This window comes from Streptomyces sp. NPDC058457, from assembly GCF_042720695.1.
Classification (GTDB): domain Bacteria; phylum Actinomycetota; class Actinomycetes; order Streptomycetales; family Streptomycetaceae; genus Streptomyces.
Map to the genome: position 1 here is coordinate 3,923 of NZ_JBHXLU010000029.1, position 56,658 is coordinate 60,580.

A 56,658-nucleotide genomic window follows, 5' to 3' on the forward strand; every position below is an offset into this window, starting at 1 on the left:
TCCCCCGCCCCCCCGGGTCTAACAACCCCCCCCCGGGCCCCCCCCCCCCCGTGGTCTGGGCCCCGGGTACCCAAATCCCCCTCTCGGTGTTTCGGGCCCACCCCCGGCCACCCGGGGCCCCGGGGCCCCCCACTTCGGCCCCGTCAGTTGAGCGTCAGGAACCGCTGCGCCAGCGACGCCAGCAGTACCGCAAGGAGTGGCAGCGAGAACCAGAAGCTGCCTTGCAGCCATCGCAGTTGACGCACCCCGGGCCGGGTCGCGACCCGGACCACCTCGCGGGCCGTCAGCAGCAGGATCAGCGCGACGGCGGCGAGGCCGCCGATCACCGACCACGGCGTCCAGGTGATCCGCGGCCCGATCGGCCCCGGATCCGGCTTCGCCACCGCACCCGCGGGCTGCGTGCGCAGCGCGTACACGGTGGCGTCGTCGTTGACCAGGACCTTCGTCAGATCCTGCCGGTCGTCCAGGTTCTGGATCAGCCGGCTCTCCCAGGTCGCCGAGTAGCCGGCGTCCATCTGGAGATAGGTGACCTGACTCCTGTTGATCATCAGATACGAGTTCGGGCCGGCGTCCTTCAACGCCTTGACCAGGCTCGACACCAGCACCGGGTCGGTCGGGGCGAGCGTCGGCAGGTAGTCGACCCGCTCCATGTCCTTCGCGCCCCACGGGATCGCCGGGGTCACGTCGTTGACCGTGTCGTTGCTCAGCCACAGCAGCCGTACCGTCGGCTTGTCGTGGGCGTAGACGTAGTCCATGGCGGCGACCTCGCCGGGCCGGACCCGCTCGAAGGACTCGTTGCCCCAACGGGCCACCAGGAAGCCGCCCATGAGCAGCAGTCCGGCCATGAGCGCGGCCACCGGCGCCAGGCTGACCTTGTCCTTCTCCCGTTCCTTCGCCGTGGCGCCGGTGCGCGGGAACAGGGCGAGCCCGGCCAGCAGGGCCGCGCCCGGCAGGGCGAACATGAAGACCCGCAGCGCCATCTCGCCGCCGTAGGACTGCATGCCGAAGCCCAGGAACGGCACGAAGGTCAGGACCAGCAGGGAACGCTCGCGGTACCGGTGGAAGCGGCGGCGCCACCAGCCCCAGACGGCGAACGTCATCATGCTCCCGGCCAGCAGGACCCGGACGTACAGGACCAGCTTGTGCGTCGAACTCCCGCCCTGGATACGGCCGGAGACGGACGTGGAGACGTTGCTGCCGACCCCGCCGACCCCGCCGAACAGCTCGTTGAAGTGCCCGGACCAGTACGGCTCGGCCATGAAGCCCAGCCAGACGGCCGCGACCACCCCGAACAGGATGGGCAGGCCCCGCAGTTCGGACCTGCCGATCAGGACCAGGGCCGCCAGCACACCCAGCATCACGAACGGGGTGAGCTGGTGCGCCGGGACAGTCGCCGCGTACAGGCCGACCAGCACCATGAGCAGCACGGCCTGTTGGCGGCGGCTCGCCGGCTCGACCTCCGCCTCGCCAGGCCGGAACCTCGTCCAGATGACGTGCGGGGCGCGGAACCAGACGAGCAGGATCGCCACGAACATCAGATAGAGCAGATACGTGAAGCCCTGCGGGGAGAAGTAGTCCTGGCCGACCCAGCCGCACAGTACGAAGATCCAGATGCCGGTCCACTTCGCCCGCCAGCTCGCCCGCAGCGACCTGACGAGCAGGAACATCGGTGCCAGATAGGCGAGTTGGATGAACGTCGGCCACCAGCGGATGACCTCGGTGAAGTCCGTGACCCCGCACGCCCGGCCGATGAACGCGGCCGTCGCGAAGAAGCCCGGCCAGCTCCAGCGGGCGTCCAGGTCCGGTACGGCCGACCCGGTGCGGTCGATGTAGTCGATGAACCCGAGGTGCTGCCAGGCGGTCGGGAAGCGCGGTTCCGTCTCGATCACGGCGGGCAGCGCATGGAGTGACACAGCCGTCGCCAGCAGGGTGACAAGGAGCAGCGCCTTGTGTTCCCGGCGCAGCCAGAGCAGCGCGGCGAACACCGTGACCAGCAGCGCCGCCCCGACCAGCGTCGGCAGGGGCAGCACCGAGATCAGCCCGAGCCCGCCCATCCGGTCCAGGTCGGCGTCGTCGAGCCGGGCCGCCGGCACCCAGTAGAGCAGCAGGGCGGCGACCAGCAGACAGCCGAGGACGACTCCCGAGCGGGTGGGCGTCAGCCGCTCCCGCAGCGAGCGCGCCGGCTCGGGCTCCTGAGGAGTCTCGGCCGGTACCGCCGCCTCCTTCGACTCCGGCTCCGGCTCCGGTACGACCGTCTTCCCGAACGGCGCGTCGACCTCCGCCTCCTTCAGCAGCGAGACCTCGGCGGGCCCCAGCGAGGCCTCCGAGTGCGGCTCCCTCTCCTCCACCGGCAACCCCAGGTTCCGCGGCGGCCGCAAAGCCCACGTCGGCCGGTCCTCCGGTCGGACAACGGGCGTACCCGTGGGCGGAGTTCCCGGACCGGGCCGGACGTCCGGGCGCCGCTCCACATGGTCGAAGTCCACGTGGATGCCGAGGGCGAGGGTGTCGGTGTCCAGCGCCCACGCCGGGCCCCGCCTGCGCGGTGCGCCGGCGGGCGGTACCTCGCGCGCGCCCAGGTCGGCGAGGTCGCCGTCCGGTGCCGCGTCCTCCGGGATCTTGGCCGGGGCCGTCCGGAGCGTCTTCCACAGCCGGGGCGCCGCGATCGTCACGATCACCGCGAGGCTGGAGATCTCGGCCACGCCCGCGCCGGTCAGCCCCATCCGGGGCAGCAGCAGCAGGGTCAGCCCGAGCACCAGCAGGCACAACAGGCCCTGGAGCCAGGCGAGTCCGGCGGTACGGCTCTGGGCGCGCAGCACCGCGAAGTACGTCTCCATCACGACCCGCAGCAGTGCGCCGACCGCGAACCAGCGCAGCAGCGGGGTCGCCGCGTCCGCGTAGCCGGGGCCGAACACACCGAGGATCCAGGGCGCCCCGAAGAACAGCAGCGCGCAGATGGGGATCATGAGCCGGGCCATCCGCTTCAGCGCGGCCCGGGTGTTGCCGGCCAGCCGGGCCGGGTCGTGCGAGCCCTCGACGGTCAGCGAGGCGCCCATGTTGATGGCGAGCAGGTTGGTGGTGCCGCCGATGGTGGTGGTGATGTAGAAGTAGGCGTTGTCCTCGGAGCTGACCTGCGAGGCGATGATCACCGGGACCAGGTAGACCACGGCGAGGGAGAACAGCGAGCCGGTGTAGTCGCCGGCCAGGAACTTGCCGATCTCCCGCAGCGTGGGCGGTTTCGCATGGTCCTCGGTGGCTTTGATGTGCCGGAGCACCAGGCGCCGGAACACCAGCCAGCCCAGCGGGATGAACGAGGTGGCGATCGCCGCGACCCAGGAGACGAAGACACCGGCCGTCGGGATCGCCACGGACAGGGCGACCAGCAGTCCCAGCTTGACGGCCGAGAACACGGTGTTGCCCACCGGCACCCAGGGTGCGTTGCGCAGCCCGGTCAGTACGCCGTCCTGGAGGGTGAGCAGGTTCCAGGAGACGACCGCGACGATGAACCCGAGCCCGTTGAGCGGCCCGTGCAGGAAGCGGTACGACGGCCCCCACACGTTCAGCGTCAGCAGGAAGACCCCGGCGGCCGTCGCCACGATCAGCGAACTGCCCGCGTAGGTGCGGAAGATGAGGCGCCCGGTGTGGCGGCCCGCCACCGGGATGAAGCGGGCGAGGGCGCCGGTGAGGGTCACCGCGGTCAGGCCCGCGAGGAACTTCATCGCGGCGATCGCGGCGGAGCCCTGGCCGACGGCCGACTCGGAGTAGTAGCGGGCCGCGGCCAGCCAGAAGCCGAGGCCCAGGACGGCGGAGATGCCGGTGTTGAGCATCAGCGCATAGGCGTTCCGGAAGAGTGGACTGCCGCCGGACGAGCCGCCCCGTCCGGGCAGGCGAAGACGGCGCCCCGACTGCTCGGGCGCCGACGTCTCGGTTTTCGCGGTCTCGGTTGTGGTGGTCGTGTCAGACACGGGAACGGATGGCCTTCCGGCGGACCTGGCGTGCTCTGCGGAGAACGGCGTAACCCTTGGTGAGGGCACGGTCCCTGGCGAAGTTGCGGGCGACCGCTCGGCCTTCGAGCAGTCGCGTGAACTCCTCGGCGCCCGTGCTGCGGCGCACGGTGACGCGCTGCAGCGCGAACGGACCCTGACGGCGGCGGGCGAGACCGTTGCCGACGGCGAGCGCCTGGGCGTACCCGGCCGCCCGCACGGCCTGCCGGACCCGGCGACTGGAGTAGCCGTACGGGTAGGCGAACGAGTCGGGCGCGGCGCCCAGTTCGTCGGTGACGATCTCCCGGCTGCGCACCAGCTCCGCGCGCAGCCGGTCGTCGTCCAGCTGGTCGAGCTGCGGGTGGGTGTGGCTGTGCCCGCCGATCTCGCAGCCGGCGCCCGCGAGTTCGCGCACCTGGTCCCAGTCGAGCATGGCGTCCAGGCCGCCTCCGGTGTCGTACGCGCCCCTGATCCAGCCCGTCGAGACGAACAGCGTGGACGCGAAGCCGTGCTTGGCGAGCACGGGCAGGGCGTGCCGGTGCACGCCCTCGTAGCCGTCGTCGAAGGTGATCAGGACAGGACGGTCGGGGAGCGGGCCGCCCGAGCGCCAACCGGCCGCCAGGGCCGCCGTGTCGACGGGGGTCAGGCCCAGGTCGCCGATGAGTGCCATCTGCTCGGCGAACGCCTCCGGCGCCACCGACAGCGCGCGGGTGGCGTCGTTGGGCGCGGTCGCGACCGAGTGGTACATGAGGATCGGGACCGGGGTGTCGCTCATCGGACACCCCCGTCGGCGGGGGCGGACCGGTCGCCCGGTCCGCCCTCGATCCCGGCGACGGCGAAGGTCGCCCCGCCCCGCCGGGCCCGCACACTCCCCACCACGTAGCCGCCCGCCGCCGTCAGCACCCCGGCGACGATCGCGCCCGCCCGGCCCGCGCCGCCCGGCCGGGCCAGCAGTGCGTCCCGCAGGCCACGAGCGACCCCCGCGGGCAGCACACGCGTGGTGTACCGGCGTTCGGACTCCAGGCCCTTGCCGGCGCCCACACTGCGGGCGACCAGGGCCTTGGAGAGGCCCTCGGCGTAGGCGCGGGTGCGGAAGTACCCGAAGTGTTCGCGGGCTTCCGGGACCCGGTGGTGGATCACCGCGCGGTCGTCGATGAGGAGGACCGCGTCCGGGCGGGCCCGGGTGAGGCGGATGCACAGCTCCGTCTCCTCGCAGCCCAGCGGGCGCTTGTCGCCGTCGCGGCCGATGCCGGTGGCGAAACCGCCCGCCGCGTCGAATGCCGTACGCCGGAAAGAAGCGTTTCCGCCGAGTACGTTCCGGACCCGGACGCGGCCCGCCGGCAGCCCCCGGTAGGTGCAGCCGACGACCCAGTCGAACTCCTCCGGGAACCAGTCCGGGCGGCGGCCCGAGGCCCAGATGGGCATGGTCCGGCCGCCGACCGCCATCACCCTCGGGTCGGCGTACCCCTCGGCGAAGCGGCGCAGCCAGTCCCGCTCGGCCACGGCGTCGTCGTCGAGGAAGGCGATCACCTCCCCGTAGGAGGCGGCGATACCGGTGTTGCGGCCCGCGGACAGGCCGCGGGGGCCCGCGTTGGCGAGCACCCGCACCTGGGCGGCCTCTTTGTACTCCTTCGTGAGCCGCTCCAGCAGTGCCGGGTTGTGGTCGACGACCAGCAGGGTCTCCAGCGCCGGATACGACTGGGCGCGCACCGAGGAGACCGCCGCGAGGATGTCCTCCCAGCGGTCCTCGGTGTACACGCAGATCACGACGGAGAGGTCGGGATCGCTCAAGACGACTCTCCCTGGCCCGTGGTGAGCATCGGGGAGTGCCGCACCTGCCGGCGCAGGTCACGCCGGTTCGAACGCTCCTTCAGGATCACCTTGAGCACCCGCAGCCCGTCGCGTACGGCGCGCAGGTTGCTGGTGCCGTGGATGCGGAGGTACTCGTAGCTGGGGATCTCCTGCACCTTCAGGCCCGCCTTGACCACCCGGATGTTGATCAGGGTCTCGATCTCGAAGCCGGTGCAGTCGAGGTCGATCTTGTCGAGGCAGTGCCGCCAGAACGCGTTGTATCCGTAGCAGAGGTCGGTGTAGCGGGCGCCGAACTTGCGGTTGACGACCGTGCACAGCGCCCAGTTGCCCAGCTTGCGGATGAAGGTCATGTCGTCCGTGCCGCCGCCGTTGGCGAAGCGCGAGCCCTTGGCGAAGTCGGCGCCCGAGACCAGGGCGGAGACGTACGACACGATCTCGTGGCCGTCGGCCGAGCCGTCCGCGTCCACCATGACGATGATGTCGCCGGTGCACGCCTCGAATCCGGTGATCAGGGCGTCGCCCTTGCCCTTGCCACTCTGTTCGACGACTTTCACTTCGGGCCACAACTCCCGCGCTACTTCCACGGTGTTGTCGGTGGAATTACCGTCCACAAGAACCACTTCGTGTATCCAGCCGGGAAGTGTCTTGAAGACGTAGGGGAGATTCTCCGCCTCATTCATGGCGGGGATCACCACGCTCACCGGCGGTGTGATGGCCAGGTGAGAGGAGATCGGCCGGTATTCGGGTGCCATTAACGGATCTTGGCCCGAGGCCGGTGTACGCAGAACAGAACTCATGAGTCTTGTCCCTCTCGTCCGGTGGACCGCCCGCCCCTTGGGCAGCCCGCTTATGTGTCCGGTTCGAAAGGGGGGTTCTTCACCCGTGATACGGAAAACGGATCTCCGTATCCGCAGGTGAGCTGGCAAAGCTGGCCGATCTGCCGGCAAGCGGCAGCCGGTCGCGCGGCACGACTCGGAAACGACAGTGGTCACACGAGAAACGACAGTGGTCATTGCGGTCACCGAGCACGGCACCCCCCTACCGCGCCCCGCCCCGGAACATCGCGGTCCTTGAGCCCTCCCCTAGAGCCGCTTGATGACGATCCGATGCGGGTGAGATGTACGACGGTATTGATGATTGAACCAGTATGGCAAGACCTGGAAGTGGCCTCACGTTTTTGTTGGTTTGGCCGTTACGAAACTTTGGCCGACCTTGTTCTTCAACTCGAACGGATTTTCCCGGCTCGCCGAGGAATCCGTTCGAGAATGCGTTCCACCGGTCGCAGGAGTACCAGCAGAATCAGGAGAAGGCTGATCGCGGTCACGGCGACGATGCCGCCGCGCCAGGACCAGCGGTGGGTGGCGAGCATGCCCTGGGCGATCAGCATGTCCAGGGCGACGGCACCCGCCAGCGCGGTGAGAACACGGGCGAACGGGTCGAGTCCGCGCAGTGCCAGACCGATCGCCGCGGCCGGCGCGGCGATCAGGAAGAACAGCGTGAACGGCCCGCGCAGCGACGAGCCCGAGTCGGTGCTCGCGAGCAGTGCGCCGGTCCCGGCGACGGCTGTCGCGGCCCCCGTGAGCAAGGGCCCCAGGTCCCTCCCCGGTCCTGGCCGTGCCCGTTCGTCCGCTGTTGATGATGTCTTGAGACGTATGGTCTGCATGGCCGACTTTGCCCCCCAAGGCGTCGGATGCCGGGCTTCAATGTCGCGCAGTCGAACGGGAGGCGTCAAGCAGGTCTCCGGACATGACCGTTCCCCGGAGACACCTGATGCCTCCGGGGAACAAGTCGCTCGATTCCGGTGCCTGTCGGTGATCGGTTACGACACGAGCTTCAGGAGCTTGTTGGGCGATCCGGTGCCCACGCTGGTGAGCACGTTGGACGTGGCCCCGTTGACCAGAGCCGTGGCGACCTGGGCCGGGGTGGCCGAGGTGTGGCCCGCGAGGTAGACGGCGGCCGCGCCCGCCACGTGCGGGGTGGCCATCGAGGTGCCCGACAGGACGGCGGTGGCCGTGTCGCTGGTGTTGTAGCCGGCCGTGATGGAGGAGCCGGGCGCGAAGAGGTCCAGGACCGAGCCGTAGTTGGAGTAGCCGGCCCTGGCGTCGGAGCTGGTGGTGGCGCCGACGGTGATGGCGGTCGAGACCCGGGCCGGGGAGTACGAGGAGGCGTTGGCGCTGCTGTTGCCGGCCGCGATCGCGTAGGTCACCCCACTGGCTATGGAGTTGGCGACCGCGGTGTCCAGCGTGGTGGAGGCCGAGCCGCCGAGCGACATGTTGGCGACCGCCGGGGTGGTGTGGTTCGACGTCACCCAGTCGATGCCGGCGATCACTCCGGCGGTCGTCCCCGAGCCGCTGTTGTCCAGCACCCGCACGGCGACGATGTTCGCCTTCTTGGCGACCCCGTACGTGGAGCCCGCGATGGTGGTCGCCACATGGGTGCCGTGGCCGTTGCCGTCGGAGGCGGTGGTGTCGCCGTCGACCGCGTCATAGCCGTAGGAGGCACGGCCACTGATCTGGGTGTGGGTGATCCGCACACCGGTGTCGATGACATAGGCGGTCACCCCACTGCCCGCGGTGTCCGGGTAGGTGTAGGTGCCGGACAGCGGAAGGCTCGCCTGGTCGATGCGGTCCAGGCCCCAGGGGGCGCTGGACTGGGTGGTGTCGGTGAGGTGGACCGTCTGGTCCTGCTCGACCGCGGCCACCGACGGGTCGGCGGCGAGTCTCGCGGCCTGGGTCGCCGAGAGCCTGGCCGAGTAGCCGTTCAGCGCCTTGCCGAACGTCCTCCTGACCGTGCCGCCGTACTCCTTGACGAGGCTCCTGCCCTCGGTCGAGGAGGCCTTGAAGCCGGCGCCGTTCTTGAGGGTGACGATGTAGCTGCCCTTGACGGCCGTGGGGGAGCCGGCGTGCAGCACCCTGCCGGTGGCGGGTGCGGCCTGGGCGGGGAGTGCGGTGAATCCGCCGACGAGGGCGGCCGCCGCCACGGTGGTGACGGCGGCGAACCGCAGCTTCTGGGTACGCAGATGTGCCATTACGAGGGAGTCCTCCTCTAGGCAGCGCGCGCCCGGGTCGGCGCGCGCGTGTGGGGGTGTGCGCGCGGCTTCGCGCACGCGGACCGGGAGCGTCGCGTTCCGCTCACGGATCGAGTAAAGAATCGGTTTTCCCCCGGCAAAGAACAAGGGAGTTGACGACCTGTCACGAGGCTGTCATGGACACGCAATCAAATGCGCCGGGAACGTGCGGGATCGGTCCGGTTGGGACCGGTTGAGGACCCGAACAGTTTTGGCATGGACACTTCCCGTCAACACGCGTAGTTGGTACGACAGTTGTGGCAGAGATCCTGCTAAAGGGAGGTTCCATGAGACGTTCCCGAATTACGGCATACGTGACTTCACTCCTCCTCGCCACCGGCCTCGCCCTCACCGGGGCGGCCGCGTCGGAAGCGCAGGCCGCGACCGGGGGCTATGTGGCGCTCGGCGACTCGTACGCGTCCGGCGTCGGCGCCGGCAGCTACATCAGCTCGAGCGGCAGCTGCGACCGCAGCACCAACGCCTACCCCTACCTGTGGAACGCCGCCCACAGCCCGTCCTCGTTCTCGTTCCTCGCCTGTTCGGGCGCGACCACCGACGACGTGCTCTCCGGCCAGCTGGGCTCGCTCAGCTCCTCCACCGCCCTGGTCTCGATCACCATCGGCGGCAACGACGCGGGCTTCGCCGACGTCATGACGACCTGTGTGCTCAGCTCCGACAGCACCTGCCTGTCCCGGATCAGCACCGCCGAGGCCTACGTCGACTCCACGCTCCCCGGCAAGCTCGACAACGTCTACGACGCGATCAGCGCCAAGGCCCCCAACGCCAAGGTCGTCGTCATCGGCTACCCCCGCTTCTACCTGCTGGGCACCACCTGCCTCGGTCTCTCCTCGACCAAGCGCACCGCCATCAACAACGCGGCCGACTACATCGACACCGCGATCGCCAAGCGCGCCGCCGACCACGGGTTCACCTTCGGCGACGTCCGCACCGCGTTCTCCAGCCACGAGATCTGCTCGAGCAGCTCCTGGCTGCACAGCGTCAACTGGCTGGACATCACCGAGTCGTACCACCCCACCGCGGCCGGCCAGTCCGGCGGCTATCTGCCGGCCCTGACCAGCAACGCGTGACCTTCGGTACGTCAGTACGAGCTTGACGGCGAAGGCGAAGCGGAGGCCCCGTCGGTCGGGGTCTCCGTCGTCTTGGTGCAGGTCACCGTGAACGGCACCGAGTTGGACGTCGTCTCCACCGGGCTGCGCACCTCGACGGCGATCGCGTCGCTCAGCGTCCCGCTGTCCGACCAGGTGGTCACGGTCACCCTGGTCTGCCGGGTCTTCCCGCCGCCGTCCGGGAAGGACAGCGTCTTCCAGCCCTGGTCGTCGAGCGTCCCGTCCTTCAGCACCCACCGGTACTGCACGTCCGCGGGATCGCTCCCCACCGTGAACGTCGCCGTGAACGAGGGCGCCTGCGCGGACGACGGCGGACAGGTCCCCGAATAGTCCGTGCGCGACCCGGCCACACTGACCTTCACGCTCTGCGCGGGCGCGCTGCTGCTCGCGGACGCGGACGGCGACGGGGACTCCGACTTGGTGCTGCTGCTTTTACTGGGCGCCGGGGAGCTCAGGTTGCTGGCCGACTGACTCGCACTCGCGTTGCCGTCGCCGTTGTCGCCGTTGTCGTGGTTGAGGAGGGCGTAGGTCAGTCCGCCGAGCGCGAGGACGACCAGGACCAGTCCGATGAGCAGCACGGTACCGGCCCTGCGGTTGCCGTCGGGGTAGGCGACGGGCGGCCGGGTGTCCGTCGGAGTGGTGGGGGTGGTGGGGAACGGGGGCGTGGGGGAGGACGGCTGAGGCTGCCGGGCGACGAGGGTCGGGGCCTCGTACGGCGCCGGGACCGGCATCGTGGCGGCCGCGCCCGGGGTGCCCCCGGCCGCTACCAACCGCAGGTCGCGCTCGGCCTGTTCGGCCGACAGCCGCTGCGCCGGATCCTTGCGGAGCAGCCCCTCGATGACGGGGGCGAGCGGCCCGGCCCGGTACGCCGGCGGCAGCTCCTCGTCCACCACGGCCCGCAGGGTGCTCAGCGGGGTGTCCTGCCGGAACGGCGAGGTGCCCTCGACCGCCGCGTACAGCAGCACACCCAGCGACCACAGGTCGGACTCGGGGCCGAACGCCCGCCCGAGCGCCCGCTCCGGGGCGAGGAACTCCGGTGAGCCGACCACCTCGCCGGTCATGGTCAGCGCCGAGCTGCCCTCGACCGTGGCGATCCCGAAGTCGGTGAGCACCACCCGGCCGTCGTTCGACAGCAGCACGTTGCCGGGTTTCACGTCCCGGTGCAGCACCCCGGCGGCATGCGCGGCCCGCAGCGCGGACAGCACCTCGGCACCGACGCCCGCGGCCCGCTGCGGGGACATCGGCCCCTCCGCCTCCAGTACGTCGGCGAGGGACACGCCAGGGACCAACTCCATGACGATCCAGGGCCGTCCGCCCTCCATCGCCACGTCGTACACCGTCACCACATTGCGGTTCGCGACCCGGGCCGCGGCCCAGGCCTCCCGCTCCAGACGCGCGTACATCCGCTCGACGTCGGAGCCGGGCAGCCCGGCCGGCGCCCGCACCTCCTTGACGGCGACGTCACGGCCCAGCACTTCGTCCCGGGCCCGCCACACGGTGCCCATGCCGCCCTCGCCGAGCGGGGACAGCAGTCTGTAGCGGCCCGCGATCACTCGCTCACGGCCCGGCTCTTCGGTCACGGGTGCCCCCCACGGCAGCTCGCAAGAATTCATGACAAACGTAACTCAGAGGAGCGCGGATGCGGCCCCCTTGAGCACCAGTCCGACGCCCAGGGCCACGACCACGAGCGCCGAGGCGAGCGGGGTGGTCCTGCGGACCAGCGTGGCCATGGGGTGGGTGGTCCAGCGAGGGCGTTTGTCCATCACCCGAGTCATTCCCGTACCCAGCTTGACGACGGCGAACCCGGCGGCGGTCAGCGTCAGCGCGAGCCCCACGCCGTAGGCGACGACGAGGAGCAGCCCGAACCAGGCCTGGCCGAGGGCGGTGGCGCCGACGAGCACGACGACGGCGGAGGGGCTGGGGACGAGGCCGCCGGCGAAGCCCAGGAGGATGGTGCCGCGGAGGGTGGGGGCCGTGGAGTGGGTGTGGGTGAACCCGCCGTGACTGTGCGGCATGTCGGTGTGGCCGTGATCGGGGGCTGCGCCCCCGGACCCCCCTTCGGCCTGGACGGCCTCGTCCTCGAACGCCGGACGGGCTGAAGAGTGTGGCTGGGCGCCATGGCCATGAACACGGCCGTGGTCATGAGGGTGGTCGTGCGTGTGGGCGTGGCCGTCATCGTGCGTGTGGCCGTGGTCGTGCGTGTGGCCGTGGTCATCATCGTGTGTGTGGGCGTGGGCGTGCTCATGCGACCCGACCAGGGCCAGCTCTCGCTTCTCGGCCACCTCGTGCTCGTGGTCGTGCTCGTGCCCGTGGTGATGGTCGTGGGCGTGACCGTGCTCGTGGGCGTGTTCGTGGGCCCTGTTCCGCCAGGCCCTGCGGGTCAGGTTCGCGCCTGCTGCCAGGACCATGAGGCCGCTCGCGATGCCCAGCCAGGCGATCACCGACGGCGTGGCCGCCGAGCCCGCCGTCACCAGGACGCCCAGGGCGACCACGCCCAGGGTGTGGGTGACCGTCACCGACGCGGCGAGCGGGAGGACGTCGCGGAGGCGGGCACGGCCGCCCCGGGCCGCTGCCGTAGCCGCCATCAGGGTCTTGCCGTGGCCCGGTGCGAGGGCGTGCATCGCACCGAGGCCGATCGAGATGAACAGCGCGAGCACCGCGAAGCCGACGGTGAGGTGGTGGCGGGCGACCAGGTCGGTCAGGGCCTGGGTCCAGCGGTCGATGCCCCGGGGGAGGATCTCGGCGCCCGGGGTGTCCTGCCGTTCCTCGGCGAGGGCCGGGCCGCCCGGCCGTACGCGGACGGCGGCGGTGGTGATGTCGGCCGGGGAGGAGAGCAGGTCCTTGGGGTAGCTGGTCAGTTCGTGGGAGAGGGACGTCTTCGGTACGTCCGTCTTCGTCAGCGTCATCCGGTCGCCGCGCGCTGTGATCTCCCGCCAGCCGGGGCCGCTGTCGGTGCCCGCGCTGTGGAAGCCGAGGGTGACGGTGGCGCCCTTCGGGAGGGGGGCGGTGAACCGGCACTCCACGCGCAGGGTGTTCAGCCCGGCCTGGCCGGGACGGAGTTCGGCGTGGCTGGTGCCGACGGTGAGCGGCGTCGCCCTGCCGTCGACCGTCAGCCTGCTGCCGTCCGCCGCCGTCGTGCACCGCTGCTCGGCCCACTTGGCCATGCCCAGCCGCTTCAGGTCGGGCTTGGCCTGGGTCGCCGGGATCTCGGCGAGGTCCTCGACGTGGTCGACACGCAGCTGTCCGGAGGCGGCGACGAGACCGTCGTACTTGTTGACGGTGAAGTTGCCGAGCGGGTGTGCGCTCGCGGCCGTGCCGGACAGCAGCGTCGCGGCACAGGCCAGCGTGAAGACGGCGGCGGTGCGGCGGAGGTTCACTTCGAGTCCTCCAGCGCCTTGCGGGCCGTACGCGCGCCCAGCGGGGAGAAGCCGGGGTTGAGCTTGAGGGCCTTGGTGAGGGCGGCGCGGCCGGCCGCCTTCTCGCCGTTGGCCAGCTCGATCATGCCCTGGTGGTAGAGGAAGGAGGCGTTGTGGTAGCCGGTGGCGGTGGCCTGCCGGGCGTACGGGAGCGCCTCCTTGTCCTTGCCGTTGACGTGCAGGGCCCAGGCCAGCGCGTCCGCCGTGTGCACGGTGTGGCGGCGGGCCCATTCGGCGCGGGCGGCCTTCAGTGCCTCGGCCTTGTTGCCGTGGTCGGCGGCGGCGAGGGCGGTGTCGAGGTCGGCGTTGACGCCGTTGGCGCGGGCGAGTGCGATCCAGGCCTCGACGAGCGCGTACTGGTCCTCGGCCTTCTCCTTGTCGCCCTTTGCGTTCCGGTCCTCGTACAACTCGCCGAGTTCGACGAGGGGCTGGGGCAGGGGGTAGCGGGAGACGACCAGTTCCATGCCCTTGATGGCGTCGGCCCGGTCCCCGCTCGCCGCCTGGGCGCGGGCCCGGCCCTCCAGCGCGGGAAGGTAGTTCTCGTCGGCGGTCAGGGCGCGGGCGTAGTAGTCCAGCGCGCTCTTGTAGTCGCCCTGGTTCCAGGCGAGCAGACCGAGCTGGGCGGCCACGTAGGAGATGTCGCCCTTCGACGTGGCCGTGGACAGGGCCTGCTGCAGCACCTGCCGTGCGCCCTGCACGTCACCGCGCAGCTCCCGCACATACGCGTACCGCGTGAACACCGGTACGCCCGGCTTGCGTTGGTCGGCGAGGTCGGCCGCCTTGCTCGCCTCGTCGTAGCGGCCGAGTTCGACCAGGGCGTCGATACGGGAGGAGAGGGCGTTCGCGCTGTACGGGTTCTGCTTCAGGGCCTGGTCCGCGTAGGTGAGCGCCTTCGCGAACTCGTGCCGGGCGGCGGCGAGCGCGGCCTCGCCGGCCAGCGCCTGGTCGTTGTCCGGGGTGATCTGGAGCGCGCGCTTGAGGGACTTCTCGGCCTGCGGGTAGCGGGACGGGTCGCCCTTGGTGCGTGCCTGCTCGACGTAGGCGAGGCCCAGGGTGGCCCAGCTGTCGGAGTCCTTCGGCTGGGTACGGAGATGGGCCTGGAGGGAGGCGATCGTCGTGGCGAGGTCCCCGCTCGCGAGCAGCGCCGGGTCCACCGCGCTCGACGTGGCCACCGGTGCCGTACCGCCGTCCCGGGCGGCCCCGAAGGCGATCGCCCCGCCGGTCAGCGCGATGGCCATCAGCACGGCGGAGCCGGCGAGTCGGGCCCGCCGCCACTTCAGCCCCGCGGCGGCGAACCGGCGCAGGGCGGTGACGCGCTCGTCGTCCTTCGTCTCGGCGGGCTGCTTGTCGTTCGTACCCGGGGCCATGCCCTCTCCTAGTAGCTGTCGCGCGAGGCGGCGCGGCCCGCGCCGTGGGGGATTGGGTGGGTGCGGGCCGCGCCAGTATGTGGAGGGCGCGTTGAGCGCCCCGTAAGGGCCGCGGGGAACTGCGCGATCGGCCACCGCCGACCCGCAGTCACCCAACTGCCCTGATGGGAACGGCGATCAGTACGGTCGCTGCATCCGGCGGCGCCACCAGCCGAACGCCGTGCCGATCAGCAGCACGCCCGCCGCACCCGCGGCCGCCGATCCCGCGATCAGCGTCATGTTGTTGTCACCGGAACCGGTCAGGGCGTCGCCCAGCGCGCTCTTCGTGCTGCTGCCGGCCGCCGCCTTGGCGATCTTGCCTCGCGAACCCGCCGTCGGCTCGGCCACGTACGGGAAGTACTTCTCGAAGCTCTTGTCGTTCTTGTCGACCGCGTCGCCCAGGTCGTTCTTGGAACCGACGAGTTCGCCCTCCATGACCTGGAGCGCCTCGTCGATCACGTCGTCGGTGAGCCGGCGCCCGTTCGGGAAGCCCGCGTTGTCACCGTCCAGCACACCGAGCCGCTTGGGCTTGGCGGTGGGCTTGATGGACGTGTTCAGGCGGAGCATCTCCGACGGCTTCGCCTGCGGCTGCTCCGTGTTGAGGCCCTTGACGCCCGTGAGGAACACGCTGACGAGGTCGTTGCGGGGCTCGGACGGCGCCTTGATGTTGTAGATCGCCTGAATCAGCTTCGGCAGTTCCGGGTTGGTGACGTTCTTCAGGAACTGCGCGTCGTCCTTGGGCTCGGACGCGTTGAACTTGTCCTTGTCCTTCTGCGGGTTGACGACCTCGTTGACCAGCGGGTTGCCGAGGCGCGAGACCTGCGCGTAGTAGCCCTGCGCGTTCTTGCGCTGGGTCGTCGCGTAGATGCCGACGGTCGGACGTGACGCCGACTGCCGGATCAGGGAGTTCGGCACCTGGAGGGCGATCGTGTTGACGTTGTAGCCCTTGAGGGTGTCGTTGCCGACCTCGCTCAGGTTGCCGCCGTACAGCAGGTCGAAGACGCGCAGGTCGGCGAAGAACGGGTCGTCGGCCTGGCCGGCGAAGGTCGCGCCGCCGTTCGAGGTCTTGTAGATGGCCTGGGAGCGCAGCTTCGCGTAGTCCGGCATCGACGCCTTGCCGACGTCCGACGGGGCCGCCGGGATGTTGTCGGCGATCCTCGTCTTGTACTGCTGCCTGCCGTTCTTCAGCTTGATGAGGTCCAGGTCGTACGACTGCGTGACGTTCAGGTCGGGGTCGTTCAGGCTGTCGACCACGCCCGTGTTGTAGAGGAACGTCTTCTTGTTCTTGATCTTGGTGCTGAAGGTGTAGCGGAAGATCAGGTCGTCCTTCGCATCACCGTTGTTGTCGATGTGGATGTCGTACTGCGCGTCGTCGGCGAACTGGTAGAAGTTCGGGCCGCCGGCCGGCTCCTCGAAGGGGATGTAGTCCGACACGATCGTGGTGGTGTCGGACTTGTCCGGGCTGACGAACGCGTACAGGTCCGTGTTGTCGTACTGCGGAGTGCCCGAGATGAGCGGGGCCTCCCGGTGGGAGGAGGCGGAGGCCGCCCCCGGTTCCAGCGCGGCGACGCTGGCGGCTGTGATCCCGCCGGTGGCCAGTGCCCCACAGATGAGCGTGACAAGGCCCTTGCGCCCCGTGCCGCTCCTGGAGTTTAGAGGTGTCATGCCGTCCGTCCCTCGGTCCCAACTTGCTTGACGGACGGGTATACGGAGCAGGAGGGCTGTTTGGATTGGTCCGAAGAAAAAAATCTTTTTTCATGGTCAACCCGCGTTTCGGGCGCCCGCGTACGTACTTCTGCCGGAGGTGCGTCAGTTGCGAATGCCTGGTGTGGGAGGACGGGCCGGGTGCGGCCGCAGAAGGGGGGACGGAGTGGAGGCGGACGAACTGCTGGTGCTGGTCGCCGGTGGCGACCAGAAGGCGTTCGAGGACCTCTACGGACTGGTGTCCGGGCCGGTGTTCGGGCTCGTACGACGCGTGGTCCGCGATCCCGCACAGTCCGAGGAGGTGTCCCAGGAGGTGCTCCTCGAACTCTGGCGCTCCGCAGCCAGGTTCGACCCCGGCCGGGGCAGCGCCCTCTCCTGGATCCTCACCCTCGCGCACCGCCGCGCCGTCGACCGGGTGCGCAGCGCCCGCGCGGCCGGCGAACGCGAACAGCGCGAGGCCCTGCGCGCCGGCGAACCCGCCTTCGACCAGGTCGCCGAAACGGTGGAAGCCGGTCTGGAGCGCGAATGGGTACGCCGCTGCCTGGACCGCCTCACCGCCCTCCAGCGCCAGTCCGTCACCCTCGCCTACTACGACGGCTACACGTACCGTGAGGTCGCCGAGCGGCTGAAGCTGCCGCTGGGCACGGTCAAGACACGGATGCGCGACGGACTCACCCGGCTGCGCGACTGCCTGGGAGGTGCCGCGTGAGCCTGGTCGGCCGCCTGCTGCACCGCGATGACCTGCACTCCCTGGCCGCGCCCTACGCCCTGGACGCCCTGGAGCCCGGCGAGCGGCGCCGCTTCGAGAAGCACCTCAAGGACTGCGACCGGTGTGCCGACGAGGTCCGGGCGCTGACCGAGGACGCGGTACGGCTCGCCTGGTCCACGGCGGCACCGCCGCCCCTCGCGATGCGCGGCCGGGTGCTGGCCGCCGTACGCGCCACTCCCCAGGAGCCGGCTCCCGGCCGGGAGCACGTGCCCAATCTGCCGCCGCACGTCTGGGGCGCACAGCCCCCGCCGCCACGCCGGCCGCGGCGGCCCCTGTTCGTGCCGTTCGCCACCGCCACCGCGGCCGCCGCGCTGGTCGTCGCCTCCCTGTTCGCGGTACAGGCCGACCGGACACAGAATCAGCTCGACGCCGAGCGGGCCCAGTCGCGTGAGATCGCCCACGTTCTGGCCGCGCCCGACGCCCGTGCGACCAGCAGCAAGGACGCGCAGGGCCGAAGTATCGGAGCGGTGGCCTCCGCATCGGAGGGGCAGGCCGTCGTCACGCTCAGCGGATACGGCGCCCTTTCGAACGGCCGGGTGCACCAGCTCTGGCTCATGCGCCCCCGTGTGCAACCGCGCTCCCTCGGGCTTTTCAAGGGCGACACGCCCCTGGTCGCCACGGGTCTGGGCAAGTCCGCGACGTCACTCGCGGTGACCGTCGAACCTGCCGGTGGTTCAGTACAGCCCACCAGCCAGCCGGTTGTCCAACTCGCCCTGAAATCGGTTGGATTCGGAGAGTAGTCAGAGTGTAATCGTAGAAGGGTCGTCAACACCCTTGCGGGGAAGGTGAATCCTGTGACTGCGATACACGAGTGCCCCATCGGGGCGATAGGGTTACCCTGCCCGGGCCGGGTGGACTCGTACGGGTGGGGAGTGACATGGATCAGATAACACGCAGCAGGGCGAGGGTTCCTGCGATCACCTGCGGGAGTGGCGCGACCAGTTCGCGCCTCGACCGCCATCTGTCGGTGCTGGCGGGTCCCGCCATACCGCAGCAGCAGGCGGTCGAGGCGACCTCGCTGATGCGTGAGCTGACCGCGCGTGAACCCGCGCAGCGCAGCGACCGGGTCGCACGGGTCAGCCGTGTCTCGCTCTTCGCACCGCTGCGTCGGCTGCGCCGCTCGCTGTTCGGCGGCAACAAGCACTGACCGTCTGACCGTCAGGCTCGCGCTCAGGCCGCCACACCGTCCCGGCGCAGCGCTGTGATCTCGGCGTCCGTCATCCCCACGGCACGCAGCAGCGCATCGGTGTGCTGCCCGAGCGCGGGCACGTCCCCCATCCGCGCCTCGTCCCCGCCCGGCAGCGTGATGGGCGGCAGCAACGCACGCAGCGGCCCGACCGGCGACCCCACTTCCCGCCACCGCTCCCGGGCCGCCAGCTGCGGATGCCCGGCCAGTTCACGCAGATCCCGCAGCCGCGCGCACGCGATGCCCGCGGCCTCCAGCCGTGCCAGCGCCTCGTCGGCGTCGAGCGCCTTCAGGGCCGTCCCGACCAGTTCGTCGGTCCGTGCCCGGTTCGCCACCCGCGCCGCGTTCGTCGCGAACACCGGATCCGCCCCCAACTCCGGCAGTCCGAGCACCTGTTCGGCAAGCCGTCGCCACTCCCTGTCGTTCTGCACGGAGAGCAGCACCCGCCCGCCGTCCGCGGTCGGATAGGCGTCGTAGGGCGCGATCACGGCATGCGCCAGACCGGTGCGTTCCGGCGGTGTCCCGCCGTGGATGGTGTGGTGCAGCGGATGCCCGAGCCACTCCGCCAGCGCCTCCAGCATCGACACCTCCACCGGCCCGCCCCTGCCGGTGGTCCCGCGCCGCACCAGTGCCGCGAGGACGCCCGAGAAGGCGTACATGGCCGCCGCGATGTCCGCCGCCGGGATCCCGGCCTTCACGGGCTGCTCCGGCGTCCCGGTGACCGACACCAGGCCCGCCTCGCACTGCACGAGCATGTCGTACGCGCGTTTGCCGGCGTACGGCCCCGAAGCCCCGTATCCGGAGATGTCGACGGCGACCAGCCGGGGGTGTGCGGCGCACAGCGTGGCCGCGTCGAGGCCGAGCCTGGACGCGGCACCGTGGGCCAGGTTCTGCACGAACACGTCCGCGTCCGCGATCAGCCGCCGTACGGCGTCCAGGCCGCGCGGGTCCTTCAGGTCCAGCGCGATGGACTCCTTGCCGCGGTTGCACCACACGAAGTGCGAGGCGAGGCCGTGGGCGGCGGTGTCGTAGCCGCGGGCGAAGTCGCCGCCGGCGGTGCGTTCGACTTTGATGACGCGGGCGCCGAGGTCCGCGAGCTGGCGGGTGGCGAAGGGGGCGGCCACCGCCTGTTCGACGGCTACCACGGTGATGCCTTCGAGGGGCAAGGGGTCCATGAGCGCCGTCCTTGTCTGCGGGTGGGTGGGGGCTTGTCGCGCAGTTCCCCGCGCCCCTGAGTCAGTCACATCAGCGTCAGTTGACCGGCCGGGCCTTCTTCGATGTGCTCCAGGACCGACGCTGGTCTGCGGGACGTCTCCGGGGCTGGGAGTACGCCCGCTGCCGTCAGGTCCCCGACGGTGATCTGTGCCCTGACCTCGAACTCGGTCTGCCGGGCCCGTACGTCTGCCAGCAGGGCCAGGACCGTGATCAGTTCCAGTAGTTCCGAGGTCCAGGACTGGGGCCAGGACGGCGGGGTGATCGCCGCCAGGGTTCCGGGTTCCGCCGTCTCCGTCGTTCGTGCCGCGAACCACGCCTCCAGGACCCGTACCTCGCCCGTCCTGAAGCCCCATGCCTCCGGCGGTACCGGGGAGATGCGGCCCTCGTCGAGGTGGAGGGTCTCCTCCTCGGCGTCGTAGAGGACCGTGAGGGGGCGGGAGGGCAGCGGGGACCGGACGTAGGGGCGGCGGCCGCCCGGGAGTTTGGGGCGGTCGCCGTCCCGGCGCAGCAGCCACAGGGCCCGGTGGCCCAGCTCCACGCCCCGGGCCCAGAGGTCGGGGTCCTCGGTGAGCGGGACGGTGCGGTCCGGGCGGATCGCGGTCAGGGCCCAGGCCAGGACGTCCGGCGGGGTGACGTCCCGGCCCAGCCGGTCGGCCAGGTACGCCGGCAGTCCCGGTGCCAGGTTCGGCTCCGCGCCGCCCGGGCGGCGGTACAGCGGGCGGATGCGGCCCGCGCGCAGGGTGGGGAGGAGGGAGGTCGCCAGCAGGGGCAGCGGCGTCCCCTCCGCCGATTCCACCGCGAAGACCTGGTGGGCGTCGGCCACCCGCCAGAGCTCCGGGCGGGCCGCGTCGATCAGGCGGTGGTCCGGGATCAGCCACTGTTCGTCGAAGGGGGCGGCCAGGACGCGGACCGGGTCCGGGCAGGGGCCCGACGCGTCGGCGAGCGGTTCGGTGCCGCTGGGCTGGCCGGGGAGCTGGGCGACCGCGGAGTGGACCGTGCGGGAGCGGGTCGGCTCGAACAGGGTCTCGCGGTCGGGGCCCTCGGCCTTGAGGAGGGCGTCCCAGCGGGCCTTCAGGGTCGCCGGGGCGGGGGCCGTCGGCCACCCCCGGCCGAGCCGTAGTGGTGCGACGGACCACGGCATGAGGTCCGCCAGCAGCGGAGCGTCGTCGTGCGTCACGCCCGGCATCGTACGACGAGTTCAGGTGGCGTCGAGGGTGACCGTGAAGGAGAAACGGTCGCCCCGGTAGTGGATGACCGCCAGGTCCAGCACCCGGCCGGCGGTGTCGTAGGTGACGCCCGTGTAGTGCAGGATCGGGCTGAGGAGGGGGACCTGGAGCAGCCGGGCGGTCTCCGGGTCGGCCAGGCGGGCCTGCACCGTGTCCGTGATGCGGCTGATGTCCGCGCCGACGAGGTCGCGGAGCACCTTGGTCATGGGACGGCGGGCGAGGTCCTCCGGGTCGATGCGCTCGGCCAGTTCGGGGCGGACGTGGTTGCGGGCGTGGTTGGTGGGCTCGCCGGTCTGCTCGTCACTGCGCAGGCGGTGGTACGCCGCCACCTCGGCGAGGTCCGGGAAGTAGTCGGTGAGTTCGCCGGTCACGGGCACCGTGCCGTGGTCCAGCAGCTCCGCCGTCATCCCGGACTGCTGGGCCACGATCGCGTCCACCGAGCCGAGCAGCCGTACCGGGGTGCCCCGGCGGGCGTCCGGGTCGATGAAGGTGCCGCGGCGGCGGTGCCGGCTGATCAGGCCCTCGTCCTCCAGCTCCTTCAGCGCCTGCCGCATGGTCAGCACGCTCACGCCGTAGTGCTCCGCGAGCTGTTCCTCGGTGGGCAGCCGGAGCGGGTCCCGGGGCGAGCGGCCGAGTATCGAGGCGCGCAGCGACTGCGACACCTGGTACCAGAGCGGCAGCTTGCGGTTGAGGACGATCGAGTCCGGGGCGAAGGAGGTCACAGGTCATCCGTACCGGTGAGGGATCTTCATTGCAAGGGACGGAAGTGGCGTTCCAGGCCCTGCCAGACGTCGTCGTAGCGCTGCTGGAGGTGTCCGGCGGTGGCCGCCTGCGGGGTGAGCGTCACCGGCCAGCGGGTCTCGAACATGAACGCGAGGCCGTCGTCCACCTTCTGGGGCTTCAACTCGGCCGCACTCGCCCGGTCGAACGTCTCCCGGTCCGGGCCGTGCGCCGACATCATGTTGTGCAGCGACCCGCCGCCCGGCACGAAGCCCTCGGCCTTCGCGTCGTACGCGCCCTCGACGAGCCCCATGTACTCGCTCATCACGTTCCGGTGGAAGTACGGCGGCCGGAAGGTGTTCTCGCCCACCAGCCAGCGCGGCGCGAATACCACGAAGTCCACGCCGGCCAGGCCGGGGGTGTCGGACGGAGACGTCAGCACCGTGAAGATCGACGGGTCGGGGTGGTCGTACGAGATGGTGCCGATCACATTGAAACGGCGCAGATCGTAGGCGTAGGGCACATGTGTGCCGTGCCAGGCGACCACGTCCAGCGGGGAGTGGTCATATGTGGCGGTCCACAGGTTGCCGCAGAACTTGTTGACCACCTCCACCGGGCCCTCCACGTCCTCGTAGGCGGCGACGGGGGCCAGGAAATCCCGGGCGTTGGCGAGGCCGTTGGCGCCGATCGGGCCGAGGTCGGGGAGGCGGAAGGGTGAGCCGTAGTTCTCGCACACATAACCCCGGGCCGTGGCCTCCAGCAGCTCCACACGGAAGCGGACCCCACGGGGGATCAGCGCCACATGTCCCGGCTCCACATGCAGCAGGCCGAACTCCGTACACAGCAGCAGTCCGCCGCGCTCCGGGACGATGAGCAGCTCGCCGTCCGCGTCGGAGAAGACCCGTTCCATGGAGGTGTCGGCGTGGTAGAGGTGCACGGCCATGCCGGTGCGCTGGGTCGCGTCGCCGTTGCCGCCCAGGGTCCACAGGCCGGCCAGGAAGTCCGTGCCGGGCGGCGGCTCCGGCGGGGGGTTCCAGCGCAGCCGGTTCGGGTCCGGGGCGACGTCCGTGAAGGGGGCGGTGCGCAGCCCGCCGTTGCCGGCGGTGCGGGTGAACGCCGGGTGGGCGGCCGAGGGGCGGATCCGGTACAGCCAGGAGCGGCGGTTGTGGGCCCGCGGCTCGGTGAAGGCCGTACCGCTGAGCTGCTCCGCGTACAGGCCGAGGGGGGCGCGCTGCGGGGAGTTGCGGCCCTCGGGCAGGGCGCCCGGCACCGCCTCCGAGGAGTGCTCGTTGCCGAACCCCGAGAGGTACGACAGCCCCTCGGCGGTCTTTCGCGCCTCCCCGCGCTCGAACGCGCCCGCGCGGGAGATGCCCCCATCGCTCATGATCGCTCCCTGAACCCGCTGTACCCGTGTGCCATCGATTCCTATGTATCACCGTAGGATTGCGCGGGGGCGGGTGCAAGAGGGCCGGGATCATCCCAGCGGGGTATGGCGAGAACCCGACTTCAGGGGGATCCGGTCTGCGGCGCGCTGTTCTACGCTCCCGGGCATGTCGTGGACGCGTGGACTGCCGGGTGCGCTCGCGGTCTGCGTGCTGCTGCTGGTCGCGGCGGCGGGGTGCGGGACCGGGGAGGCGCACGGGCGGGGGGCGGGGTCGCCCTCACCGGTGGGCAAGATCCTCGACGACACGGACGAGAGCGGCCGCCACTACCGCGAGCTGGACAAGAAGCAGGCGCCCCAGGTGGGCACGGTGGTCACGCCCGACTCGGCCGGCGGCTGGGACGTCCGGCTCGACGTGCACCGCTTCCGCTTCTCCCCGGCGGGCACCGCGGCGAAGGCGGTCGTCGGCCGCGGCCTCGCCTACCTCTTCGTGGACGGCGGCCTGGTGACGCGGCTGCGCACCTTCGCGTACCACCTGCCTGCCGGCCTCGTCCCGCACGGCACCCACCACATCACCGCCCGGCTCTACGCGGACGACGGCACGGTATGGGCCGTGCACGGCAAGCCGGTGGAGAGCACGGCGGACGTCACGGCGTCGGGCGCGGAGACGGCGTCACCGTCGGCGTCAGGGGCCGCGCCCACCGCCCCCACCGCCGCCTCGGCCTCCGCCCGCACCGCCGCCTCGGCCTCCGCCGGCAGCGCCGCGAGCAGCCCGGACGCCGGATGAGTGCATGGGCCATCCGTCCGCGTACTGGGGGGCGAGGTTCACCTGATCCCGGCGGAAAGGCATCATGAAGCCCGTGCCCCCAGCGACATCGCTTCGCAAAGCGCCCGTGCAGCGCCGCAGCGCCGAACGGCTGACCAGGATTCTCGACGCCTGTGCCGATCTCCTCGACGAGGTGGGCTACGACGAACTGAGCACCCGGGCCGTCGCGGTGCGCGCCGGGGTGCCCATCGGCTCGGTCTACCGCTTCTTCGGCAACAAGCGGCAGATGGCCGACGCCCTCGCCCAGCGCAACCTGGAGCGCTACTCCGAGCGCGTCACCGAGCGGCTGAAGGACACGCCGAAGGGTGACTGGCGGACGGCGACGGACGCCGTGCTCGACGAGTACCTGGCCATGAAACGCACCGCCCCAGGCTTCTCCCTCGTCGACTTCGGCAACCAGATCCCGGTCGGCGCCCGCGACGCGGAGCCGAACCACCGGGTGGCCGACCGGCTGACCGACCTGCTGGCGGCGTACGTCGGCCGCGCCCCCGACGAGGCGCTGCGCCGCACGTTCCTGGTGGCGGTGGAGACGGCCGACGCCCTGGTCCACCTGTCCTTCCGGATGGTCCCGGAGGGCGACGAGAAGATCATCACGGAGACGCGGGAGCTGCTGCGGGCTTATCTGGCCCGCGTTCTGGACTGACGGCTGGACAGCGCCCCTGAAAGGGGCGCGGGGCTGTATCGATATGCGGCTCCGCCGCGTGGGCGCGATCAGCCCCCACGCACCCGCACTCGAAGCACTGCAGGACTCCCCTCCCGACATACCGAGCGGTATGCTCGCCCCGGGTTACACGACTCCCGGGAGGCCCCCCATGCCCCGCACCGCCCTCCGTATCTGCCCCCTGTGCGAGGCCACCTGCGGCCTGACCCTCACCATCGACGGCACCCGCGTCACCGGCGCCCGCGGTGACCGCGACGACGTGTTCAGCAAGGGGTTCATCTGCCCGAAGGGCGCCTCCTTCGGTGCGGTCGACGGTGACCCCGACCGGCTGCGTACCCCCCTGGTCCGCAGGGACGGCGAACTGCGCGAGGCCACCTGGGCGGAGGCCTTCGACGCGGTGGCGGCCGGGGTGCGGGGTGTCGTCGAGCGCTACGGCCCGGACTCTGTCGGTGTGGTCCTCGGCAACCCCAACGTGCACACCGTGGCCGGCGGCCTCTACCCGCAGGTCCTGCTCGGCGCCCTCGGCACCCGCAGCGTCTTCACCGCGTCCACGGTCGACCAGATGCCCAAGCACGTCTCCAGCGGACTGCTCTTCGGCGACGCCAACGCGATACCGGTGCCCGACCTGGACCACACCGCCCACCTCCTCCTCATCGGCGCCAACCCCCTGGAGTCCAACGGCAGTCTGTGCACCGCCCCCGACTTCCCCGGCAAGCTCAAGGCGCTCAAGGCCCGCGGCGGCACCCTCACCGTCATCGACCCGCGCCGCACCCGCACCGCCAGGCTCGCCGACCGGCACATCGCCATCCGGCCCGGCGCCGACGCCCTGCTGCTCGCCGCGATGGCCCAAGTCCTCTTCGAGGAGGGCCTGGTGGACCTCGGCCACCTCGCCCCGCACATCGACGGACTCGACGAACTCCGCGCCGAGCTAGGTGACTTCACGCCGGACGCGGTCGCCGACGCCTGTGACGTGGACGCCGGGACGATCCGTGTCCTCGCGCGTGAACTCGCCGCCGCGCCGACTGCCGCCGTGTACGGCCGTATCGGCAGCTGCACCGTCCCGCACGGCACCCTCGCCAGCTGGCTCGTCGACGTCCTCAACATCCTCACCGGCAACCTCGACCGGCCCGGGGGCGCGCTCTTCCCCCAGGCCGCCACCGACCGGACCCCGCGCCCTGCCGGACCCGGCCGGGGCTTCGCGCTCGGGCGCTGGCACTCCCGGGTGAGCCAACACCCCGAGGCCAAGGGCGAGTTGCCGCTCTCCGCGCTCGCCGAGGAGATCGACACCGCCACGGCGGAGGGCGAGCCGATCCGGGCGCTCATCGCCGTCGCCACCAACCCGGTGCTCTCCGCGCCCGACGGCGACCGCCTCGACAAGGCCCTGGACTCCCTCGACTTCATGGTCAGCGTCGACCCCTACCTCAACGAGACCGCACGCCACGCCGACGTCGTGCTGCCCCCGCCGCCGCCCTCGCAGAGCCCGCACCACGACTTCGCCTTCAACACCCTCGCCGTACGCAACCAGGTCCGCTACTCCCGCCCCGCCGTCCCGCTGGAACCCGGCAGGATGGCGGAGACCGAGATCCTGGCCCGCCTGATCCTCGCGGCCGGCGGCATGCACGGCGCCGAACCGTCCGCCGTGGACGACATGGTCATCGGCCAGACCCTGGGCAAGGCGGTCAGGGAGACCCACTCGCCCGTGCACGGCCGGGACCCGCAGGAACTCGCCGCCCGGCTCACCGGGGACACCGGTCCCGAGCGCCGGCTCGACCTGATGCTGCGCCTCGGCCCCTACGGCGACGGCTTCGGCGCACGGCCCGACGGCCTCACCCTGGAGCAGTTGCTCGCCCACCCGCACGGAATCGACCTCGGGCCCCTCACGTCCCGCCTCCCGCAGCCGCTGAAGACCGGGAGCGGCAAGGTCGAACTGCTGCCGCAGCCGATCGCCGACGACCTGCCCCGGCTGCGTACGGCCCTCGCGGGCCGCCCCGCCGGTCTGGTCCTCGTCGGCCGCCGCCACCTGCGCTCCAACAACAGCTGGATGCACAACGTGCCCGCCCTCACCGGCGGCACCAACCGCTGCACCCTGCACATCCACCCCGAGGACGCCGAACGGCTCGGCGTGCGCGACGGCGCCGACGTACGCGTCAAGGGCGCCGGCGGCGAGGTGGTCGCCCCCGCCGAGGTCACCGACGGCGTCCGGCCGGGTGTCGTCAGCCTCCCGCACGGCTGGGGCCACAACCGCCCCGGCACCCGGCTCAACCACGCCGCCACCGCCCCCGGCGTCAACGTCAACCAGCTCCTCGACGGCAGCCTGCTCGACCCGCTGTCCGGCAACGCCGTCCTCAACGGCATCCCCATCGAGGTGACCGCCGAAGTGACCGCAACCCCGTGACCTGGACTTTCGCGCTTATTGCTCGCGTGTCAACGTCTTGTTAACGACGTTTGACGCGACCTAACGTCGTCGCACCGCCGGCCCTGGTGGGAGTTCAAGGGCGAACGTTAGGTATCCACTCATGCTGACCATCCTCGGCTTCGCCATGATCGCGACCTTCCTGGTCCTGATCATGCTGAAGAAGATGTCGCCGATCGCGGCGCTCGTGCTGATCCCCGCGCTGTTCTGCGTGGCCGTCGGCAAGGGCGCCCACCTCGGCGACTACGTCATCGACGGCGTCACCGGCCTCGCGCCCACCGCGGCGATGCTCATGTTCGCGATCGTCTACTTCGGGGTGATGATCGACGTCGGCCTCTTCGACCCGGTCGTCAAGGGGATCCTGAGGTTCTGCAAGGCCGACCCGCTGCGGATCGTCGTCGGTACGGCCGTACTCGCCGCGATCGTCTCGCTCGACGGCGACGGCTCCACCACCTTCATGATCACCGTCTCGGCGATGTACCCGCTGTACAAGCGCCTGAAGATGAGCATGGTCGTGATGACCGGTGTCGCCGCGATGGCCAACGGCGTGATGAACACCCTGCCCTGGGGCGGCCCCACCGCCCGCGCCGCGACCGCGCTCAAGCTGGACGCGAGCGACATCTTCGTGCCGATGATCCCGGCACTGGCCATGGGCCTGCTGTTCGTCTTCGCCCTCGCCTACGTCCTCGGCCGCCGCGAGCGCAGACGGCTCGGCGTGCTGACCCTGGACCAGGTGCTGGTGGAGGAGCCCCGCACGGAGACCGCCCTGGTCGGTGCCGGTGCCGGTGCCGGTGCCGGAACCGGCAAGGGTGCTCGGAGCGCCGGTGGCTCCGGTACCGGCGGCGCGGACCTGCCCGACGGGCCGGAGGCCGACGGTTTCCAGGGCCTCGACCCGCACCGCGAGACCCTGCGCCCCAAGCTGTACTGGTTCAACGCGCTGCTCACGGTCGTCCTGCTCACCGCCATGATCATGGAGTGGCTGCCGATCCCGGTGCTGTTCCTGCTCGGCGCGGCCCTGGCGCTGACCGTCAACTTCCCCCGGATGCCGGCCCAGCGGGCCCGGATCGCCGCGCACGCCGAGAACGCCCTCAACGTCTCCGGAATGGTCTTCGCCGCCGCCGTCTTCACCGGCGTCCTCCAGGGCACCGGCATGGTCGACCACATGGCCGAGTGGCTGGTCGGCAACATCCCCGACGGCATGGGCCCGCACATGGCCCTCGTCACCGGCGTGCTGAGCATCCCGCTCACGTACTTCATGTCGAACGACGGTTTCTACTTCGGCATCCTCCCGGTGCTCGCCGAGGCCGGCCAGGCCCACGGCGTCTCCGCCGTTGAGATCGCCCGCGCCTCGATCGTCGGCCAGCCGCTGCACATGTCCAGCCCGCTCGTCCCCGCCGTCTACGTCCTGGTCGGCATGGCCAAGGTCGAGTTCGGCGACCACACGCGATTCGTCGTGAAGTGGGCTGCGGTGACATCGGTGGTGGTGCTCGGGGCAGGAATCCTGTTCGGGACTATGTGACATACCACTGTGTGACATACCACTGGGAGGTTTCACCATGACGCCCGGCAGGAACCGCGGCTGGCTGCTCCGTCTGGTCATCGCCTTCGGCTTCGCGCAGGGGGCGGTGTCGATGGCCCGGCCCGCCGTCTCCTACCGGGCGCTCGCCCTCGGCGCCGACGAACGGGCCATCGGCGTCATCGCGGGTGTCTACGCCCTGCTCCCGCTCTTCGTCGCCGTACCGCTCGGCCGCCGTACCGACCACGGCCGCTGCGCACCCCTGCTGCCCGTCGGCGTCGTACTGATATCCGGCGGCTGCGCGCTCAGCGGACTCGCCGGCTCCCTCTGGACGATGGCCCTGTGGAGCGGGGTGATGGGCCTCGGCCACCTTTGCTTCGTGATCGGCGCGCAGTCCCTGGTGGCCCGCCAGTCGGCCCCGCACGAACAGGACCGCAACTTCGGCCACTTCACCATCGGGGCGTCGCTCGGCCAGCTGGTCGGGCCGATCGCGGCCGGCGCGCTGATCGGCGGCCCGGACATGGCGGGCACGAGTGCGCTCGCGCTCGTGGTGGCGGGTGCCGGGGCGGCGATCGCGTTCACCTCGCTGTGGCGCATCGAGGACCCTACGGCGGTCAAGTCCCGTACCGCGGAGGGGGACCGGGTGCCGGTGGGCCGCATCCTCCGCGCCCGGGGCGTCCCGGCCGGCATGCTGATCAGCCTCTCGGTGCTGTCCGCGACCGACATCCTGACCGCGTACCTTCCGGTGGTCGGCGAGCACCGGGGCATCTCCCCGGCCGTGATCGGCGTGCTGCTCAGTGTGCGGGCGGGGGCGACGATCGCCTGCCGGCTGGTGCTCACGCCGTTGCTGCGGCTGCTGGGGCGGCCGGTGCTGCTGACCGTCACCTGCTTCGTGGCGGCGGTGCTGTGTGCGGGGATCGCGCTGCCCGTGCCGGTCTGGGTGCTGGGTGTGATGCTGGCCGTCCTCGGCTTCTGTCTGGGGGTGGGGCAGCCGCTGTCCATGACGACGCTGGTGCAGGCCGCGCCGGACGGGGCGCGGTCGACCGCGCTGGCGCTGCGGTTGACCGGGAACCGGCTGGGGCAGGTGGCTGCGCCGGCCGCGGCGGGGTTGGTGGCCGGGGTTGCCGGGGTCGCGGCGCCGTTCGTGATGCTGGGGGCGTTGTTGCTGGTGTCCTCGGGGGTGGCTCTGCGGTCGCCGGGGAGGTCGGAAGGGGCGCCCAGTGGGGTGGGGGCGACTGCCGGATTGCGGCTGCTGCGCCGTCGGGGCCTGTCGCGCCCACGCGGCGGCAGCCGCAAATCCACTGCAGCCCCGCGCCCCTGACGGGGCTCTGCTCACCCGACCCCTTCCTGAGTATTCGGGTACACGTCTTCCCCCTCCCGCACACATTCCGTTAACTTCCGTGACGCACAGGCCCGAACGACAGCCCCCGGGGGCGACAGCCATGACACGCGCCATCTCTCTGCACAACGTGAGCAAGGCCTTCGCGCGGGGCGTCCGCGTGGTGGACGGGTTGTCGCTGGACATCGCCCCCGGCGAGTTCCTCGTGCTGCTCGGGCCGTCCGGTTGCGGCAAGTCGACCGTGCTGAGAATGATCGCGGGCCTGGAGGAGGTCGACGAGGGCGAGTTGTTGCTCGACGGCGCGTACGCCAACGACCTGCTGCCGTCCGACCGGGACATCGCGATGGTCTTCCAGAACTTCGCCCTCTACCCGACCATGACCGGCCGCGACAACATCGGCTTCCCGCTCCGTCTGGAGGCACCCGGCGCCGACCCGCGCCCGCGCGTGGACGCCACCGCCCGCATGCTGGGCATCGAGGACCTCCTCGACCGCTTCCCCAGCCAGCTCTCCGGCGGCGAGCGCCAGCGGGTGGCGATGGGGCGGGCCATCGCCCGGCATCCGTCGGCGTTCCTGATGGACGAGCCGCTCTCCAACCTCGACGCCAAGCTCCGCAATCACTTACGCACCGAAATCTCGCTCCTGACAAGGGAGTTGGGCGTCACCACGGTCTACGTCACGCACGACCAGGCCGAGGCCATGTCCCTCGGTGACCGGGTCGCCGTGCTGCGCGGCGGAGTCCTCCAGCAGGTCGACACCCCTCGTGCGGTCTACGCCCTGCCCCGCAACGTCTTCGTCGCCGCCTTCATCGGCACCCCGCGCATCAACCTCCTGCGCGGGGTGATCCGCGCCCCGCTCGACGGCGCGATGACGGTCCACCTCGGCAAACAGGCCCTGCCCCTGCCCGAACCCCTGTGTCTGGACCACCGGTTGCTGCGGGTGCAGCAGGGCCGTGAGGTGATCGTCGGGCTGCGTTCGGAGGCGGTGCGGATAGCCAGGCACTCCGCCGCCCGGCCCGGGGAGGTGCCGCTCACCGGCCTGGTGGAGCATGTCGAGTTCCAGGGGCACGAGGTCCTCGTCCACTTCGACACCGGTTCCCGGCCCGCCGTCGTACCGGAGCTGGAGGCCCCGCGCCCGGCCGCCCGGCCGGGCCGGCGCCGGCGGCGGGAGGCGGTGACGGTGCTGGACCGGCTGCGGGACCGGGCGACTTCGAAGCGGGCGGGACGGGTCGTCGTACTGGAGAATCCGGCGGATGCCGAGCCCGAGCCCGCACCCCCGGAGGGGCGGCTCCCCGGCGACCTGGTCGTGCGCACCACGCCGGACATCCGGCTCCGGCACGGCATGCAGATCCCGCTCCTGGTCGACCTTGCCCACCTGTTCGTCTTCGACCAGTACGGCGAACGGATCAGCCCGTCCCCGGCGCGGCTGCCGGACCTGGACGAGTGAAAACGGCCGGGAAAGCGGGACCGGGACCGGTCCAAGCCCCTAGGAAGGGGGCATGCGCACTCATTCCCTCCGTAACCGGTCGGCCCTCGCCGTGGCCGGGATCCTGCTCGCCGGTGCTCCGACCGCCTACACGGCACTGGCCGACGACCACACCGTCGTCGTGCCGGCACGCGGCAAGCCGTACATCGAGACCCAGCTGCTCTTCGGCACCGCCCGCCCGGGCGGCGGACCCGCTGTGACCGACCGGCAGTTCACGGCCTTCGTCGACAAGGAGGTCACCCCGGACTTCCCCGACGGGCTCACCGTGCAGAACGGTCGCGGGCAGTGGCGGGACGCGCACGGGACGATCGAGAAGGAGCGGTCGTACGAGCTGATCCTGCTCTATCCGGAGTCGGCGGCGAAGGGCAGCGACCGGAAGATCGAGGAGATCCGGCGGGCCTACGAGAAGGCCTTCGCGCAGGAGAGCGTGGGCAGGGTGGACGAACACGCCCAGGTCGACTTCTGACGGTCCGGTTCCGGCGGCTCGGAGCGTGTCCCGTGGCGTGTCCCGGGGTACGCCTGGCGCGCTAAAACTATCGCCGCTAGTTTGTGACTCGGACGACACAGCCCCGCCGGGAGGAAGCAGCATGAAGGCACATGACGGCCTGTACATCGACGGCGCCTGGCGCGCCGCCGAGAGCCGGGACGTGATCGAGGTCGTGAACCCGGTCGACGAGCAGGTCGTCGGCCGGGTCCCGGCGGGCGGCGCACTGGACGTCGACACCGCCGTGCGCGCCGCCCGTGCCGCCCTCCCGGCCTGGGGTGCCACCCCGCCCGCCGAGCGGGCCGCCCGGCTCGCTGCCCTGCGTGATGTGCTCGTGGCCCGGAAGGACGAGATCGCCGAGACGGTCACCGCCGAGCTGGGCTCCCCGCTCCAGTTCTCCCAGGCGGTCCATGCGAGTGTGCCGATCGCGGTCGCGGGCTCGTACGCCGAACTGGCGGCCACCCACCCCTTCGAGGAGAGGGTCGGCAACTCCACCGTCCACCAGGAGCCGGTGGGTGTGGTCGGCGCGATCACGCCCTGGAACTACCCGCTGCACCAGATCGTCGCCAAGGCCGCCCCGGCTCTCGCGGCCGGCTGCACGGTCGTGCTGAAACCCGCCGAGAACACCCCGCTCACCGCCCAGCTGTTCGCGGAGGCGGTGCACGAAGCGGGTTTCCCCGCCGGTGTGTTCAACCTGGTCACCGGCCTCGGTCCGATCGCCGGGCAGGCCCTCGCCGAGCACCCGGGCGTCGACCTGGTCTCCTTCACCGGCTCCACGGCCGTGGGCAGGCAGATCGGCGCGGTGGCCGGCGCGGCGGTGAAGAAGGTCGCCCTCGAACTGGGCGGCAAGTCCGCGAACGTCATCCTCCCGAGCGCCGACCTCGCCAGGGCCGTCAACGTCGGCGTGGCCAACGTGATGTCCAACTCCGGCCAGACGTGCAGCGCCTGGACCCGGATGCTGGTGCACGCCGACCAGTACGAGGAGGCGGTGGCGCTGGCGGCCACGGCGGCCGCCAAGTACGGCGAGCGGATCGGGCCGGTCGTCAGCGCCAGGCAGCAGGCCAGGGTGCGTGGTTACATCGAGAAGGGCATCGCGGAGGGCGCGCGGCTGGTCGCCGGCGGTCTCGAATCCCCGCGCGAGCAGGGGTACTTCGTCAGCCCGACGGTCTTCGCCGACGTGACCCCCGAGATGACGATCGCCCAGGAGGAGATCTTCGGCCCGGTCCTGTCGATCCTGCGTTACGAGGACGAGGACGACGCCCTGCGCATCGCCAACGGCACGGTCTACGGGCTCGCGGGCGCCGTCTGGGCCGGGGACGAGGCGGAGGCGGTGGCCTTCGCCCGGCGGATGGAGACCGGCCAGGTCGACATCAACGGCGGCCGGTTCAACCCTCGTGCCCCGTTCGGCGGTTACAAGCAGTCGGGCGTCGGGCGGGAGCTTGGCGCGCACGGCCTCGCCGAGTACCTCCAGACCAAGTCCCTGCAGTTCTGAGGAGGTTGCTCCGATGACTCGTACGGTCCGAGCCGCTGTGCTGCCCGCCGTGGGCGCCCCGCTGGCGGTCACCGAGATCGAACTCCCGGACCCCGGCCCCGGCCAGGTCCGGATCCGGCTCGCCGCCGCCGGCGTCTGCCACTCCGACCTCTCCCTGTCCGACGGCACCATGCGGGTGCCGGTCCCGGCGGTCCTCGGCCACGAGGGCGCGGGCACCGTGGCGGCCGTGGGGGAGGGGGTCACCCGGCTGTCGCCCGGCGACCCGGTCGTCCTCAACTGGGCGCCCTCCTGCGGAAGCTGCCACGCCTGCACGCTCGGCGAGGTCTGGCTGTGCGCCAACGCGCTGAACGGCTCCGCCGACGTCTACGCCCGCACGGCGGACGGCACCGACCTGCACCCCGGCCTGAACGTGGCGGCCTTCGCCGAGGAGACCGTGGTCGCCGAATCCTGCGTCCTCCCGCTCCCCGCGGACATCCCGCTCACCGACGCGGCCCTGCTCGGCTGCGCGGTCCTCACCGGGTACGGCGCCGTGCACCACTCGGCGCGGGTCCGGCAGGGCGAGTCGGTGGCGGTGTTCGGCGTCGGCGGGGTGGGCCTGGCCACCGTCCAGGCGGCCCGGATCGCGGGCGCGTCCAGGATCATCGCCGTGGACGTCTCGGCGGAGAAGGAAGGCCTCGCGCGCGCCGCAGGCGCCACGGACTACGTCGTCGCCTCCGACACCACGCCCCGTGCGATCCGCGCCCTCACCGGCAAGCAGGGCGTCGACGTCGCCGTGGAGTGCGTGGGCCGCGCGGTCAGCATCCGCGCGGCCTGGGAGTCCACCCGCCGGGGCGGCCGTACGACGGTGGTCGGCATCGGCGCCAGGACCGAACAGGTCACTTTCAACGCCCTGGAGCTCTTCCACTGGGGCCGCACCCTCTCCGGCTGTGTCTACGGCAACTCGGACCCGGCCCGCGACCTGCCGTTGCTCGCCGAACACGTCCGGGCGGGCCGCCTGGACCTGACCGCACTGGTGACGGAGCGGATCGCGCTGGAGGACATCCCGGTCGCCTTCGAGAACATGCTGGCGGGCAAGGGCGGCCGGGCGCTGGTCGTCTTCTGACCGGCCGTCACGGCACCTGTTCGGAGCGGGGTTCCCCGGCCGCCGCCACGGTCCGGGGAGCGCGCGTCCGCGCCCGGGACCGGGACACCGCCACACCGGCCAGGCACAGCGCCCCGCCCGCCAGGGTGACAGGACCGGGCACCTCGCCGAGGGCCAGCCACGACATCAGCACCACCAGCGCCGGCACGGCGTACGTCGTCGCGCCCATCCGGCTCGCGGTGGTGCGGGCGAGGGCGTACGCCCAGGTCGTGAAGGCGAGCGCGGTCGGGAAGACACCGAGATAGACCATGTTGAGGGTGGCGGACAGGGGTGCGTCGGCGGCCTGGCGCACCAACTGCCCGGCGAACGGCAGACAGGCGGCGGCGCCGACGAGGCACCCGTACGTCGTGGCCTGGAGTGCGCTCGCCCGGGACAGTACGGGCTTCTGGGAGACGACACCGGCGGCGTAGGCGACCGCCGCGAGCAGGCACAGCACCACGCCCAGCACCGAGGAGCCGCCTCCGCCGGCCATCGAAAGGCCCACGGTCACGGCGCCCGCGAACGACACCGCCATCCCCGCGAGCAGCCGGGGCGGCATGGGATCACCGAGCAGCCGGGATCCGAGCAGGGCGATCAGCAGGGGGCCGACGTTCACCACGAGGGCCGCCGTCCCCGCGTCCACCTGCTGCTCGCCCCAGTTGAGGGCGACCATGTAGAAGCCGAACCACAGCACGCCGGATATCGCGATGCCGCGCCAGGCGGACCTGGGCGGCGGCGGTACCCGCCGCACCACACAGATGAGCCCGAGCGCGAGCGCCCCGGCCGACATCCGCCCGAGCGCGAGCGCCCCCGGCGAGTAGGCCGCCCCGGCGCTGCGGATCGACACGAAGGCGGAGGCCCAGAGCACGACGGCGACACAGGCGGCAGCGGTCGGCAGAAGGTGCGGTCGGGCCGGGACGGCTTGGTTCGTCATACCGCCGAGGGTAGGGACGGGAACCGACCGGGCGCTGGCGGTTTTCGGACGGGTGGTCGGGGAGCGGGCCGGCGAGCGGCGGTCGCTACCGGGAACGGCTCTCGACGAGCCGGGTGAGGCCGTCCAGGACGCGCTCCAGCCCGAAGCGGAAGGCGTATTCGGGGTCGTACACGCCCTGGTGGGTCTCACCGGCGGCCTGTCCGACCCGGGCCGCGAGGGGGAACCGGGCGGGATCGAAGACCCTGGCCAGAAGGGGTGCGTTGGCGGCCCACCACTGTTCGTCGGACAGGGCGCTGTCGCGGGCGGCGGCCTGGTTGTCGAGGTCGGCGCGCGCCACGGACCGGACGAAGCCGAGCAGGAAGGTGAGGGCCGCGTCCATCTCGACGTCGTCGAGCCCGAGGCCGTCGAACGCGGCCAGTTCGTGTTCGTACTTGGCCATCAGGCCGGGGCCGAGCGGCGGGCGGGTGGTGGGCAGGGTCGCCACCCAGGGGTGGCGCCGGTACAGCTCGCGGTTCTCGCGTGCGACGGCCGCCACCCTCGTGCCCCAGGGGGCGTCGGCGTGATCGGTGCGCGGCATCCGGAGGTAGGCGGTGTCCAGCATGAGGTCGAGCAGCTCCGCCTTGCCCGGGACGTAGGTGTAGATCGTCATCGGCGTGACGCCCAGCCGCTGGGCGACGCTGCGCATGGTCAGGGTGTCCAGCCCACCGGAGTCGGCGAGTTCGATGGCGGCCCGGACGACGGCGTCGACCGTCAGCCCCTGCTTGGGGCCGCGCCGGGAGCCGCCCTTTCCGGGCTCGCGCCACAGCAGTTCCAGTGTGCGAGCGGGGTCGTCCGCACCGCTTCGTTCCTTGGCCATGCGCCCCATCTTTTCCGCGCAGGACTTCTGCCGCCACCTCCCACTCTGTACGATGTATAGAATACGGCGTACAGAGATAATTCCCAGGAGGAGCCATGAAGATCACTTCCACCGCCGTCTGCCTGACCGTCGACGACGTCCCCGCCTCCGCCGCGTTCCTGACCAGGCACTTCGGCTTCCAGGAGGCCATGGCCGCCGACGGCTTCGCCTCCCTGGTCCGCGAGGACACCGTCCAGGTGATCTTCCTGCGGCGCGGCACCGAGGTTCTGCCCGAGGGGGCGCGGGACCGGCCCGCCGCAGGTGTGATCACCGCGTTCACCGTGGCCGACCTGGACGCCGAGTACGAGCGGCTGCGGAGCGAGGGTGCCCCCATCACCATGCCGCTGCGCGAGGAGCCGTGGGGTGAGCGCCTCTTCCAGGTCACCGACCCGAACGGCGTGGTCCTCCAACTCGTCGCCTGGGCCGCCCCCGGCGGCCGGTGAGCCGGAAGCCGTTCTCAGGCGGTCGTCTCCGTCACCCGCGCGAACTGCTCGGCCAGCCCGTCCAGCAGTGCCCGCAGCCCCGTCTCGAAGGCCCGCTCGTCCACCTTCTCCTGCTGTTCCGCGAGCAGGTGGGCCTGGCCCAGATGCGGATAGTCGGCCGGGTCGTACGCGCTCGCGTCGTCCACGAAGCCCCCGGCGAACGACCCCAGCGCCGACCCCATGATGAAGTACCGCATCAGCGCCCCGATCGAAGTCGCCTGCGCCGGCGGCCACCCCGCGTCCACCATCGCGCCGTAGACCGCGTCGGCGAGCCGTAGTCCGGCCGGGCGGCGGCCGGGACCCCGGGCGAGGACCGGGACGATGTTCGGGTGGTCCCGCAGCGCCGTCCGGTACGACACCGCCCAGTCGTGCAGCGCGGTCCGCCAGTCCCGGTCGGCGTCCTGCCCGAGATCTTCGAACATCGACAGGTCGACCTGCGCGCTGACCGAGTCCGCGACCGCCTCCAGGATCTCGTCCTTGGTGCGGAAGTGGTTGTAGAGGGAGGGCCCGCTCACCCCCAGCTCGGCCGCGAGGCGGCGCGTGGAGACGGCCGCCAGTCCCTCCGTGTCCACGAGTTCCCGTGCCGCCAGGACGATCCGGTCGGTGCTGAGGAGGGGCTTGCGCGGTCGGGCCATGGCGCACATAGTAGGGCTGCACGAATAAACTAGCAGTGCTAATTTAAGGGTGATCGCATGGTGAACCTGGGGCTCAGCGAGGAGCAGACCGCCGTACGGCAGCTCGCCCGGGACTTCGTCGAACGCGAGATCACCCCCAACGTGATCGCCTGGGACCGCGCCGAGGAGGTCGACCGGGGGATCGTGAAGAAACTCGGCGAGGTCGGCTTCCTGGGTCTGACCGTCGACGAGGAGTACGGCGGCTCGGGCGGTGACCATCTCGCGTACTGCCTGGTGACCGAGGAACTCGGCCGCGGGGACTCCTCGGTCCGCGGGATCGTCTCCGTCTCCCTCGGGCTGGTGGCCAAGTCGGTCGCCGCCTGGGGTACCGAGGAGCAGAAACGGCGCTGGCTGCCGGGGCTCACCTCCGGCGGGTACGTCGGCTGCTTCGGCCTCACCGAACCCGGCACCGGCTCCGACGCGGGCAACCTCACCACCCGTGCCGTTCGCGAAGGCGACGACTACGTCGTCAACGGCACCAAGATGTTCATCACCAACGGCACCTGGGCCGACGTCGTCCTCCTCTTCGCCCGCTCCACCGACGCCCCCGGCCACAGGGGCGTCTCGGCCTTCCTCGTGCCGGCCGACAGTCCCGGCCTCACCCGCCGTCCCCTGCACGGCAAGCTCGGCCTGCGCGGCCAGGCCACCGCCGAACTCGTCCTGGAGGACGTCCGGGTCCCCGCCTCCGCGATGCTCGGCCCGGAGGGCAAGGGCTTCTCGGTCGCCATGTCGGCGCTCGCCAAGGGGCGGATGTCGGTCGCCGCCGGCTGTGTCGGGATAGCGCAGGCCGCGCTGGACGCGGCCGTGAAGTACGCGGGGGAGCGCGAGCAGTTCGGCACGCCGATCGCCGGGCACCAGCTCGTCCAGGAGCTGATCAGCGACATCGCCGTCGACGTGGACGCGGCCCGGCTGCTGACCTGGCGGGTCGCCGATCTGATCGACCGGGGGCTGCCGTTCGCCATCGAGTCCTCCAAGGCCAAGCTCTTCGCCTCCGAGGCCGCCGTGCGCGCCGCCAACAACGCCCTCCAGGTCTTCGGCGGCTACGGATACATCGACGAGTACCCGGCCGGCAAACTCCTGCGCGACGCCCGCGTGATGACCCTCTACGAGGGCACCAGCCAGATCCAGAAGCTGCTCATCGGGCGGGCCCTGACGGGCGTCTCGGCGTTCTGAGTACGTCCCTGAGTATCCGGGCGGATGTGGTGCGGGCCACGTCCGGCGATGCTCGAACCATGAGCGACACACCGGTCAGACACCAGAACACGGCCGCCTTCTACGGGCAGGCCGTCGCCTCCTTCGCCCTCGCCCTCACGGCGACCGCCATCGGCATCTTCCGGCTGCACGCCGACGCCTGGGTGCGCGGCTTCCTCGGCATCGCCGTGCTCTACCTCGTCACCTCCGCCTTCACACTCGCGAAGGTCGTCCGCGACCGCCAGGAGGCCGGACAGATCGTCAGCCGGGTCGACCAGGCCAGGCTGGAGAAGCTGCTCGCCGAGCACGACCCCTTCGAAAAGCTCTGACCCGCGGGAAAAGCTCTGAGCGGGCACACTAAGCGCTCGCTCAGCTTCGGCGGTATGGTGGAGCTCCGGTATCGAGAGGGGCGAGCAAGCGATGAGTACGGCGGAGGAGACGACCGGCGGCGAGGTCGAGCCGTGGGAAGAGGTCACCCCTGACGCGGCCCGGCGACTGCTGGTCGCCGCCGTGGAGGCCTTCGCCGAGCGCGGCTACCACGCCACCACCACCCGCGACATCGCCGGTCGCGCCGGCATGAGCCCCGCCGCGCTCTACATCCACTACAAGACCAAGGAAGAGCTGCTCCACCGGATCAGCCGCATCGGTCACGACAAGGCCCTGGAGATCCTCCAGACGGCCGCCCGGCGCGAGGGCACCGCCACCGAGCGGCTCGCCGACGCCGTGAGCTCCTTCGTCCGCTGGCACGCCGGGCGGCGCACCACCGCCCGGGTCGTGCAGTACGAGCTCGACGCCCTCGGCCCCGACGCCCGCGCCGAGATCCTCGACCTGCGCCGCCAGGTCGACGCCGAGGTGCGCGGGATCATCCGGGAGGGCGTCGCCTCCGGCGAGTTCGACGTCATCGACGTGCACGGCACCACCCTCGCGGTGCTGTCGCTGTCCATCGACGTCGCCCGCTGGTTCAACGTCAACGGCCCCCGGACCCCGGAGGAGGTCGGCGCGCTCTACGCCGACCTCGTGCTGCGGATGGTCGGGGCCAAGTAGCCGCGGGGCTGCTCAGCGGTGGTACCGGGACTCAGAGGTAGTACCGGGACACCGACTCCGCGACGCAGACCGGCTTGTCGCCGCCTTCGCGCTCCACGCTGAAGCCGACGGTCACCTGCACGCCGCCCGTGACGTCCTCCACGCCGGTGATCGTCGCGGTGGCGCGCAGCCGGGAGCCGACCGGGACGGGGGCGGGGAAACGGACCTTGTTGGTGCCGTAGTTCACACCCATCTTCACGCCCTCGACCTTGATCAGCTGGGGGCCGAAGAGCGGGAGCAGCGACAGGGTCAGATAGCCGTGCGCGATGGTCGTGCCGAACGGGCCGGCGGCCGCCTTCTCCGGGTCGACGTGGATCCACTGGTGGTCGCCGGTCGCGTCCGCGAACAGATCGATCCGCTTCTGGTCGACCTCCAGCCAGTCGGTGTGGCCCAGCTGCTCGCCCACGGCCGCCTTCAGCTCGTCGGGGGAGGTGAAGATCCTCGGTTCTGCCATGTTGCCGGCCCTCTCGCAGTCACGGGTCACGCGTGCATTGTCTAAGCAACTGCTTAGCATGGTCCGGTACGGGCCCCCTGTCAACGGACCGCGACCGGCACCGGTGGGTAGTCTCTGCGGGGTGCCGCAGATTCCCGAGAAGATCCAAGAGCTGAGCGTGGGCCAGTTGTCCGCGCGCAGCGGCGCCGCCGTCTCCGCACTGCACTTCTACGAGTCCAAGGGCCTCATCAGCAGTCGGCGGACCTCCGGCAACCAGCGCCGCTACACCCGCGACACGCTCCGCCGCGTCGCCTTCGTCCGGGCGGCACAGCGGGTCGGCATCCCCCTCGCGACGATCCGCGAGGCCCTCTCGGAACTCCCGGAGGAGCGCACGCCGACCCACGAGGACTGGGCCCGCCTCTCGGCGGCCTGGCGCACGGAACTGGACGAGCGGATCAGGCAGCTCAACCGCCTGCGCGACCATCTGACCGACTGCATCGGCTGCGGCTGTCTGTCCCTGGACACCTGTGTGCTGTCCAACCCGGACGACGCGTTCGGCGAACGGCGCGCGGGTTCCCGCCTGCTGCCGGAACGGGCGGAGTGCAAGCGGTAGGGGCGCGTCGGTCACGGCCCGTACTGGAGCAGTCCCTCGGCCACCAACCCGGCGTTGGAAAGCGCCCGTTCGCCGTCCGGCAGCAGCAGGGTGTCCTCCAGGCCGATGCGGGTCGCCAGGCCCAGCCGGCCCGCCAGCCGCAGTACCGGCCAGGTGCCGCCCTCCTCGCCGTGCAGGAGGACCGGCCGGCCGTGGGCCGTGCCCAGCTCTGCGAGGAGCGTTCGCGCCGACTGCTCGGCGGTGGCCGGGTCGGGGTCCGTCACCTCCGCCAGCACCCGGAGCACCTGTGGGCCCAGCGGTGAGGCCGCGAACCGCGCCGCCCCGTCCGTGCCGGACCAGATGCCCGCCTCCACGCCGATTCCCATGACCAGCAACTGCTCGGCGACCTCCTCGGCGCCCGGTTCGTGCCAGTTGACCGAGGCGAAGTCGGGAAGTACGGACCACGTGCCCACACGCTGCAGCCGCAGCGCCGGATCGGGTGCGGCCCAGGCGGCGGTGGTCACTCCGATCGGTACCCGCAGCCGCCGTGCGCGGAGCGCGTCCAGCGTCGGTTCGACCACGCGTGGCGACAGGCTCTCCCGTCCGCACGGGGTTCTCGGGTGCACATGGATCTCCGTGGCTCCGGCCGCGACCGCCTCGGCGGCGGAGTCCGCCAGCGCCGCCGGTGACAACGGCACGCCCGAGCCGTCGGCGCCGCTGCGGCGTCCGTTCAGACAGGCCTGTAGTTCCATGCTCCGATGATGCCGGGCGGCACTGACAACGGCCGGGTTCCCCGGCAGTTGGGGGGTGCGGCATCCCCGGCGCACCCCCACGTGGTCAGGCCGACATGAGAAGCCGCCCGCGCCTGGCACAGGCCAGGGCCTCGGGGGTGAGCACCGGACGCGGCACCAGGATCCCGCAGTCCGTGCAGACCGGACCGGCGGAGGGCTCGTGGTCCAGGTCGTACTTCCAGATGAGGCGCTCCCTCGCGCACACCGGGCAGACCGTGCCCGGCTCGCGCTCCAGGGCGGCGATCAGCCGTCGCAGCACCTCGGCGAGTGGTTCGTCGGGATGGACCCGTGGGTCGTCGCACCAGGCCACTCCGAATCCGCCCCAGGTCAGCCGGTGCCAGTCGTCCACGCTGCCCGGGCGGCGCAGCCCGTCGTGCTTCTCCTTCTTGCGGCGCTCGGCGAACTCGCCCTCATAGGCGAGCCATACCGTCCGCGCCTCCTCCAGCTCCTCCAGTGCGCCCACGAGACGCACCGGATCGGGGGAGCGGTCCTCGGGACCGAACCCGGCCCGCGAGCAGAGATGGTCCCAGGTCGCGCGGTGCCCGTAAGGAGCGAACCGCTCCAGGCACTTGCGCAGCGAGTAACGCCGTAGCGCCAGATCGCACCGTGGGTCTCGCACCTGTCTCGCCAGACTCCGGAAACCGGCCATCGCCCTGCACCTCCGTCACACCTGCACCTGTACTTCGGTCACTTCGGCGTCGCCGCACGGGCTCCGCGCGGCGTTGCCGTATAGACGTATCGACACTCGAATCGGCTCCATCGGATTTCCGATGCCGTCCATAAGGCCGCCCGCCTTGACCGACGGCCGGTGACACCGCCGACTCGGGCGACCACTCCAAAACTTGACGCATGTTCATCTTCAATCCCGGGGATACCGGCGGTAACGTCCGGCACCACCCCCGTCGTGAGGAGCCGCCATGCCCCGGCGCACCAGACATCACGCGTTGTTCGACAAACTGAGAACTCCCCGCAAGCTCCCCGGGTTCCTGAAAGCCGCATCCGTATGCGTCCTCATCGCCGGCCTGCTCTCCCCGCTGGTCCAGGCGACTCCGGCGGCGGCCGCGGCCTCCAACGACTACTGCGGCGGCCAGTGTTCCGACATCCTGCCGCCCGGCGAGAACGGCAACGCCACCCTCGCCCAGATCCTGCTCAACCAGATCTTCGGCACCGAGCCCGACCACGCCGAGGACCAGCTCGGCACCTACAACAGCCTGGCCACGGGCTACTCCACCCTCACCGACGCGAAGATCAACACGTTCTTCAACGACTCGTCGTTCGGGGTCGCTTCCGATCAAGTCGCCTCCACCGAGAACCCGGCCGGCCGCAGCGACGTCACCATCGTCCGCGACAAGAAGACCGGTGTGCCTCATATCACTGGTACAACCAGATACGGCACCGAGTTCGGCGCGGGGTATGCCGCCGCTGAGGACCGGCTGTGGCTCATGGACGTGTTCCGGCACGTCGGCCGCGGCCAGCTCACCACCTTCGCCGGTGGCGCCGCCTCCAACCAGGGCCTTGAGCAGGAGTTCTACCGCAACGCCCCCTACTCCGAGGCCGACCTCCAGGCGCAGATCGACAACGCCGTCGCCAACAACGGCGCCCGCGGCCAGCAGGCCCTCGACGACGCCAACGCCTACCTCGCCGGCATCAACTCCTACATCGACGCCTCCGACAGCGGCCGGTACTTCCCCGGCGAGTACGTGCTGACCGGGCACAAGGACTCGATCACCAACGCCGGCACGATCGACCACTTCAAGATCACCGACCTGGTGGCGCTGGCCTCCGTGATCGGCGCGCTGTTCGGCTCCGGCGGCGGTGGCGAGGTCAACAACGCCATCTCGCTGCTCGCCGCCCAGGAGAAGTACGGCGTGACGGAGGGCACCAAGGTCTGGGAGTCGTTCCGCGAACGCAACGACCCCGAGGCCGTGCTCACCGTCCACAACGGCGAGAGCTACCCGTACGGCACCAAGCCCGACAACCCGCAGGGCGAGGCGCTGCCCGACGCCGGTACGGTGACCACCGAACCGCTGGTCTACAACGCCACCGGCACCGGCGCCGACCAGAGTGCCACCGCCGCCGCCGAGACGGCCACCAAGACCGCGCTCAGCTCGGCCAGACGCGGTATGTCCAACGCCCTCGTCGTCAGCGGCAAGAACACCGCGAGCGGCCACCCGATCGCCGTGTTCGGACCGCAGACCGGCTACTTCGCCCCGCAGCTGCTCATGCTCCAGGAGATCCAGGGCCCGGGCATCAGCGCCCGCGGCGCCTCCTTCGCCGGCCTGAGCATGTACGTCGAACTGGGCCGCGGCCAGGACTATGCGTGGTCCGCGACCACCTCCGGGCAGGACATCATCGACTCCTACGCGGTCGAGCTCTGCCAGGACGACTACCACTACCTGTTCCACGGCACCTGCACGGCCATGGACGAGGTCGAGCAGACCAACTCCTGGAAGCCGACCACCGCCGACGGCACGGCCGCCGGCTCGTACACCATGAAAGTCTGGAAAACCAAGTACGGACCGGTCGAATACCGGGCCACCGTCGGCGGGAAGAAGGTCGCCTACACCACCCTGAGATCCTCGTACATGCACGAGGCCGACTCGATCATCGGCTTCCAGATGCTCAACGACCCCGACTACGTGAAGAGCCCGCAGACCTTCCAGAGCGCGGTCCAGCACATCAACTACACGTTCAACTGGTTCTACGCCGACTCCACGCACACCGCGTACTACAACAGCGGCAACAACCCGGTGCGGGCCGGCGGGGTCGACTCCGAGTTCCCGGTCTGGGGACAGGCCGCCTACGAGTGGCAGAACTGGAACCCGACCACCAACACGGCCGACTACACCCCGGCCGCCCAGCACCCCCAGTCGATCGACCAGGACTACTACATCTCCTGGAACAACAAACAGGCGCTGAACTACACGACGGCGAGCTGGGGCGACGGCTCGGTCCATCGCGGCAACCTGCTCAACGACCGGGTCAAGAAACTCGTCGCCGCCGGGGGCGTCACCCGCTCTGCGCTTGTCAAGGCCATGGCAGACGCATCGCTCACGGACCTGCGGGCCGAGGACGTGCTGCCGAACCTGCTGAAGGTGATCAACAGCAGTACGGTGACCGACTCCACGGCCGCCGCGGCCGTCACCAAGCTCCAGACCTGGTTGACCGCGGGCGGCAAGCGCACGGAGACCTCGGCGGGGTCGAAGACGTACGCCAACTCCGACGCCGTCCGGATCCTGGACGCCTGGTGGCCACTGCTGGTGAAGGCCGAGTTCCAGCCAGGCCTCGGTGACGACCTGTACACCGCGTTCACCAACAACCTGTACATCGACGAGACCCCGTCGGCCGCCCACGGACCGACCGGTGCGCATGCCGGAAGCTCCTTCCAGTACGGCTGGTGGAGTTATGTCGACAAGGACATCCGGTCGGTGCTCGGGCAGACCGTGTCGGGACCGCTCGCCGAGCAGTACTGCGGCAGCGGCAGCCTCAGCGCCTGCCGGGACATCCTGATCAGCACCCTGAAGACGGCGGCCGGCACCAGCGCGTCCACCGTCTACCCCGGGGACTCACTGTGCTCGGCGGGCGACCAGTGGTGCGCCGACTCGATCGTCCAGCGCACCCTGGGCGGCATCAAGCACTACAACATCAGCTGGCAGAACCGGCCGACCTTCCAGCAGGTCGTGGAGTTCACCTCACACAGGTGAGCCGCACACCGGTGGGCTGATGCCCCACGGCGGCGGGGTCACGCGATGTGCCCCGCCGCCAGCACCACCCGGGCCAGTTCGGGGTGCACGATGTCGCTGTGCGCCCCGGACGGCGGCCCGCCCTTCCTGACGACCGCCGCCGCGTCGACGTTCACACAGCCCGGCGCGGCGAGCGGGCCGCGCAGCGCCGCCGCGAGGTCCAGCGCACGGGTGCCCGGCACCTCCTGGACGCCGTCGTGGCCCATCGCGCCCCACTTGTCGCCCAGCATCCGCCCCACGTCCTCGCCCAGCGCCGACTCGGCGTCGTCCGCCATCCGCGAGGCCAGCGGATACATCGTGCCGAGCGCCTCGTCGAAGTGGGAGTAACAGCACACCAGCGGGCCGTCGATCCGGTTCTGCTGCCCCTGGAGCACCCCGCCGGCGCGCGGATCGTGGGGCAGCCGGGCGGCGAACGCGTAGTGCGAGAAGGCCCCTTGCAGCAGGGTCACGGACTTCACCGTGCGCACCCCGTCCGGCAGCCCGCGCAGCGCGAACGACACCAGCCGGCCGCCGAAGCTGTGCCCGACCAGATGCACCCGCACGTCGGGGGCCGCCGCGGCCAGCTGCCCGATCACCCGCCCGAGCCCACGCTCCCCGACGGTCCCCGCGCGCCGCTTCATCGCGTAGTACGTCGCCTGCCTGAGCAGCTCCTTCGCGCCGTCCCAGGGGTTCGGCAGCGCGAACCCGGCCGCGGCGCCGCCCCCGTGGAGGGCGGTCAGCGCCGCCGCGAACCCCTCGCACAGGGCCGTCGTGTCCCCGGTGAACAGCACCGGGTCGCTCTGCGGGACCCCCTCCGCGAGCGTGTCCGCCGCGAACAGCGGCTGCGGGCCGCCGGGGAGCACCTCGACCAGCAGCCGTACGAGCCGCCCGAACTCCGCCAGTTCGTTCGCCGGCCGCTGGTCCAGCATCCGCGCGATCTGGTCGACCACGGTGGCCCGCCCCGGGAACGTCTCAAGCAGCGCGTGCCGGGTGTCCTTGTCGAGGACGGGCGCCGGTGACTCCTCCGCCTCCGTGGCCACCACGGACTTCGGGAAGTCGGGGATCGGCTCGTCGCAGAACCGCATCGACGGCCAGATCACACCGGCGTACCCGATCCGCGCCTTCGGCGCGAGCTTCGGGATCGGCGCGAAGAACCGCCGGTACAGGGCGGTCGCCCCGGAACGGTCGTTGTTCCAGCCGTGCGCGAAGACGATCAGGTCATGGACGGCGTGGCCGCCGATCTCGCCCAGCAGCCGGTCGCGTTCGGCGCCGTCCGGGTCCCCGTCCGCATCGAAGGTCAGCTCCCAGTAGGGAGCCACACTCATCCCAGGATCCGCCATACCAGGCTCCTCGTCCCCCGAACCGGTGCGATGTGCGCGCATCGTCCCGCTGCGGGGCAAGGTTGGCCATACACCGCGCCTCACCTGTAGAGGAGAAATTCCTTTCGGACCCGGCGGAATGCGGCGAGTTCGTCCTGCCAGGCGCCGACGACCTCGTCCGGGCCCGCGCCGGCGTCGGTCATCGTGCGGACCCGCGTGGATCCCGTCAGCCTGTCGATCCAGTCGTCCGGCCGCCAGGCGAAGCCGCTCCACACCTTCTTCGCGGTGACCAGCAGGGCGATTCCGGTGCGTACCGGGTCGTAGGCGGCCCGGTCGTGCACATGGATCTGCACCCCGCCGACGGTCCTGCCCTGGAACTTGGAGAAGGTCGGCGCGAAGTACGCCTCCCGGAACCGCACGCCCGGCAGCGCGAGCTCGTTCGCGGCGGCCGCCCAGCGCGCGTCGATGCCCTCCGCGCCCAGCAGTTCGAAGGGGCGGGTGGTACCGCGTCCCTCGGACAGGTTCGTGCCCTCGAAGAGACAGGTCCCCGAGTAGACGAGGGCGGTGTCCGGGGTGGGCATGTTGGGACTCGGCGGCACCCACGGCAGGGCGTACGCGTCGAAGAAGCGGGAGCGCCGCCAGCCCGTCATCGGTACGACGTCCAGCGCGACCGGCGGGTCCAGGAACTCCGCGTTGAACAGCCGCGCGAGCTCGGCGACCGTCATGCCGTGCGCCTGTGCGATCGGCTGCCGGCCGACGAAACTGGCGAACTCCCTGTGCAGGACCGGGCCCTCGGCGGTGCGGCCGGCCACCGGGTTCGGCCGGTCGAGCACGACGAAGCGCTTGCCGGCCAGCCGGGCGGCCTCCATGCAGTCGTAGAGCGTCCAGATGTAGGTGTAGAAACGGGCGCCGACGTCCTGGATGTCGAAGACGATCGTGTCCACGCCGGAGGCGGCGAAGACGTCGGCGAGGGGCTGTCCGCTCTTGAGGTAGGTGTCGTAGACGGGAAGGCCGGTCGCCGGGTCTTCGGAGCGGCCCTCGGAGCCGCCGGCCTGGGCGGTGCCGCGGAACCCGTGCTCCGGGCCGAAGACGGCGGTGAGGTTCACGCGCGGGTCGGCGTGCATGACGTCGACGAGGTGGCGGGCGTCGGGGGTGATGCCGGTGGGGTTGGTGACGATGCCGGCCTTTTGGGCGGCGAGGAGGGTGTAGCCGTCGGCGGAGAGGTGGTCGAAACCGGTCTTGAGGGTGCCGTGGGCGTCGGCTGTGGTTGCCGTGGGTAGGGCTGTCACGGCCGCTGTCGCTGCCGTGGCCGCGGTGAGCAGACTTCGTCTGGACGGGCGCATGGGGTGGCCTCCGTCGTCGTCCGGGTGCGGGTCGTGGATGGCTGGTCGCGCAGTTCCCCGCGCCCCTGGGGGGTGCAGTGGTCGCGTGTCGGACAGTGGCCCTGCGCCCCTGGGGGAGTGCAGTCGCCGCGAGTCCGACGGGGGTCCTGCGCCCTTAGGGGGTGTGACGGTCGCCCTTTTCTCAAACATACCGACCGGTTAGTGTGTCGTTGCTGAGCCGAGTCTGGTCGCGTCGTGTCGAAGGAGACCGATGGTGGGAGCCGTGCAAGATGCCCGAGTCGTCGTCACCGGGGCGGGAGGGGGCATCGGGGCCGCCCTTGCCCGCCGGTTCGCCGCCGAAGGCGCCCGCGTCGTCGTGAACGACCTGGACGGGGAGAAGGCGGCGGCCGTCGCCGAGGAGATCGGCGGGATCGCCCTTCCGGGGGACGCGTCCGGCATCGTCGGCGCCGCCCGGGACGCGCTCGGCGGGAGCGTCGACGTCTACTGCGCCAACGCCGGGCTCGGTTCCGGCGGGTCCGAGGCGGCCGACGCGGCCGTGTGGGAATCGGCCTGGGACGTCAACGTCATGGCTCACGTACGGGCCGCCCAGGAGCTGGTCCCGGAGTGGCTGGAGCGGGGGAGCGGGCGGTTCGTGTCCACCGTGTCCGCCGCCGGACTGCTCACCATGATCGGCGCCGCGCCCTACAGCGTGACCAAGCACGCCGCCTACGCCTTCGCCGAGTGGCTGTCACTGACGTACCGGCATCGTGGCCTGAAAGTGCACGCCATCTGCCCGCAGGGCGTCCGTACCGACATGCTCGCCGCCACCGGCAGCGCGGGCGATATCGTGCTCCAGCCGACCGCCATCGAACCGGAGGCCGTCGCCGACGCGCTGTTCAAGGGGATGGCGGAGGACCGGTTCCTGATCCTGCCGCACCCCGAGGTCGCCGCGTTCTACCAGGCGCGGGCCACCGACCCGGACCGCTGGCTGACGAACATGAACCACATCCAGCAGAAGTGGGAGGCCACCCGGTGAGCGAGTCGGTGACCGAGTCCAGCTACGCCGCCCGGCCCTGGGTGGGGCTGCTCAACGAAGCCCAGCGCGGGCCGGTCGATCCGCCCGCCTCGCTGGTGCACGCGCTGCGGGCCGCCGTGGCCGAGGCGCCCGACCGCACCTGCCTGACCTACTTCGACGCCCGCCTCAGCTTCCGCGAGGTCGACGAGCTGAGCGACTCGGTCGCCGCGCATCTCGCCGAGCGGGGCCTGGAGCGCGGGGACCGGGTCGCCGTGATCCTGCAGAACTCGCCGCACTTCGTGCTCGCGCTGCTCGGCGCCTGGAAGGCGGGCGCGACCGTCGTGCCGGTCAACCCGATGTACAAGTCGGGGGAGGTCTCGCACGTCCTGCGGGACGCCGAGGCGGTCGCGCTGGTCTGCTCGCAGCGGGCCTGGGAGTCGTACCTGCGCGACACGGCCGCCGACTCGCCGGTGCGGATCGTGCTCACCGCGAGCGAGCTGGACTTCCAGACGCGTGACGACGCGCGCGTGCTGGCCTTCGAGCGGCTGCCGCAGGCCGCCGACGCCGAGGACCTGGTCGCCGTCGCACGGCGGGGCGGGAAGGCACCCGAGGGACGGGAGCCGGAGCCCTCCGACATCGCGCTGATCAGCTACACGTCGGGCACCAGCGGCACCCCCAAGGGCGCCACCAACCTGCACAGCAACATCATGTACAACGCGGAGCGGCAGCGGACCGGGCTCGCGCTGCCCGACGCGCCGGTCTACTACGCCCTCGCGCCCCTCTTCCACATCACCGGCATGGTCTGCCAGCTCTGCGCCTGCCTCACCAGCGCGGGCACGCTCGTGCTGACGTACCGCTTCGAGCCGGGCCTGGTCCTTGAGGCGTTCGCTGAGCACCGCCCGCAGTACACGGTCGGCCCGTCCACCGCCTTCATGGCCCTGGCCGCCCACCCGGACGTCACCCCGGAGCACTTCGCCTCCTTCGTCAACATCTCCTCGGGCGGCGCGCCGCTGCCGCCGGCCCTGGTCGAGAAGTTCCGCGCCGGGTTCGGGCCGTACATCCGCAACGGCTACGGGCTGACCGAGTGCACCGCGCCCTGCGCCTCGGTGCCGCCGGAGCGGGAAGCGCCCGTCGACCCCGTCTCCGGGACCCTCGCGGTCGGGGTGCCCGGCCCGGACACGGTCGTCCGCATCGTCGACGACCAGGGCCAGGAGGTGCCCTTCGGCGAGCAGGGCGAGATCGCCGTACGCGGGCCGCAGGTGGTGCCCGGGTACTGGCGGCGGCCCGAGGCCACCGCCGAGACCTTCCCGGACGGCGAACTGCGCACCGGCGACATCGGGTTCATGGACCCGCAGGGCTGGCTGTACGTCGTCGACCGCAAGAAGGACATGATCAACGCGTCCGGCTTCAAGGTCTGGCCGCGTGAGGTCGAGGACGTGCTGTACACCCACCCGGCGGTACGCGAGGCGGCCGTCGTCGGGGTGCCGGACGGGTACCGCGGGGAGACCGTCAAGGCTTACATCAGTCTTCGCCCGGGAACTGCAACCGACCCGGACGATCTCGCCCTCTATTGCAAGGAGAGACTGGCCGCGTACAAATACCCGCGCCAGGTGGAGATCCTGCCCGACCTGCCGAAGACGGCAAGTGGGAAGATCCTCCGACGGGAACTTCGTTCCCGACCGCAACAGGGTTAGCGGATCTACGAGAAAGGCAGGTGGCGGCAGTGCCCAGGACGACGGACGGAGACGGGGCTCCTGTTCCGCAGCGGCTTCTTGCCGCCGCCACCCGGCTCTTCGCGGAGCAGGGGTACGACCGGACATCCGTGCAGGAGATCGTGGAGGCGGCCGGCGTCACCAAGGGGGCGCTGTACCACTACTTCGGCTCCAAGGACGACCTCCTGCACGAGGTGTACGCGCGCATGCTGCGCGTACAGCAGGAGCGGCTCGACGCCTTCGCGAACGCGGACGAGCCGATCGAGAAGCGGCTGCGGGGCGCGGCCGCCGACGTGGTCGTGACGACGATCGAGAACCTCGACGACGCGATGATCTTCTTCAGGTCCATGCACCACCTGAGCCCGGAGAAGAACAAGCAGGTGCGTGCCGAGCGCCGGCGCTACCACGAACGCTTCCGCGCGCTCGTCGAGGAGGGCCAGCGCGAGGGCGTCTTCTCCACCGCGACCCCGGCCGACCTCGTCGTCGACTACCACTTCGGCTCGGTCCACCACCTGTCGACCTGGTACCGCCCCGACGGCCCCATGGCCCCGCAGGAGGTCGCCGACCACCTGGCCGACCTGCTGCTGCGAGCACTTCGACCCTGATGTGCCTAGGCTGGAACGGCTGAATTCCTCCACGAGTCGACTCGGGGGGAAGGAGACCGAGTGCGATGGCGAAAGTCCTCTTCATCGTCAGCGGGGCGACCTACTGGGTTCTCAAGGACGGCACCAGGTACGCGACCGGCTACTGGGCCGAAGAGTTCGCCCTGCCCTACAAGAAGATCACCGAAGCCGGTCATGACGTCGTGATCGCGACACCCGGCGGCGTGACCCCGAACGTCGACATGATGAGCCTGCGTCCGTCGATGGCGGGCGGCGAGGAGATGGCCCTCGAACTGGAGGCGATCATCCGTTCCGCCGAGGTGATGCGGCGGCCCCTCCAGCTCTCGGACGTCCGCCTGGAGGACTACGACGCGGTGTACCTGCCCGGCGGCCACGGCCCCATGGCGGACCTGGCGTTCGACGCCGACGTCGGCCGCCTGCTGACCGCGCAGCTCGCCTCGGGCAGACCGCTCGCGATCGTGTGCCATGCCCCCGCCGCGATCCTCGCCACCAGGATCCACGGCAGGTCCCCCTTCGAGGGATACCGCATCACCTGCTTCACCGACGAGGAGGAAGAAGGCGTCGGCCTGGCCCCCCGGGCACCGTGGCTGCTGGAGACGGAGCTGAAGGAGAAGGTCGGCATCGACTTCAGCCGCGGCCCGATCTGGGAGCCCTACATGGTCGAGGACCGCAATCTCATCACCGGCCAGAATCCTCATTCGTCCACGATCCTGGCGGACCGGCTGCTCCAGATCCTCAAGTAGGCGATGGCCGTCAGTACCGGGCGCCGGCCGGCGCCGGGATCGCGTCCAGGCCGGCGAGGCCGGCGAGGTCGGCCGGAGAGAGCCGGACGTCCGCGTTGTCCGTGAGGTACGTCGAGGTCTTCCCCCGCCCGCGCCCTGCGCCTGGAGGGGGACGAGCGCGAGCACCTGCGCCGGCCGGCCACCCGGGCCGCCCCGGCGAGCACTCGGCCCGCCTCGGTCACCGGTGGCGGCGCACGGACACGGGCCCCTAGTCTCGCCGGCATGGCAGATGTGTTTGCGGGCGTCCGGCTGCTCGGCCCGCCAGTGACCGACGGCGAGTACATCGAGTTGAGCGAGCACGAGACGGTGCACCTGCACGAGTACACACGGATCTACGCCGTGCCCGGCCTCTACGAGCATGTCGTCCAGGAACGGCTGCAGTGCAGATCGCCGCAGGTCGCGGCCGAGGGTCTGCTCCGCGCGGCCGCGAGCCTCGGGCTGGAGCCGGAGTCGATGACGGTGCTGGACGTGGGCTCCGGCACCGGACTGGTCGGCGAACTCGTGCGGCGCGCGGGCGTGGCCCGGGTCGTCGGGGTCGACGCGCTGCCGGCGGCGCGCGAGGCGTGTCTGCGCGACCGGCCGGGCGTCTACGCCGGCTACGTGGTCGGCGACTTCCAGCTCGGCGACGGACTCCGTGAGGCGCTGAGCCCGTACGCGTTCGGCGGACTGGTGTCGGCCGGCGCGTTCGGCGGCACGCACGCCACACCGCAGGCGCTGGTCAACGCGCTCGGGGTGCTGCCGTCGGGCTCGCCCGTGGCCTTCACCATTCACGAGCAGTGGATGGACGAAGCGGATCCGGACGGGTTCGGCGTCGCCGTCGAGCGGCTGGTGGCCGACGGACGTCTCGAACTGCTGGAACGGACCCGGTTCCAGCACCGGGTGACGACGACCGGCGAGCCGGTCTTCTACCAGCTCGTGGCGGGCCGGACGGGCTGAGGCGGACGGCGAGGGGCCGGTGCGGGCATGGGATGCCCGCACCGGATCCGGCCGCGCAACGCCTACAGGTACTTCTTCAGCTCCCGGCGCGCCAGCGAGCGCTGGTGCACCTCGTCCGGGCCGTCGGCGATCATCAGCGTCCGGGCCCCGGCGTACAGGTCGGCCAGCGGGAAGTCCTGGCTGACGCCGCCCGCGCCGTGCAGCTGGATCGCCCGGTCGATGATGTCGACGACCGCACGCGGCGTGGCGATCTTGATGGCCTGGATCTCGGCGTGGGCACCCCGGTTGCCGACGGTGTCCATCAGCCAGGCCGTCTTGAGGACCAGCAGCCGCAGCTGCTCGACCGTCACCCGGGCGTCGGCGATCCAGTTGTGCACCACGCCCTGCTGGGCCAGCGCCTTGCCGAAGGCCTGGCGGGAGACGGCCCTGCGGCACATCAGCTCGATCGCCCGCTCGGCCATGCCGATCAGCCGCATGCAGTGGTGGATCCGGCCGGGGCCGAGCCGGGCCTGGGCGATGGCGAAGCCGCCGCCCTCCTCGCCGACCAGGTTGGAGACGGGCACGCGCGCGTGGTCGAAGACCACCTCGGCGTGGCCGCCGTGCGAGTGGTCCTCGTAGCCGAAGACCTTCATCGCCCGCTTCACGGTGACGCCCGGGGTGTCCCGCGGGACCAGGACCATGGACTGCTGGCGCCGGATGTCGGTGCCGTCCGGGTCGGTCTTGCCCATCACGATGAAGATCCTGCAGTCCGGGTTCATCGCCCCGGAGATGTACCACTTGCGGCCGGTGATGACGTAGTCGTCGCCGTCGCGCTCGATGTACGTGGTGATGTTGGTGGCGTCGGAGGAGGCCACCTCCGGCTCGGTCATGGCGAACGCGGAGCGGATCTCACCGGCAAGGAGCGGCTCCAGCCACTGCTTCTGCTGCGCGTCGTCGCCGAACTGGGCCAGCACCTCCATGTTGCCGGTGTCCGGTGCCGCGCAGTTCAGCGCGGTGGGCGCCAGGTGCGGGGAGCGTCCGGTGATCTCGGCGAGCGGCGCGTACTGGAGGTTGGTGAGCCCCCCGCCGTACTCGGCGTCGGGGAGGAAGAGGTTCCACAGGCCCTGCCTGCGCGCCTCGGCCTTCAGCTCGTCGACCACGGCCGGGGTGTCCCACGGCGAGGCCAGCGCGGCCCGCTGCTCCTCGGCGACCGCCTCGGCCGGGTAGACGAACTCGTCCATGAAGGCGAGCAGTTGGGCGCGCAGTTCCTCGGTGCGTGCGTCGAACGCGAAGTCCATGGCCGGTCAGCCTTCCTGAAGAGTGGTCAGTCCGTGGTCGATGAAGACGGGGACGAGCTCGCCGATGCGGTCGAAGCCCTGCCCGAGCGTCTGGCCCAGCGTGTACCGGTAGTGGATGCCCTCCAGGATCACGGCGAGCTTGAACCAGGCGAACGCCGTGTACCAGGAGATGTGCGAGACGTCCCGCCCCGAGCGGGCGGCGTAGCGCTCGACCAGCTCCCGCGGGTCCGGGTGGCCGGGCGCCTCGGCGGTCGTCGACACCGGTGAGTCCGGCGCGCCCAGCGGCAGGCTGTACATCACCAGCAGGCCCAGGTCGGTCAGCGGGTCGCCGAGCGTCGACATCTCCCAGTCGAGGATCGCCTTGATCCGGTCGTCGTCGCCGATCAGGACGTTGTCCAGGCGGTAGTCGCCGTGGATCACCGTCGGCTCGGGGGACTGCGGCAGCCGGCGGCCCAGGGTCGTGTGCAGCTCGTCGATGCCGGCCAGCTCACGGTTGCGGGAGGCGTCCAGCTGCTTGCCCCAGCGGCGGAGCTGGCGGTCCAGGAAGCCCTCCGGGCGGCCGAAGTCGGCGAGGCCGACCTCCGCGGGGTCCACGGCGTGCAGCTCGACCAGCGTGTCCACCAGGGACAGCACGGCGTTGCGGGTGCGCTCGGGGCCCAGCGGGGCGAGCTGCTCGGAAGTGCGGTACGGGGTGCCCGCCACGAACTCCATCACGTAGAACGGCGCGCCGAGGACCTCGTCGTCCTCGCACAGCAGCACCGGGCGCGGCACCGGCACCTCGGTCGGGTACAGCGCGCTGATCACCCGGTGCTCGCGCTTCATGTCGTGCGCGGTGGCCAGGACGTGGCCCAGCGGCGGCCGTCGCACGACCCACTTCGAGGTGGAGTCGGAGATCGCGTAGGTGAGGTTCGACCGTCCGCCCTCGATCAGCCTTCCGGTCAGCGGACCGGTGACCAGGCCGGGGCGCTCGCGGTCGAGCAGGCCGCGCAGCCGGTCGAGATCGAGTCCGGGCGGGTGGTCGGGGCTCATGCATCGCTCCTACGAACGAATGAACAGGACCCGACTTATGATGCCGACCAGTCGGTATGTCGTCCAGCGCGTGAGCCAAACGTGACCGGGACCACCCTACGACCCGTACGGCGGGTGACGGCTCCCCGTGCGCGCGGAGCGGGGAGCCGTCGCCGGCGAGGATCGGCTCAGTGGTCGTCCCAGTGGCCGTTGTGCTCGGCGTGCCGGTGGCCGTCGTGCAGGTAGTCGACGTGGTCGCCGTGCAGGACGCCGGTGTGCCCGCAGTCGTCGCCGTGCCGGTGCTCGTGGGCCTCGTGGGTGACATGGCCGTCGGGTTCGCACTCGTCCCAGTGGCCGCCGTGCTCGCGGTGCAGGTGCCCGTTGTGCGCGTAGTCGACGTGGTCTCCGTGCGGCACCTGGTCGTGCCCGCAGTCCGGTCCGTGGCTGTGACCGTGCGAGACGTGTTCCTGGTGAAGGGTGGTCATGGTGCTCGCCTTCGGGGGTGCAGGGTTCGGGAGTGTGGCGTGACGCCGACGGACAGGCTGCCACGCAAAGGGTGCATATGCGGGCATCCCGGTTGCGTGGCGTCCGAGTACCCCAGAGGGTCATTTGCATGAAAGGCATCAGCTACAGCCGGTACGGCGGCCCCGAGGTGCTGGAGTACGGCGAGGTCAAGGACCCCAAGGTCGGCCCCGACTCGGTGCTGGTGAAGGTCCGGGCGGCGGCCGTGAACCCGGTCGACTGGAAGTGCCGCGAGGGCCATCTGCACGGCATCATGGACGCCGTCTTCCCGGTGATCCCCGGCTGGGACGTGTCCGGAGTCGTCGTCCAGCCGGGCCCCGCCGTCACCGAGTTCGCGGTCGGCGACGAGGTGATCGGCTACGTCCGCGAGGACTTCCTCTCCCGGGGCACCTTCGCCGAGTACGTCGCCGCCCCGGTGCGCACCCTCGCCCGCAAGCCGCGCAACCTCGCCTTCGAACAGGCCGCGGGGCTGCCGCTGGCAGGTCTCACCGCCTACCAGGTGCTGGTGCACGCCCTGGAGGTCAAGCGCGGCGAGACGGTCCTCGTGCACGCCGCAGCCGGCGGGGTCGGCTCCCTCGCCGTCCAGATCGCGGCCCACCTCGGTGCCCGGGTGATCGGCACGGCGAGCGAGCGCAACCACGACTTCGTCCGGGGGCTCGGCGGCGAACCGGTGACCTACGGCGCGGGCCTGGCCGAACGAGTCCGGGGGCTGGCCCCGGAAGGCGTGGCAGCCGTCTTCGACACCGTGGGCGGGGAGGCCCTGACCGCCTCGGCGGACCTGCTCGCCTCCGAGGGCCGGATGGCCTCGATCGCCGATCCCGACGTCGTCGACTTCGGCGGCCGCTACTGCTGGGCACGGCCCGACGCCGGGGACCTGGCCCGGCTCGCGGCGCTCGCGGAACAGGGGGCGGTCACCGTCCATGTCGCCGAGACGTTCCCGCTGAAGCGGGCGGCCGACGCGCAGCGCCGCAGCCAGGAGGGGGGTATCCGGGGCAAGCTGGT

At 71.2% G+C, this 56,658-nt stretch carries 50 protein-coding genes (1 of these 50 running past the window's edge); 25 read left to right on the forward strand and 25 right to left on the reverse strand.

All coding sequences use genetic code 11. The annotated features are described in order from the left end of the window. Positions 1–143: 143 nt before the first annotated feature. From ACFWPS_RS23140 to ACFWPS_RS23165, 6 genes are all read right to left on the reverse strand, one after another. A complete protein-coding gene (locus tag ACFWPS_RS23140; protein ID WP_383707978.1) occupies positions 144–3,962 on the reverse strand; it encodes a lipopolysaccharide biosynthesis protein in 3,819 nt (1,272 codons plus the stop codon). After that, on the reverse strand, positions 3,955–4,755 hold the full coding sequence (locus ACFWPS_RS23145; RefSeq protein WP_383707980.1) for a polysaccharide deacetylase family protein: 801 nt from the start codon (positions 4,753–4,755) through the stop codon (positions 3,955–3,957). The genes ACFWPS_RS23140 and ACFWPS_RS23145 overlap by 8 nt, the downstream gene beginning before the upstream one ends. Beyond that, positions 4,752–5,771, reverse strand: a complete 1,020-nt coding sequence (locus tag ACFWPS_RS23150; RefSeq protein WP_383707982.1) for a glycosyltransferase family 2 protein — start codon at positions 5,769–5,771, stop codon at positions 4,752–4,754. Before ACFWPS_RS23150 ends, ACFWPS_RS23145 begins: the two co-directional genes overlap by 4 nt. Further along, positions 5,768–6,589 (reverse strand): glycosyltransferase family 2 protein, encoded by an 822-nt coding sequence (locus ACFWPS_RS23155; RefSeq protein ID WP_361293138.1) that lies wholly within the window; start codon positions 6,587–6,589, stop codon positions 5,768–5,770. The genes ACFWPS_RS23150 and ACFWPS_RS23155 overlap by 4 nt, the downstream gene beginning before the upstream one ends. A 422-nt stretch (positions 6,590–7,011) precedes the next feature. After that, on the reverse strand, positions 7,012–7,377 hold the full coding sequence (locus ACFWPS_RS23160) for a hypothetical protein (RefSeq protein ID WP_383707984.1): 366 nt from the start codon (positions 7,375–7,377) through the stop codon (positions 7,012–7,014). Positions 7,378–7,611: 234 nt separating this feature from the next. Then, on the reverse strand, positions 7,612–8,820 hold the full coding sequence (locus tag ACFWPS_RS23165; RefSeq protein WP_383707986.1) for a S8 family peptidase: 1,209 nt from the start codon (positions 8,818–8,820) through the stop codon (positions 7,612–7,614). A gap of 326 nt (positions 8,821–9,146) precedes the next feature. On the opposite strand from ACFWPS_RS23165, the gene ACFWPS_RS23170 reads away from it, so the two are divergent. Next, on the forward strand, positions 9,147–9,947 hold the full coding sequence (locus tag ACFWPS_RS23170) for an SGNH/GDSL hydrolase family protein (protein WP_383707988.1): 801 nt from the start codon (positions 9,147–9,149) through the stop codon (positions 9,945–9,947). A gap of 11 nt (positions 9,948–9,958) precedes the next feature. Here ACFWPS_RS23170 and ACFWPS_RS23175 read toward each other — a convergent pair whose 3' ends face one another. The 4 genes from ACFWPS_RS23175 to ACFWPS_RS23190 all read right to left on the reverse strand — a co-directional run bounded on the left by ACFWPS_RS23175 (position 9,959) and on the right by ACFWPS_RS23190 (position 16,473). Further along, entirely contained in the window at positions 9,959–11,566 is a 1,608-nt protein-coding gene (locus ACFWPS_RS23175; protein ID WP_383707990.1) for a serine/threonine-protein kinase, read from the reverse strand. A 45-nt stretch (positions 11,567–11,611) separates the two neighbouring features. Beyond that, positions 11,612–13,363 (reverse strand): nickel transporter, encoded by a 1,752-nt coding sequence (locus ACFWPS_RS23180; RefSeq protein WP_383707992.1) that lies wholly within the window; start codon positions 13,361–13,363, stop codon positions 11,612–11,614. Next, positions 13,360–14,769 (reverse strand): tetratricopeptide repeat protein, encoded by a 1,410-nt coding sequence (locus ACFWPS_RS23185; protein WP_383707994.1) that lies wholly within the window; start codon positions 14,767–14,769, stop codon positions 13,360–13,362. Before ACFWPS_RS23185 ends, ACFWPS_RS23180 begins: the two co-directional genes overlap by 4 nt. 177 nt (positions 14,770–14,946) lie before the next feature. After that, positions 14,947–16,473 carry a DUF4331 domain-containing protein gene (locus ACFWPS_RS23190; protein ID WP_383707996.1) on the reverse strand — a complete coding sequence of 509 codons (1,527 nt, stop codon included), beginning with the start codon at positions 16,471–16,473 and terminating at the stop codon, positions 14,947–14,949. A gap of 205 nt (positions 16,474–16,678) precedes the next feature. On the opposite strand from ACFWPS_RS23190, the gene ACFWPS_RS23195 reads away from it, so the two are divergent. From ACFWPS_RS23195 to ACFWPS_RS23205, 3 genes are all read left to right on the forward strand, one after another. Further along, positions 16,679–17,221: a sigma-70 family RNA polymerase sigma factor gene (locus ACFWPS_RS23195; RefSeq protein ID WP_383707998.1), complete on the forward strand. Its 543-nt coding sequence runs from the start codon at positions 16,679–16,681 to the stop codon at positions 17,219–17,221. Continuing rightward, complete coding sequence (locus tag ACFWPS_RS23200; RefSeq protein WP_383708000.1) at positions 17,218–18,021, forward strand: anti-sigma factor domain-containing protein; 804 nt, start codon at positions 17,218–17,220, stop codon at positions 18,019–18,021. The genes ACFWPS_RS23195 and ACFWPS_RS23200 overlap by 4 nt, the downstream gene beginning before the upstream one ends. Before the next feature lie 137 nt (positions 18,022–18,158). Continuing rightward, on the forward strand, positions 18,159–18,428 hold the full coding sequence (locus ACFWPS_RS23205; protein WP_089103003.1) for a hypothetical protein: 270 nt from the start codon (positions 18,159–18,161) through the stop codon (positions 18,426–18,428). A 23-nt stretch (positions 18,429–18,451) separates the two neighbouring features. Here ACFWPS_RS23205 and ACFWPS_RS23210 read toward each other — a convergent pair whose 3' ends face one another. The 4 genes from ACFWPS_RS23210 to hmgA all read right to left on the reverse strand — a co-directional run bounded on the left by ACFWPS_RS23210 (position 18,452) and on the right by hmgA (position 23,012). Further along, entirely contained in the window at positions 18,452–19,642 is a 1,191-nt protein-coding gene (locus tag ACFWPS_RS23210; RefSeq protein ID WP_383708002.1) for a CaiB/BaiF CoA transferase family protein, read from the reverse strand. 65 nt (positions 19,643–19,707) lie between these two features. Continuing rightward, a complete protein-coding gene (locus ACFWPS_RS23215; RefSeq protein ID WP_383708004.1) occupies positions 19,708–20,868 on the reverse strand; it encodes a type ISP restriction/modification enzyme in 1,161 nt (386 codons plus the stop codon). Between the two features lie 12 nt (positions 20,869–20,880). After that, positions 20,881–21,630 (reverse strand): GntR family transcriptional regulator, encoded by a 750-nt coding sequence (locus ACFWPS_RS23220; RefSeq protein WP_383708006.1) that lies wholly within the window; start codon positions 21,628–21,630, stop codon positions 20,881–20,883. Between the two features lie 26 nt (positions 21,631–21,656). After that, positions 21,657–23,012, reverse strand: coding sequence for a homogentisate 1,2-dioxygenase (gene hmgA, locus ACFWPS_RS23225; RefSeq protein WP_383708008.1), 1,356 nt, complete (start codon positions 23,010–23,012; stop codon positions 21,657–21,659). A gap of 166 nt (positions 23,013–23,178) precedes the next feature. Between hmgA and ACFWPS_RS23230 the strand changes: the two genes are divergently transcribed. From ACFWPS_RS23230 to ACFWPS_RS23270, 9 genes are all read left to right on the forward strand, one after another. Beyond that, entirely contained in the window at positions 23,179–23,796 is a 618-nt protein-coding gene (locus tag ACFWPS_RS23230; RefSeq protein WP_383708010.1) for a hypothetical protein, read from the forward strand. A gap of 64 nt (positions 23,797–23,860) precedes the next feature. Next, the gene (locus tag ACFWPS_RS23235) at positions 23,861–24,478 is read left to right on the forward strand and encodes a TetR family transcriptional regulator (protein WP_383708012.1); all 618 of its coding nucleotides are present in this window, start codon (positions 23,861–23,863) and stop codon (positions 24,476–24,478) included. 169 nt (positions 24,479–24,647) lie between these two features. After that, positions 24,648–26,891, forward strand: a complete 2,244-nt coding sequence (locus tag ACFWPS_RS23240) for a molybdopterin oxidoreductase family protein (protein ID WP_383708014.1) — start codon at positions 24,648–24,650, stop codon at positions 26,889–26,891. A 121-nt stretch (positions 26,892–27,012) separates the two neighbouring features. Beyond that, a complete protein-coding gene (locus tag ACFWPS_RS23245; RefSeq protein WP_383708016.1) occupies positions 27,013–28,428 on the forward strand; it encodes a CitMHS family transporter in 1,416 nt (471 codons plus the stop codon). 37 nt (positions 28,429–28,465) lie between these two features. After that, entirely contained in the window at positions 28,466–29,746 is a 1,281-nt protein-coding gene (locus ACFWPS_RS23250) for an MFS transporter (protein WP_383708018.1), read from the forward strand. A gap of 121 nt (positions 29,747–29,867) precedes the next feature. Beyond that, on the forward strand, positions 29,868–31,208 hold the full coding sequence (locus ACFWPS_RS23255; RefSeq protein WP_383708020.1) for an ABC transporter ATP-binding protein: 1,341 nt from the start codon (positions 29,868–29,870) through the stop codon (positions 31,206–31,208). Positions 31,209–31,260: 52 nt separating this feature from the next. Then, a complete protein-coding gene (locus tag ACFWPS_RS23260) occupies positions 31,261–31,713 on the forward strand; it encodes a DUF3574 domain-containing protein (protein WP_383708022.1) in 453 nt (150 codons plus the stop codon). A 121-nt stretch (positions 31,714–31,834) separates the two neighbouring features. Next, complete coding sequence (locus tag ACFWPS_RS23265; RefSeq protein WP_383708024.1) at positions 31,835–33,223, forward strand: aldehyde dehydrogenase family protein; 1,389 nt, start codon at positions 31,835–31,837, stop codon at positions 33,221–33,223. 13 nt (positions 33,224–33,236) lie between these two features. Then, on the forward strand, positions 33,237–34,325 hold the full coding sequence (locus ACFWPS_RS23270; protein ID WP_383708026.1) for a Zn-dependent alcohol dehydrogenase: 1,089 nt from the start codon (positions 33,237–33,239) through the stop codon (positions 34,323–34,325). Positions 34,326–34,332: 7 nt separating this feature from the next. Here ACFWPS_RS23270 and ACFWPS_RS23275 read toward each other — a convergent pair whose 3' ends face one another. Together ACFWPS_RS23275 and ACFWPS_RS23280 are read right to left on the reverse strand one after the other, a co-directional pair. Next, a complete protein-coding gene (locus ACFWPS_RS23275; protein WP_383708028.1) occupies positions 34,333–35,277 on the reverse strand; it encodes a DMT family transporter in 945 nt (314 codons plus the stop codon). 85 nt (positions 35,278–35,362) lie between these two features. Next, positions 35,363–36,133 carry a TetR/AcrR family transcriptional regulator gene (locus tag ACFWPS_RS23280; RefSeq protein ID WP_383708030.1) on the reverse strand — a complete coding sequence of 257 codons (771 nt, stop codon included), beginning with the start codon at positions 36,131–36,133 and terminating at the stop codon, positions 35,363–35,365. A 95-nt stretch (positions 36,134–36,228) separates the two neighbouring features. Here ACFWPS_RS23280 and ACFWPS_RS23285 point away from each other — a divergent pair, with 95 nt between their 5' ends. Next, positions 36,229–36,615, forward strand: a complete 387-nt coding sequence (locus ACFWPS_RS23285; RefSeq protein ID WP_383708032.1) for a VOC family protein — start codon at positions 36,229–36,231, stop codon at positions 36,613–36,615. 14 nt (positions 36,616–36,629) lie between these two features. Here the strand turns inward: ACFWPS_RS23285 and ACFWPS_RS23290 are convergent, their stop codons facing one another. Further along, positions 36,630–37,289, reverse strand: coding sequence for a TetR/AcrR family transcriptional regulator (locus tag ACFWPS_RS23290; protein WP_383708034.1), 660 nt, complete (start codon positions 37,287–37,289; stop codon positions 36,630–36,632). Positions 37,290–37,349: 60 nt separating this feature from the next. Here ACFWPS_RS23290 and ACFWPS_RS23295 point away from each other — a divergent pair, with 60 nt between their 5' ends. The 3 genes from ACFWPS_RS23295 (at position 37,350) to ACFWPS_RS23305 (ending at position 39,563) form a co-directional block, all read left to right on the forward strand. Beyond that, positions 37,350–38,501 carry an acyl-CoA dehydrogenase family protein gene (locus ACFWPS_RS23295; protein ID WP_383708123.1) on the forward strand — a complete coding sequence of 384 codons (1,152 nt, stop codon included), beginning with the start codon at positions 37,350–37,352 and terminating at the stop codon, positions 38,499–38,501. A 59-nt stretch (positions 38,502–38,560) separates the two neighbouring features. After that, positions 38,561–38,848, forward strand: a complete 288-nt coding sequence (locus tag ACFWPS_RS23300) for a YiaA/YiaB family inner membrane protein (protein WP_093504975.1) — start codon at positions 38,561–38,563, stop codon at positions 38,846–38,848. A 91-nt stretch (positions 38,849–38,939) separates the two neighbouring features. Next, entirely contained in the window at positions 38,940–39,563 is a 624-nt protein-coding gene (locus tag ACFWPS_RS23305; RefSeq protein ID WP_383708036.1) for a TetR/AcrR family transcriptional regulator, read from the forward strand. A 31-nt stretch (positions 39,564–39,594) separates the two neighbouring features. On the opposite strand, the gene ACFWPS_RS23310 is transcribed toward ACFWPS_RS23305, so the two are convergent. Continuing rightward, positions 39,595–40,056, reverse strand: coding sequence for a MaoC family dehydratase (locus tag ACFWPS_RS23310; protein ID WP_383708124.1), 462 nt, complete (start codon positions 40,054–40,056; stop codon positions 39,595–39,597). Between the two features lie 121 nt (positions 40,057–40,177). Here ACFWPS_RS23310 and soxR point away from each other — a divergent pair, with 121 nt between their 5' ends. Next, the gene (gene soxR, locus ACFWPS_RS23315; RefSeq protein WP_383708038.1) at positions 40,178–40,648 is read left to right on the forward strand and encodes a redox-sensitive transcriptional activator SoxR; all 471 of its coding nucleotides are present in this window, start codon (positions 40,178–40,180) and stop codon (positions 40,646–40,648) included. 11 nt (positions 40,649–40,659) lie between these two features. On the opposite strand, the gene ACFWPS_RS23320 is transcribed toward soxR, so the two are convergent. Together ACFWPS_RS23320 and ACFWPS_RS23325 are read right to left on the reverse strand one after the other, a co-directional pair. Continuing rightward, positions 40,660–41,379, reverse strand: coding sequence for a 3-keto-5-aminohexanoate cleavage protein (locus tag ACFWPS_RS23320; protein ID WP_383708040.1), 720 nt, complete (start codon positions 41,377–41,379; stop codon positions 40,660–40,662). A gap of 85 nt (positions 41,380–41,464) precedes the next feature. After that, entirely contained in the window at positions 41,465–42,067 is a 603-nt protein-coding gene (locus tag ACFWPS_RS23325) for a hypothetical protein (RefSeq protein WP_383708042.1), read from the reverse strand. A 268-nt stretch (positions 42,068–42,335) separates the two neighbouring features. Between ACFWPS_RS23325 and ACFWPS_RS23330 the strand changes: the two genes are divergently transcribed. Beyond that, a complete protein-coding gene (locus tag ACFWPS_RS23330; protein WP_383708044.1) occupies positions 42,336–45,122 on the forward strand; it encodes a penicillin acylase family protein in 2,787 nt (928 codons plus the stop codon). 38 nt (positions 45,123–45,160) lie between these two features. Here ACFWPS_RS23330 and ACFWPS_RS23335 read toward each other — a convergent pair whose 3' ends face one another. After that, complete coding sequence (locus tag ACFWPS_RS23335) at positions 45,161–46,480, reverse strand: serine-threonine protein kinase (protein WP_383708046.1); 1,320 nt, start codon at positions 46,478–46,480, stop codon at positions 45,161–45,163. An 80-nt stretch (positions 46,481–46,560) separates the two neighbouring features. Next, positions 46,561–47,802, reverse strand: coding sequence for an exo-beta-N-acetylmuramidase NamZ domain-containing protein (locus tag ACFWPS_RS23340; RefSeq protein WP_383708048.1), 1,242 nt, complete (start codon positions 47,800–47,802; stop codon positions 46,561–46,563). A gap of 250 nt (positions 47,803–48,052) precedes the next feature. On the opposite strand from ACFWPS_RS23340, the gene ACFWPS_RS23345 reads away from it, so the two are divergent. The 5 genes from ACFWPS_RS23345 to ACFWPS_RS23365 all read left to right on the forward strand — a co-directional run bounded on the left by ACFWPS_RS23345 (position 48,053) and on the right by ACFWPS_RS23365 (position 52,849). After that, entirely contained in the window at positions 48,053–48,817 is a 765-nt protein-coding gene (locus ACFWPS_RS23345; protein WP_383708050.1) for an SDR family oxidoreductase, read from the forward strand. 8 nt (positions 48,818–48,825) lie between these two features. Beyond that, positions 48,826–50,490 carry a class I adenylate-forming enzyme family protein gene (locus tag ACFWPS_RS23350; RefSeq protein ID WP_383708125.1) on the forward strand — a complete coding sequence of 555 codons (1,665 nt, stop codon included), beginning with the start codon at positions 48,826–48,828 and terminating at the stop codon, positions 50,488–50,490. Positions 50,491–50,519: 29 nt separating this feature from the next. Beyond that, positions 50,520–51,113: a TetR/AcrR family transcriptional regulator gene (locus ACFWPS_RS23355; protein ID WP_383708052.1), complete on the forward strand. Its 594-nt coding sequence runs from the start codon at positions 50,520–50,522 to the stop codon at positions 51,111–51,113. A gap of 65 nt (positions 51,114–51,178) precedes the next feature. Continuing rightward, positions 51,179–51,874 (forward strand): type 1 glutamine amidotransferase domain-containing protein, encoded by a 696-nt coding sequence (locus ACFWPS_RS23360; RefSeq protein ID WP_383708054.1) that lies wholly within the window; start codon positions 51,179–51,181, stop codon positions 51,872–51,874. 261 nt (positions 51,875–52,135) lie between these two features. Continuing rightward, positions 52,136–52,849, forward strand: a complete 714-nt coding sequence (locus tag ACFWPS_RS23365) for a hypothetical protein (protein ID WP_383708056.1) — start codon at positions 52,136–52,138, stop codon at positions 52,847–52,849. Positions 52,850–52,911: 62 nt separating this feature from the next. On the opposite strand, the gene ACFWPS_RS23370 is transcribed toward ACFWPS_RS23365, so the two are convergent. From ACFWPS_RS23370 to ACFWPS_RS23380, 3 genes are all read right to left on the reverse strand, one after another. Then, on the reverse strand, positions 52,912–54,126 hold the full coding sequence (locus tag ACFWPS_RS23370) for an acyl-CoA dehydrogenase family protein (protein ID WP_383708058.1): 1,215 nt from the start codon (positions 54,124–54,126) through the stop codon (positions 52,912–52,914). Positions 54,127–54,132: 6 nt separating this feature from the next. Further along, positions 54,133–55,155 carry a phosphotransferase family protein gene (locus ACFWPS_RS23375; RefSeq protein WP_383708060.1) on the reverse strand — a complete coding sequence of 341 codons (1,023 nt, stop codon included), beginning with the start codon at positions 55,153–55,155 and terminating at the stop codon, positions 54,133–54,135. Positions 55,156–55,322: 167 nt separating this feature from the next. Then, the gene (locus ACFWPS_RS23380) at positions 55,323–55,619 is read right to left on the reverse strand and encodes a hypothetical protein (RefSeq protein WP_383708062.1); all 297 of its coding nucleotides are present in this window, start codon (positions 55,617–55,619) and stop codon (positions 55,323–55,325) included. 128 nt (positions 55,620–55,747) lie between these two features. Between ACFWPS_RS23380 and ACFWPS_RS23385 the strand changes: the two genes are divergently transcribed. Then, a protein-coding gene (locus tag ACFWPS_RS23385) for an NADP-dependent oxidoreductase (RefSeq protein WP_383708064.1) crosses the window boundary here: on the forward strand, positions 55,748–56,658 show its 5' portion. It continues 31 nt past the right edge of the window; 911 of the gene's 942 nt are visible here — the first part of the coding sequence; its start codon is at positions 55,748–55,750; its stop codon lies off the right edge, out of view.

Bases quoted from the DNA above. Each gene is read 5' to 3' on its own strand.
- ACFWPS_RS23145 (WP_383707980.1), bottom strand. From the start codon at position 4,755: ATGAGCGACACCCCGGTCCCGATCCTCATGTACCACTCGGTCGCGACC.
- ACFWPS_RS23155 (WP_361293138.1), bottom strand. From the start codon at position 6,589: ATGAGTTCTGTTCTGCGTACACCGGCCTCGGGCCAAGATCCGTTAATG.
- ACFWPS_RS23165 (WP_383707986.1), bottom strand. From the start codon at position 8,820: ATGGCACATCTGCGTACCCAGAAGCTGCGGTTCGCCGCCGTCACCACC.
- ACFWPS_RS23170 (WP_383707988.1), top strand. From the start codon at position 9,147: ATGAGACGTTCCCGAATTACGGCATACGTGACTTCACTCCTCCTCGCC.
- ACFWPS_RS23185 (WP_383707994.1), bottom strand. From the start codon at position 14,769: ATGGCCCCGGGTACGAACGACAAGCAGCCCGCCGAGACGAAGGACGAC.
- ACFWPS_RS23190 (WP_383707996.1), bottom strand. From the start codon at position 16,473: ATGACACCTCTAAACTCCAGGAGCGGCACGGGGCGCAAGGGCCTTGTC.
- ACFWPS_RS23205 (WP_089103003.1), top strand. From the start codon at position 18,159: ATGGATCAGATAACACGCAGCAGGGCGAGGGTTCCTGCGATCACCTGC.
- ACFWPS_RS23210 (WP_383708002.1), bottom strand. From the start codon at position 19,642: ATGGACCCCTTGCCCCTCGAAGGCATCACCGTGGTAGCCGTCGAACAG.
- ACFWPS_RS23215 (WP_383708004.1), bottom strand. From the start codon at position 20,868: ATGCCGGGCGTGACGCACGACGACGCTCCGCTGCTGGCGGACCTCATG.
- hmgA (WP_383708008.1), bottom strand. From the start codon at position 23,012: ATGAGCGATGGGGGCATCTCCCGCGCGGGCGCGTTCGAGCGCGGGGAG.
- ACFWPS_RS23230 (WP_383708010.1), top strand. From the start codon at position 23,179: ATGTCGTGGACGCGTGGACTGCCGGGTGCGCTCGCGGTCTGCGTGCTG.
- ACFWPS_RS23235 (WP_383708012.1), top strand. From the start codon at position 23,861: ATGAAGCCCGTGCCCCCAGCGACATCGCTTCGCAAAGCGCCCGTGCAG.
- ACFWPS_RS23240 (WP_383708014.1), top strand. From the start codon at position 24,648: ATGCCCCGCACCGCCCTCCGTATCTGCCCCCTGTGCGAGGCCACCTGC.
- ACFWPS_RS23245 (WP_383708016.1), top strand. From the start codon at position 27,013: ATGCTGACCATCCTCGGCTTCGCCATGATCGCGACCTTCCTGGTCCTG.
- ACFWPS_RS23250 (WP_383708018.1), top strand. From the start codon at position 28,466: ATGACGCCCGGCAGGAACCGCGGCTGGCTGCTCCGTCTGGTCATCGCC.
- ACFWPS_RS23255 (WP_383708020.1), top strand. From the start codon at position 29,868: ATGACACGCGCCATCTCTCTGCACAACGTGAGCAAGGCCTTCGCGCGG.
- ACFWPS_RS23260 (WP_383708022.1), top strand. From the start codon at position 31,261: ATGCGCACTCATTCCCTCCGTAACCGGTCGGCCCTCGCCGTGGCCGGG.
- ACFWPS_RS23265 (WP_383708024.1), top strand. From the start codon at position 31,835: ATGAAGGCACATGACGGCCTGTACATCGACGGCGCCTGGCGCGCCGCC.
- ACFWPS_RS23270 (WP_383708026.1), top strand. From the start codon at position 33,237: ATGACTCGTACGGTCCGAGCCGCTGTGCTGCCCGCCGTGGGCGCCCCG.
- ACFWPS_RS23275 (WP_383708028.1), bottom strand. From the start codon at position 35,277: ATGACGAACCAAGCCGTCCCGGCCCGACCGCACCTTCTGCCGACCGCT.
- ACFWPS_RS23280 (WP_383708030.1), bottom strand. From the start codon at position 36,133: ATGGCCAAGGAACGAAGCGGTGCGGACGACCCCGCTCGCACACTGGAA.
- ACFWPS_RS23285 (WP_383708032.1), top strand. From the start codon at position 36,229: ATGAAGATCACTTCCACCGCCGTCTGCCTGACCGTCGACGACGTCCCC.
- ACFWPS_RS23290 (WP_383708034.1), bottom strand. From the start codon at position 37,289: ATGGCCCGACCGCGCAAGCCCCTCCTCAGCACCGACCGGATCGTCCTG.
- ACFWPS_RS23300 (WP_093504975.1), top strand. From the start codon at position 38,561: ATGAGCGACACACCGGTCAGACACCAGAACACGGCCGCCTTCTACGGG.
- ACFWPS_RS23305 (WP_383708036.1), top strand. From the start codon at position 38,940: ATGAGTACGGCGGAGGAGACGACCGGCGGCGAGGTCGAGCCGTGGGAA.
- ACFWPS_RS23310 (WP_383708124.1), bottom strand. From the start codon at position 40,056: ATGGCAGAACCGAGGATCTTCACCTCCCCCGACGAGCTGAAGGCGGCC.
- ACFWPS_RS23320 (WP_383708040.1), bottom strand. From the start codon at position 41,379: ATGGAACTACAGGCCTGTCTGAACGGACGCCGCAGCGGCGCCGACGGC.
- ACFWPS_RS23325 (WP_383708042.1), bottom strand. From the start codon at position 42,067: ATGGCCGGTTTCCGGAGTCTGGCGAGACAGGTGCGAGACCCACGGTGC.
- ACFWPS_RS23330 (WP_383708044.1), top strand. From the start codon at position 42,336: ATGCCCCGGCGCACCAGACATCACGCGTTGTTCGACAAACTGAGAACT.
- ACFWPS_RS23335 (WP_383708046.1), bottom strand. From the start codon at position 46,480: ATGGCGGATCCTGGGATGAGTGTGGCTCCCTACTGGGAGCTGACCTTC.
- ACFWPS_RS23340 (WP_383708048.1), bottom strand. From the start codon at position 47,802: ATGCGCCCGTCCAGACGAAGTCTGCTCACCGCGGCCACGGCAGCGACA.
- ACFWPS_RS23345 (WP_383708050.1), top strand. From the start codon at position 48,053: ATGGTGGGAGCCGTGCAAGATGCCCGAGTCGTCGTCACCGGGGCGGGA.
- ACFWPS_RS23360 (WP_383708054.1), top strand. From the start codon at position 51,179: ATGGCGAAAGTCCTCTTCATCGTCAGCGGGGCGACCTACTGGGTTCTC.
- ACFWPS_RS23365 (WP_383708056.1), top strand. From the start codon at position 52,136: ATGGCAGATGTGTTTGCGGGCGTCCGGCTGCTCGGCCCGCCAGTGACC.
- ACFWPS_RS23370 (WP_383708058.1), bottom strand. From the start codon at position 54,126: ATGGACTTCGCGTTCGACGCACGCACCGAGGAACTGCGCGCCCAACTG.
- ACFWPS_RS23375 (WP_383708060.1), bottom strand. From the start codon at position 55,155: ATGAGCCCCGACCACCCGCCCGGACTCGATCTCGACCGGCTGCGCGGC.
- ACFWPS_RS23380 (WP_383708062.1), bottom strand. From the start codon at position 55,619: ATGACCACCCTTCACCAGGAACACGTCTCGCACGGTCACAGCCACGGA.